A 57,671-nucleotide genomic window follows, 5' to 3' on the forward strand; every position below is an offset into this window, starting at 1 on the left:
GCAGGCAAAAATTAGCGGTACAATTCAACGTGATGGCGAAGAAATTGTATTCTTAAATGAATATGGTTTGCTTGAGCAGCACTATGCCAAATGGTGAGTCTAAGCCAATAAAAAAGCCGCAATCGATGCGGCTTTTTTTATTCAGTTGTTATTTTGCAGCTTGCCAAAACACTTCCGCAGCTTGAATTGGATCATTGGTTTCTTCATAAGTTTTTAACCAGAGATCATAATTTTGCACAATGGGATGCTGACTCGGATGGAAGTCTTTTTTAAACCAATCTCGATATGGCTTGCTCATTCGGGTGAGGGTGCCATTTTTACCAAAGAACCACGGTAAGCCTTTCATATTTAATTTTAAACGTTCAGTGAAGCTGAAGCCGTCATGTTTCAGCATCACATTGGCACGGTATAAGGTAAAGCCGAGCATCAATCCACTGGTCCAGACCAGAGTGAATTTCTTTAAATTTTCATCGACCTTAGCCACATCTTTCATCACATCAAAAGCCACATCGCGATGTTCCATTTCTTCTATCGCATGCCAAATAAATAATGCACGGACATAAGGATGCGCAGATTCTAGTACGGACTTTTGGCTACAAAAGGTTTCAGCCATCAGCGCAGTCAAATGTTCGGCGGAAGCCGTCATGGCAATGTTGTATTCTGGTGAGCGCTTGCTCAGTTCAAATTTAAAAATTTTATTCAGACGTTTAATGAACGCATCGACAGGCATGCCTTGTTGTTTCATCAACATATTCATTTTGTCATGCGCCATACCGTGCTGCGCTTCTTGACGAATAAAGTCAGCGACACGTTGCTGTAAATCAGGATCTTGAATTTGACTGCGGAACAGACGTACAGATTCAATAAAATAGCGCTCGCCATCAGGAAAGGTCAGGCTCAAGGCATCAAACATACGAGTTAAAAAGGGGTCTCCGCCAAACCAATAGCGCGGGATTTCTTCCAACTTAAAATTTAGTTTTGTGCGAACAATGGGTTCGACTTGATATTTGACGATAGCATTCATGATATTTTTTCTGTGCGAGTCGTATTGATTGCAGTATGTCGGAGAAATTGCACTTTGTTTTGACAGATATTGCCAATTTTTATACATTTTACGCCATGATGAAAATATAAAATGTCAGAATTGGCAGGTCAGAAAGAGGGGCGAGATGGCTGAAATTCAGATCCCAAATGGTTACTTCCAATTGTGGAATATGGTCTTAATTGAGCGTGAATTAAACTATACACAGCTCGAATGGATTGCGCCGTATGCTGCGCAAATTCAGCATGTGCTGTCTTTGCCGATCGACTCTCAATCGCCGAATTCTTTTTTTAACAGCATCATGCAACTGACTCAGCAGCATCTGGATTGCCCGCAATTGGTGTTTGAAATGGCCAAGTATATTCGTGCAGAGCATTTTGGGGTGTTAGGCTATATGGCGACACTGAGTAATAGTGTTGCAGATGCTTTGCAATATGTGATGCGTTTTAGTCGTTTGGTGATTGATGGCGCGCAAATTGTGCCGATGAATATGAGCCATCAAGATCATCAAATTATACTGTCTTGGCCACAGCATGATGATGAATATGCGTTGGTGAATGAATTGACGATGGCCTGTATGGCACATTTGGCCAAGCAAATTTTTCCAGATTCTTTAAAGTTACTCCGTATTCATTTTGCGCATGCACCGCGGATGGCTCGTTATCACTATGAAAAGTTTTATGGCTGCCAAATGGAATTTTCGACCCTTAAATATTCATTTGTGATTCATGCCGATAGTTTGGATTTAAAGTCAGAACTTGCTGATCCGTCACTGATGCAATTGTTATTACGTCAAGCAGAAGAGGCGATAGCCGCTCGTCCGCAACATGCAGATCCAATTATACAGATGCAACAATGCATAGCAGATTATCTCAAATTACAGCAGCAAGCCCCTAAAATAGAGTGGTTAGCAGAGGAGTTACATCTGTCAGTCAGAACCTTGCAACGACAGTTACAGGAGAAAGACACCTCGTTTAAACGGCTTTTGGAGCTTGAACGGATGAAACGCTGTGAATATCTACTTTCACAACAAACCCATTTGACAGATATCGCTTTACAGCTGGGTTATTCAGATCAGTCTGCTTTGGCACGTGCTTTTAAGGCATATAGCGGAGAGACATTATTAGCGCGGAAAAAAACCTTGAGATTAGAATAAAACATGCAGATTGCTCGTCAAAAAAAGCCATTCATACAGCATTAAAAAAAGCGGTCAAACGACCACTTTTCTTTTAAGCCAAGCTTATGCTGCGGCTTTTAATTTTGGATAACGCAGTAAAATGGCAAGGATGGCAAAGATTGCCAAGACCCAACAGTAATACACACTACCAATCAGTTCTACAGGCGAAAGTTTTGCGATCGAACAAGCCAGTAACAGCTGAGCGCCATAAGGAATGAGACCTTGGATTACGCAAGAGAAAATGTCCAAGAGCGCAGCAGCACGTTTAGGGTCTACACCATATTCTTTCGCGACTTCACGTGCCATGTCACCAGATAAAATAATTGCGACAGTGTTATTTGCTACAAATAGGTTGGAGAAAATTACCAAGAAACTGATACCAATCTCACCTGCGCGTTCAGCACCAACTTTAAAGCAGCGTGTCATGCTGTAAATGCGTTGAATTAGCCATTCTAAACCGCCTTCTTTTTGCATAATGGCAGAAATACCACCCAAGAAAATAGAAAGCAGGGCAACTTCAAACATGCCGGTAAAGCCGTCATAAATAGAATTATTTAAGCTTAAGAAATTAAATTCAGGTTGAATGACCAAACCAATCAAACCAGATAACAAGACACCAATGGTCAGTACAGCAAGCACGTGCAAACGTGAAAAGGCCAAAATAAATACGGCTAAATACGGCAAGATCAGCCAAGCATTATAAGCTTTGTGTTCAATCGCTTGTGAGCCTTGACTCATAATTAAATAGATACAGATGCTGACGATCGATGCAGGAACAGCAATCCAGACATTGACCTTAAATTTATCGCGAAGTTGAACTTTTTGACTGTTCGTTGCAGCAATGGTGGTATCTGAAATCATTGACAGATTATCACCAAACATAGCACCACCGACCACAGCACCAATGGCATACACCACTTCAATTTCGGTGACTTGTGTAAAACCAAAGGCAATTGGCGCGCAGGCTGCAATGGTGCCCATGGAGGTTCCCATCGCTGTGGCAATAAAGGCCGCAATAATAAACAGCATAGGCAGCACGAACTCAGGCGCAATCATCGATAGTCCGAATTGCACTGTTGCATCGACACTACCGATGGCACTGCTGACACTGGCAAAAGCACCAGCGAGCATAAAGACCATGAACATTAAGATCAAATTCGGGTGGCTGGCACCTTTCATAAATGTATCAATCGCGTCATTTATCTTGCCGCGATAGAGCAAAATTGCCAATACAATTGCAGGAAGAGCAGCGACTGGGGCTTTCACTTGATAGAACGCAAACTCAGTTCCAATGATGGAATGGTAAATACCACTGCCCAAAAAAATGGTCAGAAAAACAATAAGCGGGAGCAGTGCAAATGCCCGAGCAGGCACTTTCACTTGTGAATCGGAGGACATAGGAGATAAAAAAATAAAAGTATGCGGCTAGTATAAAGCAGGTTTTGCAATTTAAGGAAAATTAAAATGTAAATGCTAAGCCTGTTATTTTTAACATTTTTTTGATGATAAAATTAAGTTAATCTAAAACCTTATAATTTTGCCAGATCCTAAAATTAGGCATCTTTGATCATTGTGAAAAAAACTGAAATATCGGTAAATGATGCTTTCGGGTTGTTCTGGAAAATTATGTTTGCATGAGAAATGCCGACTGAGGATTGTATACCCTGTTCAATGGGTAAAAAATAGCGTTACAATGCGATGTCTTGTATTTCGACAAAACCCACATCATAGTTTTGATTCATTCAAGGAAAGTATAACCCTATGTCACGTTTAGCCACTCGATTTGGAACGCTTAAATCTCAACAGCGTAAGGCCTTGGTTTCTTATGTTATGGCTGGTGACCCTCATCCACAAGTAACGGTACCTTTGTTACATCAAATGGTTGAGGCAGGTGTAGATGTGATCGAATTAGGTCTTCCATTTTCAGACCCAATGGCGGATGGTCCTGTTATTGCACTTGCTGCTGAGCGTGCGCTTGCTGGGGGAACCAATACTCTAGATGCCTTGAACATGGTGAAAGAGTTCCGTAAAAACGATTCAGAAACACCGGTAGTACTGATGGGCTATTTAAACCCTGTTGAAGTAATCGGCTATGAAAAGTTTGTTGCCTATGCACATGAATGCGGTGTAGATGGCGTGCTCTTGGTGGACCTTCCACCAGAAGAAGCAAAAGATCTAGATGCAGTATTGAAAAAATACGACATGGATCAAATCTTCTTACTTGCGCCAACATCCACTGACGAACGTATTCAGCATGTGGTGAAACAAGCTAGTGGATTTATCTACTATGTTTCTTTGAAAGGTGTGACAGGTGCAGCGACTTTAGACGTTGCTGAAGCTGCGGCACGTATTCAAAAAATCAAATCGTATACTCAGGTACCTGTCGGCGTTGGCTTTGGTATCAGTGATGCAGCATCGGCGAAAGCCATGGGTGTTGCTGCGGATGCGGTGATTGTAGGTAGTGCTTTTGTTAAACAATTTGCAAACTTAGCGCCAGAACAAGCTGTAATCGAAACAGTGAATAAAGTGAAGGAGCTTCGAGCTGCGCTCGATGAGTTAGTATGAGTCAAGACGCAAAAACAGGCAAAATTCTGAGCGCATCTACGCCATGGACAGAGCGTGCGGTACCAGGTATTCATGTACCTGATGAACAGCAAGCATTAAAGGCGACATTTACTGAGCCGACGATTGAATGTCCTGAGTGTCATGCACTTGTGACTCGTACTGCAATGTCATTTAATGCCTACGTTTGTCCGCAGTGTGATGAACACTTGCGAATGAAAGCGCGTGATCGTTTGAACTGGTTCTTTGACCAAGTACAAAAAGAATTGGGTCAAGAATTTAAAGCCAAAGATCCACTTAAATTTGTAGATAGCAAAGCGTATCCAGACCGTATGTCTGAAGCGCAGAAGAAAACCGGTGAAACAGAAGCTTTAGTGGTAATGCAAGGAACGCTGAAAGGCATTCCAATGATTGCAACCGCATTTGAATTTGATTTCATGGGCGGTTCAATGGGCACTGTGGTTGGTGACCGCTTTGTTCAAGCGGCTGAACTTGCAATTAAATCCAAACAACCACTTATTTGCTTCGCTGCCTCTGGTGGTGCGCGTATGCAAGAAGGCATGTTGTCACTCATGCAAATGGCGCGTACTTCTGCTGCCATCCAAAAAATGAAAGATGCAGGCTTGCCTTATCTAGTGGTATTGACGCATCCAGTTTATGGTGGTGTGACTGCATCATTGGCAATGCTCGGTGATGTTCACTTGGCTGAACCGAAAGCCATGATTGGTTTTGCTGGTAAGCGTGTAATTGAGCAAACTGTACGTGAAAAATTGGAAGAACCGTTCCAACGTGCGGAATATTTGCTTGATCATGGTGTAGTCGATCAAATTGTCCACCGTCATGCATTACGTGATACAGTTTATCGTATTGTAGCGAAATTGATGAACTTGCCTTGAACACAGCACCACTTGCAACTGATTCTTTAAACACATGGCTCGATTATTGGAGCCATGTTCATGTTACGGGTATTGATTTAGGACTGGAGCGGGTAATTCCTGTTGCAGATCGATTGGGCGTAACTCAGCCTGATGCCAAAGTTCTGACGGTTGCTGGAACCAATGGGAAAGGCTCAACCACAACGACATTGGCTGCCATTTTAAATGCGCAAGGTTATAATGTGGGTTTATACCAATCACCGCATATCTATCGATTCAATGAACGTGTAAAGCTTCAAGGTGTTGAAGTAGCCGACCAAACCCTGATTGATGCTTTTGTAGCTGTTGATCAGGCGCGTCGTGAATGTGAATTAAGTTTATCTTTTTTTGAAGCGACCACTTTGGCCGCTTTTGTTATTTTTAAACAACAACATTGTGATGTATGGGTACTTGAAGTAGGCCTAGGTGGTCGACTTGATGTAGTCAATGTTGTCGATCCAGATGTTGCAGTGATTACCAATATTGGTTTAGACCATACCGATTGGTTAGGCGACACCATTGAAAAAATTGCTTTTGAGAAAGCTGGGATTATTCGTCCGAATATTCCCGTGATTTTTGGTGGACAGCAAGTTTTGCCTGAAGCCATTCGTCAAAAAGCAGAAGATTGCCAAGCTGCTTTACATGTACTCAATCGTGATTATTTTTATCAGTACAGTGATGACGGACAATCTTGGATGTTTGCCTCATCAGGTTCAACCTTAAAACTCCCCGTGGGTTCTTTGGCACTCGAAAATATCTCTACGGCTGTAGCAGCTATATTGGCCAGTGGTTTGGTGGTCTCTCAGCAGTCGATCGCTCAGGGGATTAATAATGCCAAGTTACAAGGCCGTTTTGAAGTTAGAGAAATTGCGGGTAAAACGGTGATTTTCGATGCGGGACATAACCCGCATGGTGTTGAATTTTTGTTAAAGCAATTGCGAAATTTCCTCCAGTACAATAAACAATACACAGAAGTGATCAGCGTTTTCTCCATGCTGACTGATAAAGACATAAATTCTGTCGTTAACTTATTGAAAGATACGGTAAGAATGTGGAAAATTGCACAATTAAATGTGCCACGTGCGGCATCTATCACACAATTGGATAGCGCACTGCAGCATCAAGTCGTAGAACATTATGACAATGTGCAATTAGCTTTTAAGTCCGCGCTGGAAGAAACAAAGAATAATCAGCTGATTCTGGTATGTGGTTCATTTCATACCTTAGAAGCGGTATGGGAGTATCTGGAAGAATGTCAATGAATAACAAACAACGCTGGATGGGTGGTGTTGTTTTATTAGGTGGTGGTGTACTGCTGGCCGCACTTTTACTTAAAGGCAAAGAAGAAATACATCAAAATCAAAGCCAAACCCCTGAAATGGCTCAAGTTGAGCAACAAGGTCAGGGTGCGGGTAAAATGTCATCATTGACAGTTGATGTTGAAACTGAAAAGCGCTTGCTCGAAGAACAACGACGTACCCGTGAAAAATCGGTTGCGGAGCAAGAAGCACGTGCAGCAGAGTTTTTAGCGATGCAACAACAAGCGGAAGCGGATGCAGCACGTAAAGCAGCAGAAGAATATGCGGCTTTAAACGCACATCGTTCAGCTCAACAAAGTTCGGATAATATTCCGCCCGAATTGGTTGAAGATGAAAAAGCCAAGCAAAAGCGTTTAGCTGAGGATAAGTTGGCGGCTCAAAAAAAGTTAGAGACTCAGTCGGCGCAGCAAAAGGCTGATCAGGCACGTATCGCAGCAGATAAACAAAAAGCCGAAGCAAAACGTAAAGCGGATGCTCAAAAAGAAGCTGAACGTAAAGCACATGCTGAAGCTGAGAAAAAAGCAGCAGATAAGAAAGCAGCCGAAGCGAAGCAACAAGCTGAAGAAAAGCGTAAAGCCGAAGAAAAACACAAGGCAGAAGAAAAACGTAAAGCCGAAGCCAAGAAAAAAGCTGAAGCTGAAAAAGCACGTGATCTGTTGGAAAATGGCGATAAGCAATGGATGGTACAAGTTGCTCTGGCAGCCAATGAAGCCAATGCAGATGCCGTCGCTGCAAAATTACGTGCAAAAGGCTATAAAGTGACGAAGAGTCCTACATCTAAAGGCATTCGTATTATGGTCGGTCCTTCGAAGGACCGTGATGCTGCGGACGCAACACGTAAAAAGATCAATTCAGATGCAAGTTTGAATATGAAATCGGCTTGGGTGATTGATTGGGTACCTCTCGATAAACGCTAAGTTTATTTGAGAAATGACCTTTAATAAGATGGATTCAGTAGTTGCTGCTGAATCCATTTTACATTTTCAGGGCTGAATAATCGGTCTATATTTTTCCAAATAGGGTGGAAGCCATAGCCACCTTGTTTCATTTCACGTTTTGCTTCCTCAATGGACCAATGCTGAAAAATAATACGGTACATGGCCACACTCGCGCCTGTACGGTCTGAGCCGTGGTAGCAATGGATTAACACTTTTTGCTGCTGTTGTTCAGCTTCTTTTATGGTTTTCATCACTGCCAGTAAATCTTCACGATCGATTTGCCATGTGTGTATCGGAATATGTACAAATTTAATCTTTTGCATATCAATAGCATTTTTTAAGCGTTCTGGATCATGATGCCGCGAACGTAAATTTATGATCACATCGATTTGCTGTTCTCGTAGAACAGGGGCGAGATCTGTATCAGGTTGTTCACTGCGAAATAGCGTTGGGCTGATTTGATAAAAATTATGCTGTTGATGAACGACTTTTCCCCAATGCTGAGGACGTTCATTTAACGGTAATGGATTTGATGTCATGCAACCCGTGAAGCTGAAGCTAACACTGAGTAGGATCATTGGTAGGATTTTAGCGGTCATAGCTTGTATTCTGATAGCGAGCGAATTCGAATGGGTCATGTGCACAGATGAGATCGATGTCCGGATGCTGCGCTAACTGCTGAATCTTATGAAGGGAGTGCAGTCGCTGTGTATTGTCGGTGGCAAATAAACGCTCAAGCTGATTTAAGGCCCGCGAATGAAAATTTGGATTTAATTGATGCTGTGAGTAATAAGCATCGCCACAATATAACAACCAGCGCTGGTTATTTTTAATCGCAATACCGGCATGACCCGCGGTATGTCCCAAAAGTGGAAGCATTAAAATGTCATCTTGAAAAATAGACAGACCGGCAGTGTGTTCTAAGTTAAACCATGCTTGCGTCCCGATGCTTTCGATAAAATTCCAATAACGATGAAGTTGGAATTGCTGTGGTCGATAGCGCAGTCGTGATTTTAAGCTATGAAAGTTTTGAGTGGCATTATATTCACTGGCTAAGACATGCACAGTCGCCTGCGGAAAATCAGAGATCCCGCCAGCATGATCAAAATCTAAGTGTGACAACAAAATGTGTTGAACATCTTGAGCCTTAAAGCCTAATTTTTGAATTTGATGAATCGCACTCAGTTGCGGATTAAATTTGATCTGCGCTGTGCGTGAAATAAACCGACCTAAACGATTTTGTGGATGCAAATAATCTTGTAAGCCCAGTCCTGTATCGACTAAGACGAGCCCTTTATCGGTTTCAATGAGCAGGCAATGACAGACCAAATGTGCGCGAAAGCCTTTCTGTCCAAATAAAGGGGCACACGTTGGACAAAAACTACCACAATGTAAATGATGAATTTGATGAATCACGGTTTGTTGTTTTCAAGTTTTTCTTAGTTATAACGGAATTGTGATGTTTAACCAATCTAATCCCAGAGAGGAATTTGTAATCAAAAAAAGCTCATCCGAAGATGAGCAGGTTGGAGAATGCCAGAACGGGCTCGTCATTCGTTCTGAGGGGAAAATTATAAGTAACTATAAGTAACTATGGTTATGATTCTGAGTTGGGTCAGGTGCTGCACTTAAAAATAGTTAAATTTGTACCTTCGCTTTGGTCACTCACAGCAGAGCTTCTTATCTTGCGCTCGGACAGCGTAATGCTCCGTTTTATCCTCACTTAGGTTGAGGCGTTAAACGAAGGTAAGGTGTAACTGCGTTATACCCTTGAGGAAAGCGTTGTTTGATTTCCTCTTCATCTTTTAATGACGGCACAATCACCACATCTTCACCTTGTTGCCAGTTAGCCGGTGTTGCAACTTTATGGTTGTCTGTCAGTTGCAAAGAGTCAATGACACGTAAAATTTCATGGAAGTTACGCCCTGTAGATGCAGGATAAGTAATGATTAAACGGACTTTTTTATGTGGATCGATGATCACCAAAGAGCGAACAGTTAATGTTTCGCTGGCATTGGGGTGAATGAAATCATAAAGGGTGGACACTTTACGGTCTTTGTCTGCAATGATCGGGAAGTTGACCGTGGTATTTTGAGTATTATTAATGTCGTTAATCCAACCATGATGCGACTCAACATCATCAACAGACAGGGCAATGGCCTTGACACCACGTTTGCTAAATTCATCTTTTAGTTTTGCGGTAAATCCAAGTTCTGTGGTGCAGACTGGGGTGTAATCGGCAGGATGCGAAAATAAAATGCCCCAACTGTCACCTAAAAAGTCATAAAAATGAATGCTGCCTTCGCTTGAGTCTTGAGTAAAGTCTGGTGCAGTATCACCTAAACGAATCGTCATGGAATATCCCCGTATTTATTGAATTTGTTTAACTTGAAAATAAATATGAAGGATTTTTTTTATGATTAAAAATAGTGTTTTTTCATTTCTTTATGAATATATTTCATATAAAACAGTTTTATTGGGGGATAAATGCGAAATATCTCACGACAGAGTCACTATGTTGTCTGCAGAAAATTTGTTACATTAGCTTGCCTTAAGTCTCCGGGGCTAGAACCCGAGCGCAGAATATTTAAGGGGATTTTTGTGCAAAACCCTTGTACTTCGAATTTCTAGCACCATAATAACGACTAAGAAAATATATTCATTTGACAAGCAAGATTTAGAGAGTCTATTCATGTTGGCAAGTCTGATCGGAGGAATCTTCGGTACCAAAAATGAGCGCGAACTCAAACGCATGCGTAAAATCGTAGAGAAGATTAATGCGCTCGAGCCGACGATATCTGTTCTAAGCGATGCAGACTTATCTGCAAAAACTGAAGAATTCAAAGAACGTTATAAAAAAGGCGACAGCCTTGATAAATTATTACCTGAAGCGTTTGCTGTTTGTCGTGAAGCTGCGAAGCGTGTCATGGGCATGCGTCATTATGACGTACAGCTGATTGGTGGTATTACTTTACATGAAGGTAAGATCGCAGAGATGCGTACCGGTGAAGGTAAAACCCTCATGGGAACGCTTGCTTGTTACCTCAATGCGATTAGTGGTGAAGGTGTTCACGTGATTACGGTGAACGACTATCTCGCACAGCGTGATGCTGAATTAAACCGTCCATTATTCGAATTTTTAGGTTTAAGCATTGGGATTATTTACTCAATGCAAGACTCAACTGAAAAAGCTCAAGCGTATCGTGCTGACATTACTTACGGTACCAACAACGAATTCGGTTTCGATTACTTGCGTGACAACATGGTGTTTTCTGCTGCTGAGAAAAAACAGCGCAGCTTAACCTATGCCATCATCGATGAGGTCGATTCGATCCTGATTGATGAAGCACGTACACCGTTGATCATTTCTGGTCAATCAGAAGACTCATCTCAGTTGTATGCTGCCATTAACAGCATTCCACCAAAACTTCATGCACAAAAAGAAGAGAAGGTACCAGATGGTGGTCACTTCTGGATTGACGAAAAACAGCGCTCTGTAGAAATGACCGAAGTCGGTTATGAAACTGTTGAAGCTGAATTGATTCAAATGGGCTTGCTTGCTGAAGGTGAAAGTCTATATTCATCTGCTAATTTAAACTTGGTGCACCATGTTTCTGCGGCCATTCGTGCGCATTACCTATACCAACGCAACGTGCATTACATCATTCACGAAGGTGAAGTGATCATTGTCGATGAAAACACTGGTCGTACCATGCCGGGTCGCCGTTGGTCAGAAGGTTTGCATCAAGCAGTAGAAGCCAAAGAAGGTTTGGAAATTCAACCTGAAAACCAAACTTTAGCAACTACAACATTCCAGAACTATTTCCGTCTATACAAAAAATTATCAGGTATGACGGGTACTGCAGATACTGAAGCTGCAGAGATGAAAGAAATTTATGGCTTGGATGTTGTACTTATTCCAACCCATCGCCCAATGATTCGTAATGACCAAAACGATTTAATCTATTTAAACCGTGAAGGTAAATACAACGCCATCATTCAAGAAATTCAACGTATTCATGAAGCGGGTGTTGCGCCGATTCTGATTGGTACAGCAACCATTGAAGCCTCTGAAATTTTATCAGATAAGCTGAAAGAAGCTGGTATTCAACATGAAGTACTTAATGCGAAACAACATGAGCGCGAAGCGGATATTATTGCGCAAGCGGGTTCACCTCGTGCAGTGACCATTGCGACTAACATGGCTGGTCGTGGTACTGATATTCTGTTAGGTGGTAACTGGAAAGCGTTGCTGGCGAAGATTGAAGAGCCGACTGAAGCAGATGAAGCACGTTTGAAAGCAGAGTGGGAACAAAATCATGAAATGGTGCTGAACTCTGGTGGTTTACACATCATTGGTTCAGAACGTCATGAATCTCGTCGTATCGATAACCAGTTACGTGGTCGTGCGGGCCGTCAAGGTGACCCAGGTGTATCACGTTTCTACTTGTCGCTTGAAGATGACTTGATGCGTATCTTCGCAGGTGATCGCGTGGTTGCAATGATGCGTGCCATGGGGCTGAAAGAAGATGAAGCCATTGAGCATAAAATGGTGTCACGCTCGATTGAAAATGCACAACGTAAAGTTGAAGCACGTAACTTCGATATTCGTAAAAATCTATTGAAATACGATGACGTAAACAACGAACAACGTAAGATTATTTACTCTCAGCGTGATGAAATTCTTGTTGAACCGTCTTTACAAGATTACATCGAAACGATGATTCAGGATGTGACTAAAGGCATGATCGAAATATATATTCCACCTGAGTCTATTCACGATCAGTGGGATATAGAAGGTCTTGAAAAGGCGCTACGTGAAGATCTATCGATTGAACTACCAATTTCGCAGTGGTTAGAGCAAGATCGTCGTTTGGATGAAGAAGCTTTGGTTGAACGTATTACTGATGAAGTTCTTCAGCACTACCGTTCACGTCGTACGCAAATGGGTGACGAAACGGCTGCAATGCTCGAACGTCACTTTATGTTGAATTCATTGGACCGCCATTGGAAAGAGCATTTGGCAGCAATGGATTACTTACGTCAAGGGATTCATTTACGTGGTTATGCGCAGAAAAATCCTGAGCAAGAATACAAAAAAGAAGCCTTTAATTTATTTGTAAACATGCTTGCTGTGATTAAGTCCGATGTCGTGACAGATTTATCTCGTATTCATGTGCCTACAGCCGAAGAGCTTGCAGAAATGGAAGCTCAAAAACAGGCTCAAGCTGAATCAATGAATCTTCAGCTGTCACACAACGACTTTGATAATTTGTTGGCTGAAGCCAATGGTAATGATGTTATCGATGCGCAATACACACCTGCAGAGCAAGTGATTGTTCCGCCAGAAAGTCGTAACTCGCCTTGCCCATGTGGTTCAGGTCTAAAATATAAACAATGTCACGGTAAAATCTAAACAGCATTTTTTAATTTCAAATAAATCAGAGTCTTAGCGCTCTGATTTTTTATTTACACTACTAATCTGACCTGAATAGTATTTGCAGTTCAGTAGATTAAATGTTATTTAGTTTCTATCAATAACCGTAAGACGGAAAAGACAATGAAAAAAGTACTAAAACCGTTCATGATTGCTGCTTTGGCTTTGCCAACTTTTGCCTTTGCAAACGCTCCTCAGACGACTTCTTTAGAGAAAGTTCAACAAGCAGTTGGTCCAACAACAACTCAAGTACAGGTTGGTACTGACGGTCAAGTGACTGTAGCAAGCCCGCGTACGGGTATTCGTTATACCTTTGCCAATCCAAATCGTCCAATCGTATTGCAAACTGCAAAAATTGCAGCAGCCAATGCGGCGAATGCTGACCGTATTGTGGCTGAAAACCCAGCCCTTTCTGCTGCGAGTCAACAAAAAGCGAAACAAGTGCTTCTTGATGAAGCAACTCAGCTTGCGCGTAACTAATTTACGACGAACATCGATAAAGACCAGTCGAAAGGCTGGTTTTTTTATGTGCAAAAGAAATCCACAATAAAATTACAGCAAAACCGTGCTTCTGCTCGATTTTTTATAGATTTTGCACTAAGCTGTATTTTTTATAACTCATATAGTTGGACGTTGAAAAATGGCAGTTGGTGACGTATCTATGCCACAGATGCATGTGGTGAAAGGTGTAAAAATCGGTTCGGCTGAAGCATATGTGCGCTATCAGAACCGACGTGACCTTGTCATTTTTGAATTTGCTGAAGGTTCTAATGTCGCAGGCGTTTTTACTCAAAATGCATTTTGTGCAGCACCGGTCCATATTTCGAAAGCGCACTTATTGGCAGGTAATCCACGTTATTTAGTGATTAACACCGGAAATGCCAATGCCGGTACTGGCAAAATCGGCATGGCAAATGCTGAGGCGACGTGTGCGAAACTGGCAGAACTGACAGGTGTTCAAAATACAGAAGTTCTTCCATTTTCAACGGGTGTAATTGGCGAGCAATTACCTATTGATCGTTTGGTTCAAGGCTTGCAACCAGCATTAGATAGTTTGCAGGAAGATGCATGGTTGGATGCGGCAACGGGCATTATGACCACTGATACCACACCTAAAGGTGCATCTGAACAGTTCGAACTAGATGGCGTTCTGTATACTATGACAGGCATTTCTAAAGGCGCAGGCATGATTCGTCCAAATATGGCGACCATGTTGAGTTATGTGGCAACTGATGCACCCATTAGCCGTGAGCTGGTGCAACAGCTTTTGAAAACCACAGTTAACCTGTCGTTTAACCGTATTACGGTGGATGGTGATACCTCAACGAATGACTCATGTATTTTGATTGCAACGGGCCAAGCTGGTGGCGTAGAAATTACTTCAGAATCAGATTCACGTTATGCTGCTGTTTTAGACGTGTTAACACGTGTAATGAAACGTCTTGCACAGCTCATTGTCCGTGATGGTGAAGGTGCGACGAAGTTTATTACTGTGGCGGTAGAAGGCGGCGCAGATACTCAAGAATGTTGTGATATTGCTTATAGCATTGCACATTCACCGTTGGTTAAAACTGCAATCTTCGCATCAGATCCAAACTGGGGCCGTATTTTGGCAGCTATTGGTTATGCAGGTGTGCCAAACTTAGATGTTGAAAAAATTCAGGTCTGGTTAGGTGATGTTCAAATCTGTAAAGACGGTGGTGCCGCAGCAGATTATACCGAAGCAGCAGGGGCTGCAGAGATGGAGAAATCTGAGATCACGATCCGTGTAGATTTAGGACGTGGCAGTGCGCGAGATACTGTGTATACCTGTGACCTGTCGTATGATTATGTCAAGATTAACGCAGATTACCGTTCATAAAATATTTGATGTTTTTGAAAAGCCTCCGTTGTGAGGCTTTTTTATAAGTGGAACTTTTTAATGACCGGTAAAAAATAGCCAAGTGCCATATTTATGGGTCAGTTGTGAAGCACCTGTGTAGTAGCAGGCATTAAGGGTAGAGAAGACGTTGTGATGAATAATGCAAACAACTTAATTGCAAATGAAGCAAAATCAATTGTACAAGCGCATTTGGATCGTTTGGGTGATGTTAAAGAGCATCACTTAACGGAAGCTGCAAAGCTTGAAAAGTTTGAATTAATTAAAGCGGAACTCAAAAAACGTAACGCTGTCCTTGTTGCACACTATTACTGTGATCCTGAAGTACAGGAACTAGCAGAACAGACCGGTGGATGCGTTTCGGATTCACTTGAAATGGCACGTTTTGGTCGTGACCATCAAGCAACGACGTTGGTGGTTGCAGGAGTGAAATTCATGGGGGAGACCTCGAAGATTTTATCTCCTGAAAAAACCGTACTGATGCCTACTCTGGAGGCAACATGCTCACTTGATTTGGGCTGTCCGGTCGATGAATTTACCAAATTTTGCGATGCACATCCGGATCATACGGTTGTGGTATATGCCAATACCTCGGCGGCAGTGAAAGCACGTGCAGACTGGGTGGTAACCTCGAGCTGTGCTGTTGAAATTGTTGAGCATTTAGATAGTTTAGGTGAAAAAATTATTTGGGCACCCGATCAGCATCTCGGTCGCTATATTCAAAAGAAAACTGGTGCAGACATGTTGCTATGGGATGGGGCATGTATTGTCCATGAAGAGTTCCGTGCACGTGGGATTGCCAATATGAAAGCGCTGTATCCTGATGCAGCAGTTTTGGTACATCCAGAGTCACCAGAATCTGTGGTGGATATTGCAGATGCCGTCGGTAGCACCTCGCAATTGATCAAGGCTGCACAAACCTTGCCACACGAACGTTTAATCGTGGCAACAGATCGCGGTATTTTTTATAAAATGCAGCAAGCTGTGCCGAATAAAATTCTCATCGAAGCACCGACGGCAGGTGAGGGAGCGACTTGTCGTTCATGTGCGCATTGCCCTTGGATGGCGATGAATGAATTGGATGGCATTCTGGAAGTTTTACAAAAAGGCGATCAGGAAATTTTTGTAGATGCGGCATTGGCTGAGCGTGCTAAATTGCCTTTAGATCGGATGTTGAATTTCAGCGCCAGTTTAAAACGTTAATTTTTGCTTGAAAAATGATTAAAGTGCTTGATAAATAATCGCTTGAAATGATTTTTTATGTTTTTTTGAAGATAGGTGTTGACGTTAATCAACGTCACGCCTAGAATGCACACCGTACCGCACGATATGCGATACAGCGAAAGCTGAGATGAAACGGAGCATAGCACAGCCTGGTAGTGCACCTGGTTTGGGACCAGGGGGTCGTAGGTTCGAATCCTACTGCTCCGACCAATTTCTCAAGGCAAAAATCGCGTGATAGTCTATGTCATCGGTAATGCGCCTGTAGCTCAGTTGGATAGAGCATCCGCCTTCTAAGCGGATGGTCACAGGTTCGAATCCTGTCAGGCGCGCCATTTTATTGGTGTTCTGATACTAGAATCTGAAACTTGTTGTGATGGTGGATGTAGCTCAGTTGGTAGAGCCCCGGATTGTGATTCCGGTTGTCGTGGGTTCGAATCCCATCATTCACCCCAATTCGGAGCATAGCACAGCCTGGTAGTGCACCTGGTTTGGGACCAGGGGGTCGTAGGTTCGAATCCTACTGCTCCGACCATTTTCTTAAAGAAAACGGTCGATAAAAGATACCGCATACAGCGGTTTTTTTATGCCTGTAATTTAAAATGCGTTATATTGGTTATTCACAAGCAAGAACATGATGGTGGATGTAGCTCAGTTGGTAGAGCCCCGGATTGTGATTCCGGTTGTCGTGGGTTCGAATCCCATCATTCACCCCAACTTTTAAAGTTGAAAGCGGAGCATAGCACAGCCTGGTAGTGCACCTGGTTTGGGACCAGGGGGTCGTAGGTTCGAATCCTACTGCTCCGACCATTTTCTTAAAGAAAACGGTCGATAAAAGATACCGCATATAGCGGTTTTTTTATGCCTGTAATTTAAAATGCGTTATATTGGTTATTCACAAGCAAGAACATGATGGTGGATGTAGCTCAGTTGGTAGAGCCCCGGATTGTGATTCCGGTTGTCGTGGGTTCGAATCCCATCATTCACCCCAACTTTTAAAGTTGAAAGCGGAGCATAGCACAGCCTGGTAGTGCACCTGGTTTGGGACCAGGGGGTCGTAGGTTCGAATCCTACTGCTCCGACCATTTATCTCAAAAGTAATACTATGAAAAAGATGCCGCATTTAGCGGTTTTTTTATGCCTGAAATTTATAAAAAATAAAAAAGCCACCATAAGGTGGCTTTTTTATATTCTGCTATTTAGGGAATGATGGTGACATTTACACGACGGTTGATGGCACGATTGGTTTCAGTGTCATTAGAGACTATCGGTTGTTCAGCACCACGGCCAATAATTTGAATATTTGAACTGTTATAACCTTGCTTTAAAAAGACGTTTGCGACGCTTTGCGCACGTTTTTCTGACAGTTGTTGGTTGTAATTGGCTTGTCCAACATTATCCGTATGACCAATAAACTTAATTTTGTTTAGGTCATATTTAATCAGTTGAGTAGCAAGTGTATTTAACTTGACTTGTTGGTGGGGTTGAATTTGATAATCATCAAAACCAAATAAAAGTCGTTCTGGTAGGGCAAGTGTCCAACCATCATTGGTCAAGACAAAACCTTCTTTTTTAAGCATACGTGCTTGTTTGTAGCTTAAGTTACCTAAACTCATGCAGGCTGTCATAGTGGTCGTGAATGCAAGTATAAATAAAACTTTAAATGCGTTCTTTAACATAGCAAATCCTATGAGTTGGGGCGTTGAAGTGCAATGCACCAATGATTATTAGAAAGTTTAGCATCATACATCGCGCGATCCGCATCTGCGATTAGATCTTCTGGCGATTTTGCATTTTGGATCAGTGCCACACCAATATTAGCTTGTAATGCAATATTATGTTGCTCATAAACAAATGTGGAACCATAGCAGTCATGTATTTTATGACAAAAGACTTCGAGTTCTATCAGGAAGTTTAAGCGATTGATAATAATTGCAAATTCATCACCACCGAGTCGCGCAACGAAAGCATCATCTGGAAGTGCTTGTTTTAAACAATGTGATGAGGCACGCAGTACTGCATCTCCAGCTAAGTGTCCATATTGGTCATTCACATGTTTAAAGTTTTCAATATCGACAAAGAACACAGCAGCGTTCGCTTTTAAGTCAAATAGCTCAAACAGCTTTTCATAAAAATAATTACGATTTGGCAATTGGGTTAATGCATCATGACGTGCTAGATGAATTAGCTTGTCATTTTCTGAAATCAAGTTTTTATTTGACTGTTCAATTTCACTGAGTAAACCATTAAAGGCGGTACTGAGTGCGTGTAATTCTTGAATATCAGAGTTTGAAACCCGCATTTTATAATCTTTCTTAATGCTAATGGTTTGTGCTGATTCAACAATAGAGCGAACAGATTGCATTAAGTATTGATAAACAGAATTCACCGACCAAAACACAGTAGCCAATAAAAGTATAAAACCTAAAAATAAACCCAATAAAATTTTATGGAAGAAACTAACTAAATCTGAAGAGTTTCCATATACGATCAGTTCACCATAACTTTTCTGATCATGATGGATATCTAAACGAATCGGTTGGCTAAAAAAGAAATAATCTAAAATCGCTTGGCTGGAAAATGTTGAAATTTCTTGTTGCTCAGCATGAGCCAGCGACGCATTTTGATGGTTTGTAATTTCTATCGATCGAATGGGATACAGTTGAGTGTATTCGTTTAAAATTTGATGCATCGTTGTTTGGTCATTAAACACCACAGCAGGTTGAACGCGTTCGTTTATTGCGTTCGATAAAATCGTTAAGCTGTTTTTTGCATAGGTATGCATGGTATAGGTGGAAATAACCAAAAATATCGCAGAACAAATTGTAAAAGTTAAAGCAAAGATGGTGAGCTGCGAACGCGTAAATAATTGGTGCAATGTAATTGGATTATAGAGTTGTTTCATTCAGCTGACTCCGATGACTTCGCCAGTAATAAAACGCGTGGATCAATATGTATTTGTGACTGCGTTAAACTTTCCATATTAATTTTAAACGAATAACTCTGATTTTTTTTATACAAACAAAATGCACTGCCCGACTCACACTCACTATTGTTACTACTTAGAGAGAGGGCGGGGAAATTAACATGGTTGTTTAAAATACTTTGTTCTTCTTTTGCTGATAGATTGGAAAAAAATAAAACTTGGCAATGACTGGATTTGATGTCATTCACATTGATGGCTGTAATTTTATAACTGCTGTGGGTTGGCGCAAGTTTTTTAAAATCATTGACTAAACTTGAATTATTAATCACGCAAAATTTGGGTGAAGTGGTTTCCCACTTGGCATAACTCAAAATAGAGAAAGTGGTTGTGAAAATATTTGCTGTGGGAGCTGCATATAATAAGGGTGAAATGGAGCACGCCATTATTAAATAGGCAGTTTTTTTTAAAACAACCATACGAAATCAAAAAATGTCTTAAATTAAATGGAATGAAAATTGGGTGTATATACGTTTTATTATATGAAATAGGGCGTATATAGCCCAATAATAATACAAAAGAATGTTTATGTGTTTAAAAAAGCGACATGCGTAAAATAAATCATAAAAAAGGTGTTGCGTTGGATCAGAAATGCTGTAGAATGCACATCCATCGGCGGTGATGAAGATTAAAACTTCTGATAAAACAATGACTTGGTTGAATTGATTAAGTTGGGTTTTAGAAAGAAAGTTTAAAAATAATTTGAATTACTGGTTGACTCTTTAGAAATAAAGAGTAATATAGCCGACCTAGCTTGCTGGTGACGAACCAACAAGAAGATCATTAAGAGATTATGAAGAACAACTTGTGTGGATTTTTACTGATTGATCGATCGAAATTATTTTCATTGATTGATGGTAGAAATTACTCGAAGTTTATTTGAGCAAATTTTTGTCAGTAATTGATGAGCCAAGATTGGTACACTATATGTACTATTGATTTTAAACTGAAGAGTTTGATCATGGCTCAGATTGAACGCTGGCGGCAGGCTTAACACATGCAAGTCGAGCGGGAATAGGTAGCTTGCTACCGATTTCTAGCGGCGGACGGGTGAGTAATGCTTAGGAATCTGCCTATTAGTGGGGGACAACATTTCGAAAGGGATGCTAATACCGCATACGTCCTACGGGAGAAAGCAGGGGATCTTCGGACCTTGCGCTAATAGATGAGCCTAAGTCGGATTAGCTAGTTGGTGGGGTAAAGGCCTACCAAGGCGACGATCTGTAGCGGGTCTGAGAGGATGATCCGCCACACTGGGACTGAGACACGGCCCAGACTCCTACGGGAGGCAGCAGTGGGGAATATTGGACAATGGGGGGAACCCTGATCCAGCCATGCCGCGTGTGTGAAGAAGGCCTTTTGGTTGTAAAGCACTTTAAGCGAGGAGGAGGCTACTTTGGTTAATACCCAGAGATAGTGGACGTTACTCGCAGAATAAGCACCGGCTAACTCTGTGCCAGCAGCCGCGGTAATACAGAGGGTGCGAGCGTTAATCGGATTTACTGGGCGTAAAGCGTGCGTAGGCGGCTTTTTAAGTCGGATGTGAAATCCCCGAGCTTAACTTGGGAATTGCATTCGATACTGGGAAGCTAGAGTATGGGAGAGGATGGTAGAATTCCAGGTGTAGCGGTGAAATGCGTAGAGATCTGGAGGAATACCGATGGCGAAGGCAGCCATCTGGCCTAATACTGACGCTGAGGCACGAAAGCATGGGGAGCAAACAGGATTAGATACCCTGGTAGTCCATGCCGTAAACGATGTCTACTAGCCGTTGGGGCCTTTGAGGCTTTAGTGGCGCAGCTAACGCGATAAGTAGACCGCCTGGGGAGTACGGTCGCAAGACTAAAACTCAAATGAATTGACGGGGGCCCGCACAAGCGGTGGAGCATGTGGTTTAATTCGATGCAACGCGAAGAACCTTACCTGGTCTTGACATAGTAAGAACTTTCCAGAGATGGATTGGTGCCTTCGGGAACTTACATACAGGTGCTGCATGGCTGTCGTCAGCTCGTGTCGTGAGATGTTGGGTTAAGTCCCGCAACGAGCGCAACCCTTTTCCTTATTTGCCAGCGGGTTAAGCCGGGAACTTTAAGGATACTGCCAGTGACAAACTGGAGGAAGGCGGGGACGACGTCAAGTCATCATGGCCCTTACGACCAGGGCTACACACGTGCTACAATGGTCGGTACAAAGGGTTGCTACTCCGCGAGGAGATGCTAATCTCAAAAAGCCGATCGTAGTCCGGATTGGAGTCTGCAACTCGACTCCATGAAGTCGGAATCGCTAGTAATCGCGGATCAGAATGCCGCGGTGAATACGTTCCCGGGCCTTGTACACACCGCCCGTCACACCATGGGAGTTTGTTGCACCAGAAGTAGGTAGTCTAACCGTAAGGAGGACGCTTACCACGGTGTGGCCGATGACTGGGGTGAAGTCGTAACAAGGTAGCCGTAGGGGAACCTGCGGCTGGATCACCTCCTTAACGAAAGATTGATGATTGGTAAGAATCCACAACAAGTTGTTCTTCATGACGATGTATCTGAGGGTCTGTAGCTCAGTTGGTTAGAGCACACGCTTGATAAGCGTGGGGTCACAAGTTCAAGTCTTGTCAGACCCACCATTCTGACTAACGAAGTATTTGAATAAAATACGGAAGCAAACAGAGAATCAGAAACATTGACTTATTGATAAGCTGGGGACTTAGCTTAGTTGGTAGAGCGCCTGCTTTGCACGCAGGAGGTCAGGAGTTCGACTCTCCTAGTCTCCACCATACATTCCTTCGGAATGTATAAAGAACGAAGCTAAAATAAACAATCAAATGATTGTTAGCTTAGTCCTTAAGCGATCAAGTGTTTAGGTTATAGAGCTTAGCAACAAAGTAGCGTATGATTCGCTTCATTGTTATTAAGCTCTGTGATTTATCACAGTTTCCTGACCTGACGAAGGCTGGAAAAATCATTAACAGAATATATTTGAGTTGAAATAATTTGTTCATACTCGTTTGATTTAACCTAACAAGCAATTGTGAAAGTTGAATGAAATGAGTTACTAGCGAAATTAACTGAATCAAGCGTTTTGGTATATGAATCTAATTGAAGCTGTACAGTGATTAAATTCACGAAGCTCTAAACTGTAATGTTGGTTGATCTACTTGTAGGATCAAACGACTGTTTGGGGTTGTATAGTCAAGTAATTAAGTGCATGTGGTGGATGCCTTGGCAGTCAGAGGCGATGAAAGACGTAATAGCCTGCGATAAGCTCCGGGGAGGCGGCAAATATCCTGTGATCCGGAGATTTCTGAATGGGGAAACCCACCCGCTATAAGGCGGGTATCATAAACTGAATACATAGGTTTATGAGGCGAACGAGGGGAAGTGAAACATCTCAGTACCCTTAGGAAAAGAAATCAATTGAGATTCCCTCAGTAGCGGCGAGCGAACGGGGAAAAGCCCATTAAGTTATCTAAGCTTTAGTGGAACGCTCTGGGAAGTGCGACCATAGTAGGTGATAGTCCTGTACACGAAAGGGCTTAGATAATGATGTCGAGTAGGGCGAGGCACGTGAAACCTTGTCTGAATATGGGGGGACCATCCTCCAAGGCTAAATACTCCTGACTGACCGATAGTGAACCAGTACCGTGAGGGAAAGGCGAAAAGAACCCCTGTGAGGGGAGTGAAATAGATCCTGAAACCGCATGCATACAAGCAGTGGGAGCCAACTTGTTTGGTGACTGCGTACCTTTTGTATAATGGGTCAGCGACTTACATTCAGTAGCAAGGTTAACCGATTAGGGGAGCCGTAGAGAAATCGAGTCTTAATAGGGCGTTTAGTTGCTGGGTGTAGACCCGAAACCGGGTGATCTATCCATGAGCAGGTTGAAGGTTGGGTAACACTAACTGGAGGACCGAACCCACTGTCGTTGAAAAGCCAGGGGATGACTTGTGGATAGGGGTGAAAGGCTAATCAAACTCGGTGATAGCTGGTTCTCCCCGAAAGCTATTTAGGTAGCGCCTCGGACGAATACCATTGGGGGTAGAGCACTGTTTCGGCTAGGGGGTCATCCCGACTTACCAAACCGATGCAAACTCCGAATACCAATGAGTACTATCCGGGAGACAGACTGCGGGTGCTAACGTCCGTAGTCAAGAGGAAAACAATCCAGACCGCCAGCTAAGGCCCCAAAATTATAGTTAAGTGGGAAACGATGTGGGAAGGCATAGACAGCTAGGAGGTTGGCTTAGAAGCAGCCACCCTTTAAAGAAAGCGTAATAGCTCACTAGTCGAGTCGGCCTGCGCGGAAGATGTAACGGGGCTAAAACTATATGCCGAAGCTGCGGATTTACACATAAGTGTAAGTGGTAGGGGAGCGTTCTGTAAGCCGATGAAGGTGGATTGAGAAGTCTGCTGGAGGTATCAGAAGTGCGAATGCTGACGTGAGTAACGACAAAACGGGTGAAAAACCCGTTCGCTGAAAGACCAAGGGTTCCAGTCCAACGTTAATCGGGGCTGGGTGAGTCGACCCCTAAGGCGAGGCCGAGAGGCGTAGTCGATGGGAAATTGGTTAATATTCCAATACTTCAGTGTAATGCGATGAGAGGACGGAGAAGGTTAAGTCAGCCTGGCGTTGGTTGTCCAGGTGAAAGGAAGTAGGCATGTATCTTAGGCAAATCCGGGGTACTCTATGCTGAGATCTGACAGCAAGCTGTACTTGTACAGTGAAGTGGCTGATACCATACTTCCAGGAAAAGTCTCTAAGCTTCAGTTACACTGGAATCGTACCCGAAACCGACACAGGTGGTCAGGTCGAGTAGACCAAAGCGCTTGAGAGAACTCTGCTGAAGGAACTAGGCAAAATGGTACCGTAACTTCGGGAGAAGGTACGCTGCTTTTGGTGATGGAACTTGCTTCCTGAGCTGAGAGCAGCCACAGAAACCAGGCCCCTGCAACTGTTTATTAAAAACATAGCACTCTGCAAACACGAAAGTGGACGTATAGGGTGTGATGCCTGCCCGGTGCTGGAAGGTTAATTGATGGGGTTAGCGTAAGCGAAGCTCTTGATCGAAGCCCCAGTAAACGGCGGCCGTAACTATAACGGTCCTAAGGTAGCGAAATTCCTTGTCGGGTAAGTTCCGACCTGCACGAATGGCATAATGATGGGGGCGCTGTCTCCAGCAGAGGCTCAGTGAAATCGAAATCGCCGTGAAGATGCGGTGTACCCGCGGCTAGACGGAAAGACCCCGTGAACCTTTACTGCAGCTTGACATTGAACTTTGATCTTACTTGTGTAGGATAGGTGGGAGGCTTTGAAACCGAGACGCTAGTTTCGGTGGAGCCAATCTTGAAATACCACCCTGGTAATATTGAGGTTCTAACTCTGCTCCATGATCTGGAGCGAGGACCATGTCTGGTGGGTAGTTTGACTGGGGCGGTCTCCTCCTAAAGAGTAACGGAGGAGTACGAAGGTGCGCTCAGCGTGGTCGGAAATCACGCGTAGAGTATAAAGGCAAAAGCGCGCTTAACTGCGAGACCCACAAGTCGAGCAGGTACGAAAGTAGGTCTTAGTGATCCGGTGGTTCTGTATGGAAGGGCCATCGCTCAACGGATAAAAGGTACTCTGGGGATAACAGGCTGATACCGCCCAAGAGTTCATATCGACGGCGGTGTTTGGCACCTCGATGTCGGCTCATCTCATCCTGGGGCTGAAGCAGGTCCCAAGGGTATGGCTGTTCGCCATTTAAAGAGGTACGCGAGCTGGGTTTAGAACGTCGTGAGACAGTTCGGTCCCTATCTACCGTGGGCGCTGGAAATTTGAGAGGATCTGCTCCTAGTACGAGAGGACCAGAGTGGACGAACCTCTGGTGTACCGGTTGTGACGCCAGTCGCATCGCCGGGTAGCTATGTTCGGAAGGGATAACCGCTGAAAGCATCTAAGCGGGAAGCCTACCTCAAGATAAGATTTCCCTTGGACTTTATGTCCACTAAAGAGCCGTTGAAGACTACGACGTTGATAGGTTGGATGTGGAAGTGCGGTGACGCATGAAGCTGACCAATACTAATTGCTCGTGAGGCTTGACTATACAACACCCAAACAGTTGTATGTAAAGCATCAATTGATTCGATATTAAGCAAAATAACTTGATTTAGTTAACGCTTAAGAACAAAATACTGCAACTCAGATATGATCTGTTAATAACTCATTTGGTAGAAAACTTAGCAATACGTAAGACTAAGCAAGTATCCATAACAGTTGTGCTGGCGACAATAGCAAGAGTGAACCACCTGATCCCTTCCCGAACTCAGAAGTGAAACCTCTTAGCGCTGATGGTAGTGTGGGGTTACCCATGTGAGAGTAAGTCATCGCCAGCTCATTATTCGAAACACCCCCTGACTAGTGCAGGGGGTGTTTTTTTATGCGGGGAGAAATAATAAGAACAATGAAAAACAAAAAATACAGTGACAGCCGGAATAAAATGAATAAGAAATCTAATTATATAGTTAATTTATAAGGCGAATTGTTCCTAATAGAAGAATGAATTAGCTGAATAATGAGTCTAAAAAAGACAAAAAATCGGGCGTTCTCTTCGAAATTATGCTATAAAAAATAAAACGGCATAAAAATTGCTTATAAAGTGCGGTTAATTATAGGGGGAGTTATTAATGAAATTAGCGATGGGGTTAAAGGTTGCCAATTCCTTATCATTAACACCTCAATTACAACAAGCCATTCGTTTATTACAGCTTTCAAGTTTGGAATTGGAACAAGAAATTCAAATCCAACTCGACAGTAATCCTCTATTAGAGAAAGTTGAAGAACAAAATACCGTTGAAAGTTTAAATAGCTTACAAGAAGAAGAAAGGGAAAATAAAGACTTAACCAATGAATTAAATGCCGATCATTTGCCTGATGAGTTACCGGTAGATACGGAGTGGGATGATGTTTATACGCATCAACCTACAAGTTTAGGTGCTGCTGAATTTGAAGAGCGCGAAGATAATCGGCAGGGGCATCAAAGTTTACAAGCACATATGCTTGAGCAAGTTAATCTTTTACACTTTTCTGTGATCGATAAACTAATTGCACACTGTATTATCGATGCTTTAGATAACAAAGGTTTTTTAGATTGTGACTTAAATGAAATTACCCAATCTGTTCAGCATCTTTTAGATTCTATGGATTATGAAGAAGAAGTCGAAGATGACGAAGTTTTGGTGGTTTTAAAGCATATTCAGCGTCTAGATCCTTTAGGTGTAGGTTCACGTAATCTCGCTGAATGTTTAATGGTACAAGTTGAAAATCTTCCTGAACATGTCGAATATCGATATGAAGCTATTTTATTATTGAAAAATTATGAGTTGCTGATTACCAATGAATTACCTAAGTTAATTAAGCAAACGGGTTTAAATACGGAACAACTTAAACTAGCCATTTGTTTGTTAAAAACATTAAAAGCACATCCAGGGCAAGAGTTTGAAGATAAAGATTCAGACTATCAAATTCCAGATGTAGTGGTGCTAAAAAAGAATGAACATTGGTTGGTACAGTTAAATCCTGATGTAATGCCAAAGCTACGAGTGAATTCTTTCTATGCCAATATGATCAAGCGTGCAGATCAAAGTGACGATAATCAATATTTACGTAATCAAATGCTTGAAGCTAAGAATTTCATTAAAAGCATTGATGAACGACATAAAACTTTATTAAAAGTGGCAACCTGTATTGTGGAGCATCAACGAGCGTTCTTTGAACAAGGGCCTGAGGCAATGAAGCCTTTGGTCCTGCGAGATATTGCGGAAGAAGTTGAACTCCATGAATCCACAGTTTCCCGTGTAACCACAAATAAATATATGCTCACACCACGTGGATTATTTGAGTTGAAATATTTCTTCTCAAGTCATGTTGGAACATCGTCTGGTGGGGAAGCATCTTCGACGGCAATTCGTGCAAAAATTAAAAAGTTGATTGCAGAAGAAAATACACGTAAGCCTTTGTCTGATAATGCAATTGCAGTTTTGCTTAATGCAGAAGGTATTGATGTTGCTCGTCGTACAGTTGCGAAGTATCGTGAATCGTTACATATTCCATCATCTTCAGAGCGAAAAGTGTTGATCTAAATTTGAAAATCTGACTATTCTAGAGGTTCATTATGACGAAATAATGAATCTCTTTTTTTATAAGGAATGGCCGAAATGATCTGATTGTGTAAATGTATGCTTCGCATATTGAGTTGGATGATTCGGCTTGAACTTTTCCAGTCCTGAAAGAAGGTGAGGGATAGAATTATGCAGATTACAATTCGTGGCCATCATTTAACAATTACGCCAGCAATAGAAGAAAATATTCGTCTTAAATTTGCGGAAATGACCAAACATTTAGATCAGGTCAATAGTATGCAAGTCAAACTGACTAAAGATCATCAGGTTGATAAACGTTCAAAAAAAGGTAGTGATAATCATATTGCGGAAGCGATTATACGATTACCTGGGACAGAACTTTTTGCACAAGCGTGCGCTGATGATATGTATACCTCGATCAAAAAATTGTCTGAAAAATTAAAAAAACAATTACATAAACATCGAAAAATGCAGCTCATTTATATGCCTTTAACGGTTTAGATTGTAAATTGTACAAAAAGAGGTTTTTTATAACCTCTTTTTTTATATATATAATGTATGTGACTAATGAATTATTTTTTAGATTTATAGTAAAATGACGGGTTTTACACCGTTAGTCCTATATGGGGTCTTGTGATGAATAGTGAACAGCTCACTGAAATTTTAAAAGCTGCTTTTCCAGAAGCTGAGGTTGCAGTTAGTGGGCAAGGCGGCAAATTTGATCTACGCATTGTCGATGATCAATTTGAAGGCAAACGTCCTGTTGCTCGTCAACAATCTGTTTATGCACCTTTGAACTCCTACATTGCCAGCGGTGAAGTACATGCAGTAACAATTCGTGCAATGACCAAAGAAGAATGGCGCAAAGCAAGCTTATTCGGAGCTTAATAATTAATGGATAAATTTCTGATTCAGGGCGGTACTAAGCTCGAAGGTGAAGTTCGTATTTCTGGTGCGAAAAATGCTGCATTGCCATTACTCGCTGCAACTATCCTTGCGGATACACCTATTACATTAACCAATGTTCCAAATCTAAAAGATGTGAACACCTTAGTGAAATTGATCGCAGGTTTAGGTGTTCAAATCAGTTATGAAGGTGATACGGTTAAGGCTGATACTGCTAGCTTAGATAATCAATTTGCACCATATGAACTCGTGAAAACCATGCGTGCATCTATTTTGGTGCTTGGCCCGTTATTGGCGCGCTATGGTAGTGCAAAAGTGTCTTTGCCGGGTGGATGTGCAATTGGTTCACGCCCTGTAGATCAACATTTAAAAGCTTTAGAAGCACTTGGTGCTGAGATCGAAGTTGAAGCAGGTTATGTGCATGCCAAAGTGGATGGTCGTCTAAAAGGTGGCGAAGTTGTCTTTGATATGGTCACAGTTGGTGGTACTGAAAATATTCTAACTGCTGCGGTTCTTGCAGACGGTGTAACGACCATTCGTAACGCGGCTCGTGAACCTGAAATTACCGATCTTGCAAATATGCTGATCAAGATGGGTGCAAAAATCGAAGGTTTGGACACAGATACTTTGGTTGTTACAGGTGTTGAAAGCCTACATGGCTGTGAATATGCCGTTGTTGCTGATCGTATTGAGACAGGTTCTTATCTCGCTGCAGCAGCGATCACTGGCGGTAAAATCAAAACCACACATACTGATCCAAACTTGTTGGAGTCTGTGCTAGATAAATTTGAAGAAATGGGCGCGGAAGTTACGCGCGGTGAAGATTGGATTGAACTGGATATGATGGGTAAACGCCCGAAAGCAGTTAGTTTCCAGACTTTACCACACCCAGAATTTCCAACCGATATGCAAGCACAGCTTATGGCTGTGAATGCAATTGGTCGTGGTTTTGCCACAATTTCTGAAACGATTTTCGAAAACCGTTTCATGCATGTACCTGAATTAGCACGTATGGGTGCCAATATTCAGGTTGAAGGTAATGATGCTGTTGTTACAGGTGTAGAGAAATTATCTGCTGCACCCGTGATGGCAACTGATTTACGAGCTTCTTTCTCATTGGTTTTAGCAGCACTTGCCGCTGATGGGGAAACGTTGATTGACCGTATCTATCATATTGACCGTGGTTATGAAGATGTTGAAGCGAAGTTACAAGGTTTAGGTGCCCAAATTAAGCGAGTAAGTTAATGAGCGATATGAGAAACGATGATCCCAATTTTGACGTAATGGGCAATTTTGATCATGGTTTAACTTTAGCATTAAGTAAGGGACGTATCTTAAAAGAAACTTTGCCATTGTTGGAAACAGCTGGCATTAACTTATTGGAAGATCCGGATAAATCTCGTAAGTTAATTTTCCCAACGACCCATAAGCACGTACGTATTTTAATTTTACGTGCTTCTGATGTACCAACTTATGTTGAAAATGGTGCTGCAGATATTGGGGTGGCAGGTAAAGATGTGCTGATGGAGCATGGTGCACAAAATGTGTATGAACCATTGGACTTAAAAATTGCCAACTGTAAGTTAATGACGGCTGGTAAAGTCGGCATGGTTCGTCCGAAAGGTCGTTTAAAGATTGCAACCAAGTACGTCAATTTGACCCGTCAATATTATGCAAGCTTAGGCGAGCAAGTTGATGTGATCAAACTGTATGGTTCTATGGAACTTGCGCCATTGGTTGGTTTAGGTGATTACATCGTCGATGTTGTGGATACCGGGAATACTTTACGTGCCAATGGTTTAGAGCCTTTGGAAGAAATCTGTAAAGTGTCTTCACGTTTAATCGTGAACAAGGCAAGCTTTAAACGTAAACAAACTTTGTTGAATCCAATTCTTGCACAGCTAGAAAAAGCCGTGGAAGAACGCGAGCAAGCAAAAAAAGCATAAGTCGTTAAATTCTTAGCGCTATGCTGACCAAACCGCTCAAATCTGGGCGGTTTTTTTATGAAAACTAAAAAATAATGATAAAACTGTATTTTCACTAATTTTAACGAAAGTTATTTTCAATAAAACTCCACATGAACACATGCGATAGATGTCCACAAGCTGCTGTAAAACAGGTAAACTAATCTTTTCCAATAGATTACCTTGTGGGTAAATTGATGCGACGTTTATCGACTCAAGATCAAAACTTCAAGCAAGCTTTTGCTGACTTGTTGGCTTTTGAAACTGTGAATGATCCAGAACTTTTAAAAACCGTTGACCAAATCATTGCTGATGTTCGTCAGTATGGTGATGCTCATGTTCTTAAATTGACACAGCAGTTCGATCGACATCCAGCGCATCAATTCTCAGAATTAGAGCTGACGCAAGCACAACTGAAAGCAGCATTTGAGGGTTTAAGTTCAGAAGTGCGTGAAGCCTTAGAACTGGCTGCGAACCGTGTTCGTGAATTTCACCAAGCGCAAAAGCAAGATGGCTGGACTTATGTAGATGCTTTAGGAAATACCCTTGGTCAAAAGGTCACACCGTTGGACCGTGTAGGTATTTATGTACCAGGCGGTTTAGCTTCTTATCCGTCTTCTGTATTGATGAATGCTGTACCTGCGCATGTTGCTGGCGTGCCTGAAATTATTATGATGGTGCCTGCACCGAATGGTGATTTAAATCCATTGGTTTTGGCAGCAGCCTACTTAGCAGGCGTACACCGTGTATTTACCATTGGCGGCGCGCAAGCGGTTGCAGCATTGGCTTACGGCACAGAAAGCATTCCATCTGTGGATAAAATCACTGGCCCAGGCAACCGTTTCGTTGCTGCAGCAAAACGTGCGGTATTTGGTCAAGTTGGCATTGATATGATTGCAGGGCCATCCGAAATTTTGGTCTATGCAGAAGGTCAAAACAACGCTGAATGGCTGGCTATGGATTTGTTGTCGCAAGCGGAACATGACACTGTGGCTCAAGCGGTGTTCATTACGCCAGATGCGGATCTTTTAGATCAAGTGGAACAATGGATTGAAAAGCATTTAGAAGCGTTACCAAAAGCGGATATTGCGCGTACTTCAATCGAAAACCGCGGCGCATTGGTTTTAGTCAAAGACCGTGCTGAAGGCGCCGAATTGATTAACCAAGTTGCGCCTGAACATTTGATGCTGTGCTTGGATCAAGCACAGGAAATGGCTGAAGATATCCGCCATGCCGGCGCGATTTTCATGGGTCGATATACACCGGAAGCGATTGGTGATTATTGTGCAGGTCCAAACCACGTGTTGCCAACCTCCGGCACAGCGCGTTTCTCATCACCGCTCGGTGTTTATGATTTCCAAAAGCGCTCAAGTTTAATCATGTGTTCTGAAGATGGCGTGAAAACTTTAGCGAAAACGGCTGATACATTAGCGCAGCAGGAAAACTTAGATGCGCATGCGAGATCTGCGAGATATCGTTACCAGTAATAAAATATAGACTAGGTGAAAAACTTAGTTTTCCAAAACTATAAACCTCTCCCTAACCCTCTCCTGAAAGGAAAGGGGAAATCTCATAAAATGAATATTCCTCTCCCTGAACGAGCTTTAAGGATTCCTTTAAAGCGAAGTGCAAGAGGGGTTAGGAGAGGGTGAAAAAGAGCAAAATAAAATGCCAAATATTACCTCTGAACAAATGCGTTTTTGGAGCCCTGATGTACGTGAATTAGAACCGTACACACCGGGTGAGCAGCCTAAAATCCAAAATATTTTAAAACTCAATACCAATGAAAATCCGTATCCGCCATCGCCAAAAGTGGTGGAAGCAGTTCAAAAAGTATTGGCAAATTCTGCTGATGTTTTACGTTTATATCCAGATCCAGATGCGTCTGAGTTAAAGCAAGCGATTGCAAAACAGCAGCATGTACCTGTTGAGCAGGTCTTTGTCGGCAATGGCTCGGACGAAGTGCTGGCGCATATTTTTAAAGCCTTTTTTGTGCAAGAACTGCCGGTTCTGTATCCAGATATTACCTACAGTTTTTATCCGGTATATAGCCAATTTTTTGGTATAGCTGCCAATACTAAAATTTTGCCGCTGAACGATGACTTTGAAATTGTGGTGGATGACTATAAACAGCCAAATGGCGGCATCATCATTACCAATCCGAATGCGCCTACTAGCATTGCTTTAGGTTTGTCTGCAATTGAGGAAGTCCTGCAAGCTAATCCAAATTCAGTGGTTGTGATTGATGAAGCGTATGTCGATTTCGGTGCTGAATCTGCTGTGGCCTTGGTTGCAAAATATGAAAATCTTGTGGTTTGTCAAACGACGTCTAAGTCGCGTTCATTGGCCGGTTTGCGTGTCGGTTTCGCGATTGCGCAGCCGCATTTAATCGCAGCGCTTGAGGCGGTAAAAAACAGCTTTAACTCTTATCCGATGGACCGTTTTGCGATTGCAGCAGCCGTGGCGTCATTTGAGGATCAAGCGTATTTTGAAGCGCAAAATGCCAAGGTGATTGCGAGCCGTGAAAAACTAGTAGAGCAGCTGTCTGAGCTGGGCTTTAAGGTATTGCCGTCTGCGGCAAACTTTATTTTTGCCTCATTGCCAAATAAAGATGCAGGTGAGTTGGCTGCTGAATTACGCGAACGCGGGATTATTGTGCGTTACTTTAATAAGCCGCGGATTAATCAATTCCTACGTATCACCATTGGTACAGATGAACAAAATCAGCGCCTTGTGGATACGCTTAAAAACGATATTTTGGCTTGATTGCTGCAAGCTACTATAGATTTAAATCTACCCTAATCTTCCTTTCGAAAAGGTGAGAAGCACTGCTTCGCAAGGGGGGGTATAAAAAAGCGATTCAATTGAATCGCTTTTTTTGTTTAATCTTCCGTATACCACGTGTTTAACAAATCCAGCATCGCTTCGACTTTATCAAAGCATTCTTGATATTCAGCATCGCAATCTGATGCGATGGTGATTCCGCCACCTGCCCACAGCGAAACCTGATCTTGGTATTTTTGAATAGAGCGGATTAAAATATTCCAAGAGCCCGTGCCATCGTGATTAAAATAACCCATCGAGCCGCAATAGGCGCCGCGAGGAGCACCTTCAAGTTCATCAATGATTTGCATCGCGCGAATTTTAGGTGCGCCGGTAATCGAACCGCCCGGCAGTGCTGACATCAGAACTTCAAAAGGGTTTACATCTGTTTTCAGCACGGCCTCAACTTCACTGACCATGTGATGCACTTGGTTAAAACTTTCAATATCAAAAAGTTTAGGTGTTTTTACAGAACCTGTTTCAGCATAAACACTCAAATCATTACGCAGTAAATCGACAATCATGACATTCTCAGCCATGTCTTTTTCAGATGATTTTAATCGTTGTTTTGACTGCGCATCTAAAACTGGATCTTCATAGCGAGGCATCGTGCCTTTGATTGGTTTAGTAATAATCTTGCGTTTAGGCTTAAAATCTATAAAAAGTTCAGGCGAACAACTTAAAATTTCAAAATCATTAATACGTAAGTAGCCTGAATATGGTGCATCAGTCAGTGACCAAAATTCTTGAGCAGTATCTAAGAGTGAACCGTTTGCTTGAGCTGTGAACTCTTGTGTTAAATTAATTTGATAGCAATCGCCCGCTTTAATATATTCCTGAACTTGATCAAAGGCTTTTGTGTAGTCTGACTTGGACCATCTTGCAGTACATTTTTGTCTTAATTTAAATTGATTCTGAGTGATCTCTGTTTGAATGAACTGATCAATGTAGTCGTAAATTTGAGCTGCAGAATGATCAGAACTATAAAAATACCAACCATCATTTTCTAGTCTTAAGAAACTAGAAAATTGTCCTAAAAACAAGCGAGGTTGCGCTTTGGCGTGCAAGGAAATCTGTTGCTGCGCTGCATAATCATAGCTAATAAAACCAGCCCAGCCCCCAGAAAACCCGCTGCCTAAGTTTGAACATAAATCTTGGAAGGCAATATTTTGCAAGGGCTGAGTATCAGATTCCTCATATTGATCTAAATTGGTACGGACATAAGCTTTAAGTTCATCATTCTTCAATTGTTGATATTGATTTGCCAAAAAGCAAATAACAGGTTGGTTTTGATCTTCTAAAAAAATCACATGTGACAAGGGCGCAAGCGCTTGCAAAATCTTTTGAGCACTAACAGTTTGTTTGAGAATAAATTTTTTAAAAGAAATTGGTTTTTGCATCAACAGAAAAATTAACTTTAAAGACTAAAATGGATTTTATACCATTCCTAATTCATTTGGTTTGCAAATACCGTTTATCGGTAAGAATTAGATTGCGACCAACAACAGTTGAACAAATTTCAGCTTGGATATAATTTAATCGAGCGAGCAAACAACTCAAGGAAAGATTTAGCAGTTGTCACAAAATAATATTACAGCTGAATAAATCGAGTGGTTGAAAATCAAAAAAAATAAATACTCTTGGGAGAGTACCGTATGAAAAATTTCACTAAATTAGCTCTAGTTTCTTCAATCGCATTTAGTGCGAATGCTATGGCTATGCAAGCAATGGACGATGCTGCACTTAGTTCAACCACTGGTCAAGATGGTATTAACATCGGGATTGGTATCTCTAAAATTGAAATTGAAAAACTTTTCATTCACGATAACGACGGTTTAACGGACACAGCTAAGGGCGGTACAAGTACTGCTGGTGCGATCGTTATTCAAGGTAACAAGAAAGCTGGTGATCCTTTAGAAAATAAAGGTATCGTTATTGGTGCAAACTATGATAACGGTGGAGCTTATCTTCTCGCTTCTCGCAATTTAGCTGATTTACGTATTGATACTGATGCTGGTACTGGTGCAAATGGTGCATTCATTAACATCGCAGCTGATGTTTCTGGTTTAGATATCAAAATCGGTGAAATTGGCGTAACAGCATCTGGTACAGCGGGTACTACAGGCATTCGCCGTGGTGGTGACGATAACAACTACAATGCAATTTTATCTGGCCTTTCTCTAAAAACTGGTCCAATGACTGCAAATGTTCAGTTGGGTGCTGCTCCACAAGGTGCAATGATTAAACTGAGTACGAAAATGGTTGGTGGTTTAGAAATTAAAGATCTTGGTATCCTTGATGCATCAACTAAAACGGCTACACGCGAAGCAGGTGAAATCTTTATCGAAAGCATCAAAGTTGCTGATGCTAATAAAACTGACCTAACGATTAACCAAGATGTTCGTGTTTATGGTAAAGAAGGCACAAACAATGGTTATATTCAAATGGTAAGCAACTCTGGTCCAATTGATAACTATGTGAAAGGTATTCATTTAGGAAGTAAAGACGCTGGTTCAATTGGTGATATCGAAGTTCAAGGCTTACAAACGTTCTACAGCCCAGCAATGGGTGTATATAACCAAGGTTCTGTAATTACAATTTCTAGTAAGTAATTTAGAATAAAAATAAGGCGCGTGTTGATCACGCGCTTTTTTTTACAAAAAAGTGCGGAATGACCCAATAAAGCATAAAAAAATGCTGTTTTTTTATAAAAAAAAAGGTATCTTGCATAATACATGGATGTAGAGCAATAGCTCTAAATAATAATGAAAAAAGGCACATCATTGCCGATAACTAAAAGTTAGAAGATATGTTAGAGATAGCAGTAGGCTCGGCATTGATGTATTACTTTGCCAAAGAGTCCTTTGATTTAAAAGAAAAGCCAGTCGGAACAGTTCACTATACCGAAACATTGGATTCACGAAATGATTCCTTTACTCGGATGCACCGTGAATCTGTAAAAATTAAACCTGCCATAGAAGATCAATTTCGAGGCATCGTTCGGCAAGCTTATGACTACAGTTGTGGTTCAGCAGCCTTAACCACTTTATTAAATGGTTATGTCGGGACACAGCTAACTGAGCAACAGACCATGAATGGTTTGCTGAAATTTGGTGAAACTGAAAAAATCATCGAACGTCGAAGTTTCTCCTTATTAGACATGAAACGTTTTGTCGCTGCTGTGGGGCTAGACAGTGGGGGCTACAAAGGTGAGTTTTCAGATCTAGTTAAGCAAGGTCAGCCTGCGATTGTTCCCATTTCATATGCTGGTTTTAAACATTTTGTGGTTTTTAAAGCCTATAAAGATGGGCGTGTTTATGTTGCAGATCCAGCACTGGGCAATATCAGTTTCGATGAAGTTAGATTCCAAGAAATATGGGAAAACAACACATTATTCTTAATCAACGTTGCGCCTGAGCAACGTAAAAATTTATTAGCTTTGCAAGATTCAGACTTGCGACATGTTGAAGATGCAACCGTGAACCGTTATGCATTGGTTGATATTCAATATCCGCAGTTTTACATGGAAAAAATTGCAGACAAGGCATCTACGATACGACTTGATAAAAACATGAATGAAGAGTCGGAGTCATATGGTAAATCGAATTACAACTTTCTAAGGCTTTACTACAAGAGTAAATGATTAGATGAAAGCGTATAACAAAGTGTCAGGATTAAAAAAATAACAACGGTGGGAAGGAACATGAATCGTAAATGGATGAACAAAACACTACTAGCCATGAGTATTCAGGTGGTGATGGGGGTTGCCTATGCAGCTGAAGAGCCAAGCCTTGGAGAATATGATCCAGTTGAACAAGAGACAGTCGTAGAAGAGTCTGTATCTCCTGCTACTGTGAACCAAGCTGATACTGCACAAGAAGCTGCTGCCGAGCCTGAAATTGGACAGTATGAATCTGTTGAAGAGCCAGTACAATCTGAGGCACCACAAGTCGAAAGTGCTACTGCCACTGAAAAGGCATCGACAGCACTTCAACAGCAAGAGGGTGATGCGAGTCAAGAAGCTAACTTACAGGAAGTATTTAGCTCGAATGAACGTCAGTATTCATTGATTAAAAAAGGTGAAATATCATCTTTTTACGATATCGATTATACTTATTACCGTGATACTCAACTTGATATGGAGATGGCACAAGGCCAACTTTATCAACTCCGTGTACAAGAGAATGCCACACATTCAATGACCAATACATTTACCGTGCAATACGGTGTAATGGACAATTTGACATTCTCTGCATCTGTGCCTTTAGTGGCGAAAACTGATTTATTAAAAGATACTTCAACTGCTGGTTTAGGGGATATTTCTTTAGGCGCACGTTGGGAACCATTCCCATTGAAGCAAGGTCGTTTGCCACTGATTTTATTTGGTAATTTGTCTACGAAAACAGGTGATAGTCCATACGAAGTCAATGCAGTAAATGATCTAGCAACAGGTAAAGGTTACTATTCGGCAGGTATCGGTGCGAGTACGCGTAAATATATTGACCCCGTTGTGTTGTTTGCATCTGTTTCAGCTAACTATGGTTTCAAAGAAACGGGTTTAAACCAACGTCGTGGTACGCGTGTCATTGAAGAGTTTGAACCGGGAATTAGTGGTGGTTTTGCATTCGGTTTTGCATACTCGTTTAACTACGATGTTTCCCTCACCATGTCATATCAACAAAGTTTCAACACCGGCGCAGAATTTACATATAGCAGTGGCGAATCCTATTCACCTGCAGACCAAACCAGCTCAACTCTCGCGATTTCTTTAGGTGTACGTGTATCTCCAGATACGATTGTGAACGGTACGGTGGGGCTAGGTTTAACTGAAGATGCACCAGACGTGTCTTTAGGACTTTCTTTCCCGTTAGATATTCTAGGTTTTGGAAAAAAACTTCGTTAAGAGGGCTGTCGTATGCGTAAAATTCGACTCAGCCCACTTTTTAGTGCGATCGTTTTAACGGGCTGTTCTAGTGCTGCTTTTGCACAATTGGGTACCAACCTTTCAGTTGATGTACGGTCACTTGCATTAGGGAATGCAGTAACTGCTGATCCTCCGGGGATTAGTGCCGTGCATTTTAACCCTGCAGCATTAACTAAAATTGAAGGTTTGCAAACCGATATGCAGGGGATCATTGCAAACTTTGATATTCAACGTGAATTTACCGTCCCTGCGGGTTATAACGTCTTTGGTTATTCAGATGACCCAATGGTCTGTAATGATGGCCCTGAAGTAACGGCAGATATTTGTACGGACTTTAAAGATAAGGTTTCTGGTGATGTTGAATATGCATCCCTATATGTACCTGTCTTAAAAAAGATGGTGGATTTTGGTGCTGGCCAACCCATTGCCGCACCAACGATGGGGATTGCCTATAATCCACCAGGTTCTAAAGCAACATTTGCATCCGCCGTTTATGCGCCTTTGATTGCGGGTTTTGGTGCTGAAAATGGCAACCCCGGTAATTTTATGGGGCAACAAGTTGCTCTAGAGCGTATTACTTATCTATCGCCAACTGTGGGTTATCAAGTTAGTGATGAGCTATCGATTGGTGGTGGTGTAGGGATGTCCTATCAAGCCATTGGATTGAAATCAGATCTACGATTTCCCAATGAGTTGATCGGCATGTTAAGGATGATTGATGAAGTCGTCTGTACGCCATTCAAGGAAAATTCGGACATTATTACCGACATCTTGCTATTGGGGATGTGTAATACCGAAGAAGGGATGAACCCATTTGGCAAATTTGGTCAGATGGAATTGGCTTTAGAGCAGTCACTAAGCCCAAGTTATAACTTAGGGGTTTTGTGGGAGCCACGCGAAGATTTTAGTTTTGGTATGGTGTACCAAAGCGCTGCGAAAATGCGCATGAAAGGCCGTTATCGCATTCATAATGCAAAAGCGCCTCAGGAGATGATTAAGGGTTTAATGTCATCACCAACAGGTCAAATTTTAGCTGCAATTTTAGGTTTCCCAAATGCCGTGCCAAATTCGGAGTCGGGTTTGGTTTCGATGGATTTTGAATATCCACAGCACGTACAGGCCGGGATCAAGTATAAGGTCATGCCTGATTTACAAATCAATTTTGATGTGGGCTGGACCGATTATCGTGCTTGGGACAAATTCCGTTTTGAATTCGACCGTCAAATTTCAGCGCTGAAAATTGCAAAATTATTATCTGAAAATGTGACCGATAATTCTTTGGCCTTACCTTTGAAATTTACATCGCCTTGGAACTGGGGTATTGGTATTGAATATTCTGCAACAGATCGTTTGAAATTACGTGCAGGCTATGAACCAAGGAGTACCTCTATTCCTGATGGTAAGCGAAATACCATGGTCCCAATTAATGGTGCGCAGCTCTTTGGTATGGGGATTGGATATCGTTTTGATGCAGATACGGATTTAGATTTATCAATCGGCTTTTTACGCAGTAAAGATAACATTCCAGCGAATACTAGTAGTCTTGCAAACTTAACCGGTGTGAATAACTTACTTTTAAATCCATATGCTGGACTGAATGTAAAAACCGATACGAAAATCACCATCCTAGGATTAAATTACAGAACTCGTTGGTAGGATAAGCAGACAGAATGAAAAGGATTTTATTCATAAAAACGTTACTTGCACTGTCTGTGGTGCAAGTGTCGTATACCAACGCTGGGGCGTTTCATACCATTATTGGGCCAGATGGGCGCCCAATGGTGGTACAAGTGCAAGAAAAACCAGCAAAGAAACCTAAAGAAAGTCCAACTGCTAAAACGATAGACTCTCAACCTGTACAACAAATTATTCAACCATCCGTAAGCATTAGTCCGTCTCAAACCAAGACACCGATGACACGTCAAACGAGTCCAACAGCACAGGCTGTTGGACCGGTGAATTCTCAACATTTAAGTATACGCGAGCCGGAAAAACGGGATGAAATTAAAGCTGTCACAGTAGATAAAATTAAAGACGTCTCAGGGGATAAACTTCGCAAATCTGAAAAGTCAGCACAAGCGGCAGATACGACAGCAAAAGTCTTGCCTTCAACCGCATGGACAGAAAATTTACAGCAATCAGAGCTAGCCCAACCTCGTGAAGCGTATCAGTCCAAAGTTCTAGCTGGAAAAGATAAACCTGTCGTTGAGAAAAAGATCCTTGCTGAGAAAGTAGTCAGTACTGATCAATCCGTACGATCTTCAGGTGAAAACTTAGAAAATAATCCTTCAAAACAATCGGCTAAGGCAAAACAAGAGCAAGGCTTTTCGACCATGGCTGGTGAAAAGTATGTCAATAATGAATATCTTGAAGATAAAGAGTTTAACTTAGAAGGCAAAAAGCGCTTTTACACCATGCCCGAAGGCGTTATTGATAGCAAGATGGGGCAAACGCGGATGCAAACCATTGAACGTGAAAAAGGTGTCAGTCGCTCCGTCATTGATAATTTATTTAAACGTAATCAACCCGAAGATACAGGCCCAATCACTTTAGCCACATCATATTATCGGGTGTCACAAGCTGACACCATTCAAGGTTTAGGTCAGCAATGTTTTTCGAATAAAAAAATGAAGAAAGCCAAAGAGCTCGACTTAGCTCAAGATATTAACTTATGGCCTCGAGCACCATTATCTGACGAATTTGACTATGAAGTCGTAAAACTAAAATCACCATTACAAAATATTCGTATACATTCATTTGCATCCAAAGTACAAAATCCTACATTTTATTGGCCATTTGCGGTATTTTTAGACAAAAATGGATGTGTCATGGAAGGCGCAGGTGGATTCAAAAATAACCAAGGTGAAGCGGATCATCTTTACCATGAAAAAATTGAAGGCGTGATTCAAGTGCCTAAAGGTAGCCAGTATTTATTTTTAACGCCTTTAGCAACAGCAATTGACGTCGATGGTCGCGTATTAACCAATCAAGGCCAACTTAAATTAACAGCAATCCGTTAAGGACATAAAAAAGAGAATTAGGATGAAAAATAAAATTTTATTACCGTTTGCTTTAACGGCATTGGTTGCAGCGCTCAGTGGCTGTGGCGGTGAAAGTGCAAATGTGAATCCTGAAATTTATGATACCAGTACAACCAATGGTACCTGTAAAAGTAATACCGAAGGCTGTGTTGAGTTCGTTTTAGATTATCCAATTGAAGGTCTGAATTTTAATTGTTCGAGCGACGTTAAAAATACCTACATTACTTTATTTGATCTAAAAGAAGGTGTTTCGACAGGTGCCTGTAAAATTGGCGATACGGTGACTTTCTTTGTTCAAGGTGAAAAATCACGTCGAATTGATTTGGGTAAAGTAGATTTGAAACAAATTTCAAATGTAGCTAGTGGCACGACACCCCCACGTTTGACCTTATTGGATTTGGCTGCCGGCATCGCGGGTAAACCTGCTGCAACGATTTCAAATACCGACGCAACAGTTAAAGTGGCCATGCGTTTGGCTAAAATTATTCAAGCCTTGGCTTTGAAAAATAACAGCGCAGTTACAGCTACAGATATCCAAGCGGTTTATATCAACAATGCAGATAAAGTATTGATTGATCAAATCACTCGGAATGTCGCGACAGCGGATTTCAGTATCAGTTCAGATACGGAATTTAATGACCTGTTTACACCTTGGCTAGACTTGTCCGAAGTCAGCAATGAAAACGCATTTACCTTAGTTTCAAAACTCATGAATATCTCAACCGCTGCGGTATATCAGCCTGAGTTTGCGTTATTTTCAACGGATGGCGTGATTACCAATGCCAGCGGTTCAAATGGACTGGTGGGCTGCGACAAAAATGAATGTTTGCCGACCGATAGTTCAAAAGTCAATTTGTTTGGTCATTTCATGTTAATGACGGACCGCCAAGGCATGACTTTTGGTAGTGGTTTACAGTGGAAGGGTAAAGTTGATCAACAGTTGAGTACCATTGGTGGTGTGAATGTCTTGCTCTTGACGCAGGTACGACCAACACGTTTAACTGCAACGCCACAGGATAATTGGATTGATCCGCTTACAAAGCAAATTGATAAACCTGGCATACTGGGTTTCCGTTTTGATGCAGAAGAAGCCAACTCTGGCCCTTTGATTATTAAACAAGGGACGCTACTTGCCGACAAAATGGTGGTCGGTACAGGTGGAAGTTTATATAAAACGTTAATGGCTAAAAAAGATGATTACGTTCTGACGGCCGATGATAAGAAAAAATTAGGTCTTTGGGAGCAAAACATTAACCAAGTGCAATTTAAAGGCACGATGGATTTATACAAGCTTTATCCGTTATCGTATTTAGACAAAAAAGTCTTTAAGTCTGTTGAAAATGTTGCTACTGGACAAAATTATATCTTCCCCTTGTATGCAGATTTAACCTTTAAATTTACCGATACTTCGATTAAAACAGTGAAATTGGGTGTGGTGATTGACCGTAATGGTGATATTCGCACAAATATAAAATCTGGCGTGCCAGACGATGTATTTACTCGTCAAGATAGCCAAATTGTCGACTTGTCTACACACGCGACGGAAGGCTGTAGCGGAAAAGATGTGCTTGACCCACTGTTAATGAAAGATGACAAAGGTGTACAGCAATATCGTATCGGAACGACAACCCGTACCTTTACGCCTGAAGGAAATATCAATCCAAATACCATTTCGATTCGTATGATTTTAGCTGACCCATATTTCCATACCCTTGATGGCGCGCTGATTGGAATGAACTCAAGTGTGAAAACTTCAGCGGATACATCAATGGTTGTAGGCGGTGCTTTAGTGCAGTTACACAATATGATTAATGCCAATGCAGGCACACGTCCCTCTGGCGTTGCTTTGACAGATTCGGATAATAAAGTGGTGAAGTGGGGGAATAGTTTGGCCAGCTTTAGTTATATTTATAGCTTAAAAAATCCAAACGATACTGCTGCGGCTCAAACGGCGAAGTTAAGCGGTGGTGATATTTCTTTAGAGTTGGCCCCTTGTTACACCATCAAGACAAAATAATCGTCAAATATGAGTAAAATAAAAAAGCCCATCAGTGATGGGCTTTTTTAATATTGAGAGCAGCAAATTAACCAGTGTGATCGAGTCGCGTACCAAGGGTTTCGAGATGCATTTCAAACTGACCTGTTTTGCGGTCAGCAAAATAATGCCGCAGCGTTCTTTCCACACTTGGAAAGGCTAAATCATCCCAAGGAATATCTTCTTCACTAAACAATCGTGATTCAATGGTTTCATCACCCGCACCAAATTCACCATTGATTAGTTCAGATTTGAACAAGGCATAAATTTGCCCAATACGGGGAATGTTATACATGCAATATAGTTGCTCAATGTTGACTTCTGCTTCGGCTTCTTCGCGAGTTTCACGCGCTGCACCTTGCTCCATCGTCTCATAGAGTTCCATATAGCCAGCGGGCAATGTCCACAGCCCATAGCGTGGCTCAATCGCACGACGGCAAAGTAAAACTTGATTGTCCCAAACGGCTAAAGCACCACAAATGACTTTAGGATTCACATAATGAATAAACCCACATGCGGTACAAATACGGCGTATCTGATGATCTCCAAGCGGGATCGCTTCTTTTGTTTTTTGTCCGCAGTTTGAGCAAAAGTTCATATTCATCGTCATGGATTGTGTGAACCGTCAGAATAACTTAAAAATAAAACTTTGGCATCATTTCTAACCAGCTTGGCCGAAATTCAGCTATGATGAAAATAAGATAATTATAAGGATGTAATGTGGATGGATGAGGGTTTATTGACTCAGCGATTGCAGCAACGTTTACGTTTTTCTAAGCGTATTCAACCTGCGCATGCTGCTGTATTGATTGCGATTACCCAAGAAGATAATCCACGCATTTTATTGACCCGCCGCTCACTCTATATGAATAATCATGCCGGTGAGGTGTCCTTTCCCGGTGGCAAACGTGATGCCCAAGACACCAGTAATATCGTGGTGGCGTTAAGAGAAGCTCAAGAAGAAACCGCTCTAAATCCATTTGATGTGCAACTTTTGGGTGATTTACCAATGCAAAAAGCACGGAATGGAATGTTAGTTAAACCGATCGTGGGATTGATCCCGCCTGACGTAAATTTAATACCTCAACCCACTGAAATTGACCGTATTTTTTTTGCATCATTAAGACAGCTTTTAGAAACACCGCCAACGCCATATGAAGTTCGTTTTGCCCAGCAATCGCTTTATTTTCCCAGTTTAAGAATCGAAAACGAAATCGTATGGGGCTTGACTGCACGGATGCTGATTTCCTTATTTCAATATGGTCTGAATTATCAAAAAGAATGGCCTTTTTTATTAAATTCTCCTTCATTTCATTTGGGCCGTGAGCCATAAATCATTTTTAGAAAGTCAAAATAGGATGTTTGATCATGTTGTACAAATTTCAAGGATATAGCCCGAAAGCCACGCATCAACCTTGGGATGGTTGGGTTGCAGAAAATGCAACGGTCATTGGGAAAGTTGAATTAGGCCGAGAAGTGAGTGTCTGGTTCGGAGCCGTCATTCGAGGGGACAACAGTCGTATCAAACTGGGTGATTTTACCAATGTACAAGAAAATGCGGTGCTGCATACCGATGCCGGCATTGAAATGATCATTGGTGATTATGTCACGATTGGGCATCAAGCCATGCTACACGGATGTACCGTAGGTGATAATAGTCTGATCGGAATCAATGCCGTGGTTCTAAATCATGCTGTGATTGGTAAAAATTGCATCATTGGTGCGAATGCTTTAATTCCAGAAGGGAAGGTGATTCCGGATAATTCTGTTGTGATGGGTTCACCGGGTAAAGTCGTCAAGACTTTAGATGAGCAAGCCGAAGCACGTCTAAAAATGAGTGCCTTGCACTACGCCGCTCATTTTAAACATTTTACTCAACTCGAAGTCGCTGAACTTTAGAGCGCTATACATGGTAAGCAAAAAAGCCTCGACGTTTGTCGAGGCTTTTTTATAGATTAAATACAGAAAGCGCTGAGTCTGTGGTGGAAAATCTCGCGAACTGCGATGGAGTGGAGTATCATATTCAACGTTTTTTAAGATTAACTTTAATTAAGGTTGCGCATGAAATTACTGGCATTGGAAACTGCCAATGAGCAGTGTTCCGTCTCGATTGTAGATGAAACTCAAGAGCTTTATTTTCAACTCGATTTACGGGCAAAAGCGCAGACACAAACCATTCTCCCAATGATTGAGCAAGGGCTTAATCAAACTGCTATTGAGTTAGCGGGTTTAACTGCGATTGCATTTAGTCGTGGGCCTGGCTCATTTAGTGGTGTCCGTATTAATGCAGCGGTAACACAAGCCTTGGCATGGGCCAATGACGTACCTGTTGTTCCAGTATCGACTTTGCAAGCTTTGGCTCAAGCGGCGCATCGTCTACATGGTTTGACTGAAATAACTGCAGTCCTTGATGCACGCATGCAAGAAGTGTATATCGCAAGCTATCAACTCGATGCCAATGGCATTATGCAGGCTGTAGATGAAGAACAATTATTAAGCTACGCAGATGCCACACCACAGATCAAATTTACTGTCGTGGGTTCTGGTAGTGAGCTCATTCAATCAGAACAAACACAATACAAAGACTTAAGTGCAACAGCACAAGATATTGCTACTATTGCCCGCGAAGCGGCGCAAAGAAAAGCATGGGTGAGTGCTGAACTTGCATTGCCCGTATATTTACGAGATAACGCCTGGAAGAAAATTTCAGAACAAGGCAAGCCATAATTAGGGTTATATATGGATCTTCTACTGCTGCTCAAAGCGGCAATCATGGGTATTGTTGAAGGTATTACCGAATTTTTACCGATTTCAAGTACAGGGCATTTAATTCTGGCTTCAGAATTAATGAACTTTTGGACCAAAGAAAAAAGTGATGTTTTCGTGATCGCAATTCAAATGGGTGCGATTGCGGCGGTGATTTATGAATACTGGGGCCGCCTGTGGGGCGCAGCAACCGGTATGGTGACTGGTGAAGAAAAAGGTCGCCGTTTAGGTTTTGGCTTAATTCTCGCTTCGATTCCAATCGTGTTGATTGGTTTGACGTTTGGTCAGACGGTGAAAGAACTGCTGTTCAATAACATTGCGATTGCTATGGGGTTGATTATCGGTGGTTTGATCATTATTTGGATCGAAAAAAATCCACCGCAGGTGCGTGCCAAAGAAGTAGAAGATTTAACCATTAAAGATGCGATTTGGATTGGTTTAATTCAAGTTTTGTCTTTAATTCCAGGGACTTCACGTTCAGGCGCAACTATTATTGGTGCTATGTTCTTGGGTGTTTCTCGTAAAGCAGCCACTGAGTTTTCATTCTTTTTGGGTATTCCTGTTATTGTCGGTGCAGGTTTGCTGGATTTATATCAAAGCTATGATGTATTTCAAGGCACTCAAGATTGGACTGTGATCGCCGTTGGTTTAATCGTTTCATTTGTCTCTGCATTGATTTTAATTCGTGCGCTTGTCGCTTATGTGGCAAAACGTGATTTCATGATTTTTGCGTGGTATCGAATTGTTTCAGGTTTATTGATTTTATTGTTCGCATTTACAGGCTGGAAATTATGGTAAGCGAAATCCGCTTATACACAGAACAAGAGTTTCATGAGAAAGCACAGCAGTATTCTGCTGTGCTTTCTTCACGTGGTGTATCTGTAAATATTGAATTGATTGAAAAATTAAACGCGCGTTTTTTACGTTTAAACTCTGAACTCAGTTTGTGTGTCGACGCAGATGGTTTGTGGTTAGCGGCCAATGGCATGAAGATGCAACCCGATTGGAAAGCAGAAGTGGGGCGTTTAAAGCGAGCATCCTTAAAGTCTGAGATGATTGCACGTGCGTGTAATTTGGCTGAAAAGCCACAGCTTGTGGATGCAACCGCAGGGCTAGGGCACGATAGTTTATTGATGGCACATCTGGGTGCGCATGTGACCCTTGTGGAACGTCATCCAATTTTATTTACCCTATTGGAAGACTCACATCAACGCGCGCAGAAAGATGCATTTTTAAGTTCGGTTGTGGCACGAATTGAATTGGTCTTTTCAGATTCGGCAGACTTTTTGAAACATTTGTCGACGACCAATCAAATCTTTGATGTGGTTTATCTCGATCCGATGTTTCCACAGCGAGATCAAAACCAGCAAGCCGTCAAAAAGCAAGCTCAGGTCAAAAAACAAATGCAATTATTGCATTTGCTGTTACCTGAAGATGGTGAGATGGATTTAGGTGATAATTTACTGGATTTAGCACAAAAAATTGCTAAACGTGTCGTGGTTAAACGTCCACGATTGGCGGTTTTTTTAGCGAATCAAGAGCCACAACATCAGTGGCAAGGTGATGCTTGTCGCTTTGATGCATATTTCCAACATGATCTTGTGACTTAAAATGATATTTGCTTCAATATTGTTCAAAGATTTGTTATATAGTTAAAAAATAGCATTGCTAAAAACGACATCAGGCATAAAATTATTTGTGCAATTAAGCGAGCCAAGGCCACCATTAGAACTCTATGATTGATTTCAAACCCTCCATCAATTTTTGGCATGATTTTAAAAGCAACCAAACTGCGGGGATGTGGTTATTTTTTGGGTCTCGTCGTTCTTTACAAATCGTTCGTCCATCGATTTTACAATTGGTGTTTTGGGGGATTTTAGGTGGTTGTGCCAATAGTTTATTTAGTTGGCTCAGCACGGGGCGTATTGGTGAATTTAACGCTCAAGGTCTTATAAGTTATGCATTGTGGCCATTTATTGCTTTAATTGTGGGGATTTTCCTATCACAACGTGTAAATAATCCACGGTTAATGTTGGTCCCTGCATTGCTTTGGTTGGTGCTTGATACGCACATCATGTTGTTTCAATGTTTGATTCAATATTTGGGAGATCTCGATTTTCTCCCATATTTTCTGTATGACTACATTCCAACGTTATTCATTATTCTATTTGTTTGGCAAAGTTTGGCTGTCGTTTGGGTGTTTTCACGTGAGCTGAAATGGCCATGGTGGGAGCGTGCACTGATTATGGGTGCGACGCTATTTACTTTGGTCGTGTGGCAAGTCTCAGTCAAAGATCAGCCGATTTGGAAAGTAGAAGAAGTTCCTCCAAGCTTTGCTGAAGATGCATTTTATGCACAAAGCCGTTTACTCAATAAATCCTTAGATGCAGTGGAATATGGTGAATTTGCCCAATCCCATTGGTACTTCTTAGGGGTGGCGGGTGCGAGTTATCAAGATGTTTTTAAACTGGAAATTGAACGGATTAAAGAACAGTTTGATACACGTTTTGGCACCTATGGGCGTTCGGTTGAGCTGATCAATAACCCTGCAACGCGCACTGAAATTCCGCTGGCATCTAAAACCAGTATGGAGTTGGCGCTGCGTCGTATTGGTCAACAGATGAACCGAGAAAGTGACGTCTTATTTTTATATATGACCTCACATGGTTTACCAAATGTCTTTGAAATGGAAAATGCACCTTTGGATTTGGCGCAAGTCGATCCTAAATGGTTAAAAGAAGCCTTGGATGCATCCGGAATTCGTTGGCGTGTGATTGTCATTTCTTCATGTTATTCAGGCAGTTTTATTCCAGCACTGCAAAATGATAATACTTTAATCATTACTGCATCGGCAGCTGATCGACAGTCTTTTGGCTGTTCGAATGAAGCTGAATACACCTATTTTGGTCGTGCGTTCTTTGATCAGGCGATGCGTGAGCAGACCAGTATTCAAGCGGCATTTAATGAAACCAAAGCGACTGTAGCGAAATGGGAAGCAGCGCAAGGTTTCGAACCTTCTGAACCACAGTGGTCGATGGGGAAAAACATGGCATTAATGTTGCCTCAATTAGAACAACGATTGTTCCCGCCGACGACTACTGCACCGGCTACGACGGTTACGCCTTAAAAGATCAAAAAAGTTTAGGATAAAGATCATGGAATTAGTACAACGAAATACCTGTTTTGCGGGTGAGCAGCGCATTTATCAATTGGATTCTTCAAGTCTAAAAACCCCAACAAAGTTTGGTATTTTTCTGCCAGAAGCAGCCTTGCAAGGCCAAGCGTGTCCTGCATTGTTTTATTTGGCGGGATTAACCTGTACTGAAGAAACCTTTGCCATTAAAGCGCATGCTCAGCGTTTAGCTGCGCAGCTCGGCCTGATTTTAATCAGCCCTGATACTTCTCCACGTGGGGAACAGGTAGCGCAAGGCGATCATTGGGATATTGGGCAGGGTGCGGGCTTTTATATTAATGCAACGGAACAACCGTGGGCCGAGCATTATCAAATGGAACGTTTTCTTACTGAAGAATTGTATTCGCTGGTACAGGCTGAATTTCCGGTACAAAAAGCTGCGATTGGCATATTCGGACATAGTATGGGCGGTCATGGTGCATTAACTTTAGCGTTGAAGCATCCTGACCTGTTTAAATCGGTTTCTGCTTTTGCACCGATTTGTGCGCCGAGTCAGTGTCCATGGGGCGAAAAAGCTTTTAGTCAATATCTAGGTTCAGACCGTCAGCAGTGGCTTCAGCACGATGCTACAGCTTTAGTGCAATCCAAAGGGGCTTTGTTTAAAGCCATTTTGATTGACCAAGGCATTGATGATCAATTTTATAGCCAGTTAAATCCGGCTTTGTTTAAGAAAGCGTGTGAGCAAGTTGGGCAGCCACTCGAACTGCGTGAACATGCAGGCTATGATCATGGTTATTATTTTATTCAAAGTTTTATGGACGATCATTTGCAATTTCACGCTGTCCAATTGCAAACAGCGGTTCATTAATTCTAAAGTCAGTGGTTAAAAATATTGAGGCATAGCTTGCTTTGATATACGTATAAATAAAGCATGGTGATGAGCATTGCCATGCAAATGAATAAATTCGACATACCAAAAAAAATAATTTAGGGTACTTATGCAAAATTCACAAATTGAAACGCCGCTTCCGCCAGAGCTGCCCGTGATGAATCCACCGAGTCTATTTGGTGAGACAGAACAGGCTAATGTTTTGGGACGAAATTATCATTTTAGGTTTAAAGGTAATGCGTCTGAATATTTCGGTATTTGGATCGTGAATATCTTACTGACAATTGTCACGCTTGGACTTTATGCGCCTTGGGCAAAGGTCCGCCGTTTACGTTATTTTTACGGTAATACTTGGGTATTTCAGCGTCGTTTTGACTTTACTGGTTTGCCTACAAAAATTTTAGTTGGGCGCATCATTGCGCTAGTGGTCTATGGTGGTTTCTCTTTTGCTGCAAAATATTCTTGGGAAGCTTTCTTAGCGGGCTTTGTCCTGATCTTTTTCGCAGTTCCTTGGCTCATTCGATCTACGATTCGTTTCCGTGCTCGCAACAGTAAGTTTAGTAATAGCCGATTCTTTTTTTCAGGGACGAATAAAAGCGCGTATTGGTGCTTTGTTAAATGTCTTGCGGTGGTTGTCTTTACCCTTGGGTTGTTTACACCAGTTGCGGTCTGGCTATATAAACGTGAATGTCTGAATCATTTGTATCTGGGGCAGTTGAAATTTAATCTGAATAATACGTGGGGCGATTATATGCGCGCCATGTATGTGCCTTTATTTCTGTTTATGGGTTTTGGTGCATTGCTGGCAGTGATCTTTGCGATATTGTTTGGTAGCTCAGATGGTTTAAATGACGCATCTTATGTCTTCATTATTTTTGGTATGTATTTGATTGGCTATATGTTTATTTGGCCACTCACAGCTGCACGTATTTTTATTACCACTTGGAATAACACCACGTTGAGCCGCAGTCAGTTTCATACGGACTGTAATCAATGGCGCTATGCATGGATTGTCTTGAGCAATTGGTTGGCTAAAGTGATTAGCCTCGGTTTACTGACACCATGGGCAGTTGTACGACTATATAAATATCAGACGGAATCTTTGCATTTAATGTTGGTCGATGATCCTGATCAATTACAAAATCAAATGCAGCAAGATCACAATGCAATTGCTGAAGAATTATCCGATATTTTTGACCTAGATATTTCCTTATAACGCAGGTGAATTACATGAAAACATCAGTAGTGAATGCAACCTATTATGATGGGAAAGTGTCAAAACCCTTTGTTGCTCAAATCAGCGCAGATGGGGAACATGCTGTGATTGTGCGTTATGGTCAAGACCTAGAACAAACGCAGCATTACACCTATCAAGATATGACGCTGATTGGTGCTTTAGGGGATATTCAGCCGGTGATCGAGTTAAAGGACGATGCTCGTTTAGAGTTTCATCAGCCTTTGCCAGAGTGGTTCAATCTCGATGTAAAGTCGCGTTGGCATTCGATTTGGAAGTTAGAGCGTTCTCCCTCCTTAATCATTTTTAGTGTGATTTTCGTGGTGGCTTTTGCTTTTGTATTGATTAAATGGGGCATACCTGCGGCGTCGCATGTGGTGGCCAATCAACTGCCTGAGACAGCGTTAAAGAGTTGGGGCGATCAGGCGGAAAAATATATTATCGATATGACTGAACCCACAAAATTGCCGCAAGCACGTCAAGACAAGTTGAAGCAAGAATATCAACAATTGGTGGCTGAAAATCGTCCTGCGAAGTTGTTATTCCGCGGTGGTGCCAGCATCGGTGCAAATGCATTGGCGATACCCAATAACACCATTATCGTGACAGATGAGTTGGTTAAATTAGCGAAAAATGATTATGAGCTCATAGGTGTGCTTGCCCACGAACAGGGGCATTTAGTTCAACGCCATAGTTTGCAGCAAAGTTTGTCAGGTTTAGGCATCAGTATTATTTTGTTGATGATTACAGGGGATGGCTCAGATATTCTCACCAGTTTACCGGTTGCTGCGGTGGGTGCGAGTTACTCACGAGACTTTGAATCTGAAGCAGATTTATATGCCTTAAAACAACTTTCAAAACATCAAATTCCAACGGCACATTTTGCAAACTTCTTACAACGTATGGAAAATGAAGCTGATGGTGAAACAGCAAAAGAGAAAGGTGCAGAGGATGAAACTGCAAAAGATCAGAGATCTTGGACAGACTTCTTTGAGTCACACCCAGCGACGAAAGCCCGTATTGATGCAGTTAGAAATTATCAATCCCATCAGCATTGAGTGAAAGGCTTTGACAATATGGCGACGTAGACTACGGTTCGCGTTGCCATGTTGCACTGAGTTCTTCTTGTCCCATGCGGATCAAATGATCTAATACCACATGTTCCAATTGATCTAGATTTGTACTTGGATCTTGGGCTGAAATCACCACATCTAAAAATGCAGCTTGTGGTAAAAGACTGACCTCTGCAGAGGGCAGTTGAATCTTGAATGCAGTATTTTCTCCAATGATCTGTTCATTGACTTCAAATTTATGTTTCCAATGATTGACTAAGCGCTTAGCAACACGTGCTGCTTGGGCGGTGGTGATGTGTGTTGAGCTTTTCATAGATGCAATTTTATTGTGGAGTCGTCAGTCCTTTAACTTAGCAAAGTACATAGATACCCGTTAAGTCTAAAAATGCAACGCTGTGTTTCTATCCCAGAGATCTTTATCCATATTAATCACGGATGTTACGCAAGCAAAAAATAATTTTGCATTTTTAAAATGATATTTAAGTCAATTCGCCGGAGTCTTACATCTAGGGCTTAAATAAAGGGATTAGCCTTCGGCTGGAGGTACTCTTACGAAACGATGTTTCGCATTAGGCAAAATGAGCAGCGAAGCTTCGCAAGGAAACCATCCTGCAGAGCAATGCTCCTCACCGCAAAACTCGCTCTCTAGCGTCTATTTATTTAAAGTATTGCAAAAACATTTTTGATGAGAAGTCGTGCTGTCTCAAACAATTGCGGATGACGTTACCGCGTATCGTTTTTTTATTTGAATCAAATTTCGCGTCTGATATTACTAAGTAACATCAGTTCATCCTAGGTTTTTTTATTATAGAGATCTCAATCATCGGCATCGAAAAAACGACTAAGGGCATAGGCAGCGAATAGGGGGACAATTTGCTATAATGCGTCAATCACTCCCTTTTCAAAGCTAGGTTTTTCATGTCCAAGCCATTCTTAATCGCACCTTCAATTTTGTCAGCAGACTTTGCGCGCTTAGGTGAAGAAGTTGAAAACGTTCTAGAAGCCGGTGCAGATGTTGTTCATTTCGATGTCATGGATAATCATTATGTACCGAACTTAACTTTTGGTGCGGGCGTTTGTAAGGCATTGAAAAAATACGGCATTAAGGCGCCAATTGATGTGCATCTAATGGTTTCACCGGTAGACCGTATGATTGGTGATTTCTTGGAAGCTGGCGCAGATATCATCACTTTCCACCCAGAAGCGACTGACCACATTGACCGCTCTTTACAGTTAATCAAATCTGGCGGTGCGCAAGCGGGCTTGGTGTTTAACCCTGCGACACCTCTGCATTATTTAGACTACGTTTTAGATAAAGTTGACCAAGTCTTGTTGATGAGTGTGAACCCAGGTTTTGGTGGTCAAAAGTTCATTCCAATGACCTTGGAAAAGCTGCGTCAAGCACGAAAAATTATTGATGCTTCAGGTCGTGATATTCGCTTAGAAGTGGATGGTGGTGTTACTCCAGCCAATATTCGTGACATTGCTGAAGCCGGTGCAGACATGTTTGTTGCAGGTTCAGCGATTTTTGGTAAGCCTGATTATAAAGCTGTGATTGATGACATGCGTTCAGAGTTGGCAAAAGTGCATGCTCAAGAGGCTTAAGCCTTTGGGTATAAGTTATTCCTTGCTTGTGGATAACTATATGGATAACCGTATGGATATCTGTGTAGATAACTATATGGATAACTTGGATAAATTATAAACGATTGTACATCAATGGTTTAATAATTAGACGTATTAAGTATAAAAAGGACTCAATTGAGTCCTTTTTTTATGGGGTAAAGTGTTTGAAATGCTGTATGTTTATTAATCTATGGTAAATAATTAATCAGTTTAAAAAATAACTTTTATGTTTTAACTGGAAGATATGCGCTGATTTTTATGACAGCGCAATAAATTTAAAACTGTTGTGAATAACTGCACAATTAATTATGCTGTTAGCAACTATTGAGATACGCTGTGACTGGCAAAACACATCATCGATCGCACTAGATAGTGCTTTTAGATATTTCTGAATGTATCGTTCATGATGGATAAATCGGTCGAGCTGCATGTCATGTTGATACAAATGTCATGTGATTGCATTTGAATCGTAAATAATATCATCATGGTGTTTCATGCGGATTTCGGCTGAGCTGATCGCGTGATGTTTCTAAAGATGTGTTAATAGGGATGTGTTGTCACAGTGCATCATTGGGTTGAATTAGGATACTAAATTGTTCAATTTTTTGCGTAAGCATCTTGGCTTTGCTTGGCTCATGGCGTTTGTCATGGGGTGGAGCAGTGTGGTCAGTGCACAGCAAAATTTTCAACATCAACAAATGATGACTGCGAATGCCCATCAGGCATCAGTTCATGCAGCACATGCTGATCCTTCGCATTTAAATATGACAAATTGCCATCAAAATCAGCGGCAAGCTGCTCCTGAGCATGCAGTACATCATGGCAAGCAAGCAACACCTGAAGTCATTTTTACGATGGATTGTCATCAATCTTTAGATGCGACATCTGCACTGCAAGATGGTCAGGCGCATCATTCAACGACACAAAGTACAGACTGTCGTCAGGACTGTACACTCGCACATTGCCAAATCAGTACCTCTTATGTCGATAGCGCCTTGGTCGCATTGCAGACCTTCCATGTGCATCACTATGCAGAACCCCCTCGTTTCATTTTTGCTGGACAGCATTTAAAAGGCTTTTGGCAAGAAATTCTAAGACCTCCGCAAGCTTAACCTGAGTATTAAATACGTTTTTTCGTTATTTTATAAAGGTTAAGTCATGTCTAATTTATTTAAATCAGGCCTCGTGCTCGGGGTATGTCTGCTGTCACCAACGTGGGCGTTTGCAGCCATTAAAGAATATCATCTGAATATTGATGAAAAGACCATCAATTTGACTGGTAAAGCGGTCAAGAAAATCAGCGTCAATGGTCAGTTTCCAGCACCATTACTGGAGTTTGAAGAAGGCGATGATGCGGTCATCCATGTGCATAATCAGCTCAAAAAACAAAATACCTCGGTGCATTGGCATGGTCTATTGCTGCCCGGTTTAATGGATGGTGTACCCGGCTTTAATGGTTTCAATGAAATTCAGCCTGATGGTAGCTTTACTTACAAATTTAAAGTCCGTCAAAGCGGAACCTATTGGTATCACGCGCATTCCAAAGGCCAAGAACAAGACGGATTGTATGGCGCTTTGGTAATTTATCCGAAAGGTAAACAAGCACTTGCCGCACATGAACAGACTCAACGTGATTATGTGGTCATGTTGTCTGATTTTCATGAATCATCTAGCGCTCAGATTATGGCAAATCTGAAAAAGTCTGCTGAATACTATCAAAATCAGCGTGAAACAGTTTCAGATGTATGGACGCAAATTCAACGAACAGGTTTAAAAAACACTTGGCAAGATCGTTCGATGTGGAATCAGATGCGTATGCTGAAAACGGATTTGTCTGATGTCACGGGTTATACGTTTTTAGTAAACGGCAAAACACCACAGCAGAACTGGACGGGGATGTTTAAGCCCAATGAAAAAGTCAGACTTCGTTTTGTAAATGCTGCGGCCATGTCGTTTTTTGATGTGCGTATTCCTCAGCTCAAAATGACGGTGGTCAGTGCAGACGGTCAAGCGGTCAAGCCGGTCGCTGTAGATGAATTTCGCATTGGTGCTGCAGAAACCTATGATGTGATCGTAGAGCCTAAATCTGCGCATTATCAGATTGAAGCTGAGTCGCTTGATCGGACTGGATTTGCGATTGGCACTTTACATGATGAAACGCAGCCTCAGCACTCAGGCATTCACATGCCAAAAGCTCGGCCACGCGCTTTGCTGACCATGGAAGATATGGGCCATGGTTCAATGTCGGGTATGGACCATAGCAACATGGGACATACGGCTACAGGTTCAACCCAAACTTCAGCAAGCCAGCAAGCGAATGCTCATAAGCACAATGTGCATACTAAAAATCAATCAAAGATTCAGACGAATCAAGCACATGATCATGCTGCAATGGGGCATGACATGGACCATTCCCTAGTGACTGCACAGACTGCTTTGCAGCATCCAGACATGCATAAACAGAACATGTCTGATTCAGCACATGCCAATATGGATCATAGCGTGATGGATCATTCCTCTATGAACCACTCCTCAATGGATTCATCCATGAAACATGATATGCATACAGCGATGGATCATGCACAGTCTAAAGGAGAGATGCATGCAGTTGAAAATTCAGCAACGGTTATGGGTTGGGCCAATGCTTCAACACCTGTCGGTGATAAGGCCTTGCAATATAGTGATTTAAAAGCGTTAACCCCGCAGCCTGATACACGTGAAGCGACGCAAGATTTGGTTATTCATTTGGGTGGAACGATGGAACGCTACATGTGGACCATGAATGGCAAAAAATTCAGTGAAGCCGAACCACTGCAGGTGAAATATGGTGAGCGAATTCGATTGAAATTTGTCAATGACAGCATGATGGCGCATCCGATGCATTTACATGGCATGTTTATGCAATTGGAAAATGGGCAAATGTCTTCTGAAATGCCAAATAAACATACGGTGATTGTGCCGCCGGGGAAAACTGTCACGGCTCTGTTAACGGCCAATGAATTAGGGGAATGGGCGATTCATTGTCACTTGCTGTATCACATGTCCGCAGGGATGATGAATAAACTTGTGGTCGCAAATGTCGCGGAGAATACTAAAACAGCATCTGTGCCGAAAAAGGAGGTGTCTCATGCGCATCATTAAACCATGCACATATACAGTACTGGGTTTAGCTTTGGCATCTGTCACTCAAATGACCATGGCGCAAGATGCACATCACAGCATGCTGATGTCAGCTCAACATGAGTCACATTCCTCACATGATTCGTCGCATCAAGAGATACAAACAGCGATTGAATCGAGCCAGATGGAGCATACTGCAGAACATGCAGAACATGCAGAACATGCAGAACATGCAGAACATGCAGAACATGCAGAACATGCAGAACATGCAGAACATGCAGAACATGCAGAACATGCAGAACATGCAGAACATGCAAATGCATCATCTATTGCGTCACGTGCTGCTTCTGCGCAGCATCCTGTTGATCATAAGCGTGAACATGGTGGACAGATTTATCAAGCGACTGAGATCGACAGTCGATGGCTCAATAATGCCGATGGTCGTGGAAGTTTAAAGACTGAAATTGAGAGTCGAATCGGGACCGATGAAAATAAGCTCTTCATCAAACTACATGCCGATAAAGCAGAATCTCAAGACGCTGATTATGCGGCT

Annotated in this window: 47 protein-coding genes, 10 tRNA genes and 3 rRNA genes (2 of these 60 only partly in view); 49 read left to right on the plus strand and 11 right to left on the minus strand. The window is 41.9% G+C overall.

The window, feature by feature from the left end:
* Positions 1-97 carry the 3' portion of a DUF2804 domain-containing protein gene (locus tag LXF01_RS03110; protein ID WP_180035840.1) on the plus strand. 896 nt of this gene lie to the left of the window's left edge, so 97 of the gene's 993 nt are visible here — the last part of the coding sequence; its start codon lies beyond the left edge, outside the window; its stop codon occupies positions 95-97.
* A gap of 51 nt (positions 98-148) precedes the next feature.
* On the opposite strand, the gene LXF01_RS03115 is transcribed toward LXF01_RS03110, so the two are convergent.
* A complete protein-coding gene (locus tag LXF01_RS03115; RefSeq protein ID WP_078191325.1) occupies positions 149-1,024 on the minus strand; it encodes a metal-dependent hydrolase in 876 nt (291 codons plus the stop codon).
* Between the two features lie 145 nt (positions 1,025-1,169).
* Between LXF01_RS03115 and LXF01_RS03120 the strand changes: the two genes are divergently transcribed.
* A complete protein-coding gene (locus LXF01_RS03120; RefSeq protein WP_180103188.1) occupies positions 1,170-2,198 on the plus strand; it encodes a helix-turn-helix transcriptional regulator in 1,029 nt (342 codons plus the stop codon).
* Positions 2,199-2,282: 84 nt separating this feature from the next.
* Here the strand turns inward: LXF01_RS03120 and LXF01_RS03125 are convergent, their stop codons facing one another.
* The gene (locus LXF01_RS03125; protein ID WP_180103189.1) at positions 2,283-3,617 is read right to left on the minus strand and encodes a Na+/H+ antiporter NhaC family protein; all 1,335 of its coding nucleotides are present in this window, start codon (positions 3,615-3,617) and stop codon (positions 2,283-2,285) included.
* A 363-nt stretch (positions 3,618-3,980) separates the two neighbouring features.
* On the opposite strand from LXF01_RS03125, the gene trpA reads away from it, so the two are divergent.
* The 4 genes from trpA to LXF01_RS03145 are packed head-to-tail and all read left to right on the plus strand — an operon-like array spanning position 3,981 to position 7,931.
* Entirely contained in the window at positions 3,981-4,784 is an 804-nt protein-coding gene (trpA, locus tag LXF01_RS03130; protein ID WP_180103190.1) for a tryptophan synthase subunit alpha, read from the plus strand.
* The gene (gene accD, locus LXF01_RS03135; RefSeq protein WP_111885388.1) at positions 4,781-5,677 is read left to right on the plus strand and encodes an acetyl-CoA carboxylase, carboxyltransferase subunit beta; all 897 of its coding nucleotides are present in this window, start codon (positions 4,781-4,783) and stop codon (positions 5,675-5,677) included. The genes trpA and accD overlap by 4 nt, the downstream gene beginning before the upstream one ends.
* Positions 5,674-6,957 carry a bifunctional tetrahydrofolate synthase/dihydrofolate synthase gene (folC, locus tag LXF01_RS03140; RefSeq protein WP_180108125.1) on the plus strand — a complete coding sequence of 428 codons (1,284 nt, stop codon included), beginning with the start codon at positions 5,674-5,676 and terminating at the stop codon, positions 6,955-6,957. Before accD ends, folC begins: the two co-directional genes overlap by 4 nt.
* Positions 6,954-7,931: an SPOR domain-containing protein gene (locus LXF01_RS03145; RefSeq protein WP_078191218.1), complete on the plus strand. Its 978-nt coding sequence runs from the start codon at positions 6,954-6,956 to the stop codon at positions 7,929-7,931. Before folC ends, LXF01_RS03145 begins: the two co-directional genes overlap by 4 nt.
* Positions 7,932-7,951: 20 nt before the next feature.
* Here the strand turns inward: LXF01_RS03145 and LXF01_RS03150 are convergent, their stop codons facing one another.
* From LXF01_RS03150 to LXF01_RS03160, 3 genes are all read right to left on the minus strand, one after another.
* Complete coding sequence (locus LXF01_RS03150) at positions 7,952-8,551, minus strand: dual specificity protein phosphatase family protein (protein WP_180173466.1); 600 nt, start codon at positions 8,549-8,551, stop codon at positions 7,952-7,954.
* On the minus strand, positions 8,541-9,368 hold the full coding sequence (locus tag LXF01_RS03155; RefSeq protein ID WP_233945003.1) for an MBL fold metallo-hydrolase: 828 nt from the start codon (positions 9,366-9,368) through the stop codon (positions 8,541-8,543). The genes LXF01_RS03150 and LXF01_RS03155 overlap by 11 nt, the downstream gene beginning before the upstream one ends.
* 303 nt (positions 9,369-9,671) lie before the next feature.
* Positions 9,672-10,307, minus strand: coding sequence for a peroxiredoxin (locus LXF01_RS03160; RefSeq protein WP_180024520.1), 636 nt, complete (start codon positions 10,305-10,307; stop codon positions 9,672-9,674).
* A 337-nt stretch (positions 10,308-10,644) separates the two neighbouring features.
* Here LXF01_RS03160 and secA point away from each other — a divergent pair, with 337 nt between their 5' ends.
* The 12 genes from secA to LXF01_RS03220 all read left to right on the plus strand — a co-directional run bounded on the left by secA (position 10,645) and on the right by LXF01_RS03220 (position 17,574).
* The gene (gene secA, locus LXF01_RS03165; protein ID WP_233945004.1) at positions 10,645-13,368 is read left to right on the plus strand and encodes a preprotein translocase subunit SecA; all 2,724 of its coding nucleotides are present in this window, start codon (positions 10,645-10,647) and stop codon (positions 13,366-13,368) included.
* 144 nt (positions 13,369-13,512) lie between these two features.
* Entirely contained in the window at positions 13,513-13,869 is a 357-nt protein-coding gene (locus LXF01_RS03170) for a hypothetical protein (protein ID WP_078194125.1), read from the plus strand.
* Positions 13,870-14,029: 160 nt separating this feature from the next.
* Entirely contained in the window at positions 14,030-15,250 is a 1,221-nt protein-coding gene (gene argJ / locus LXF01_RS03175) for a bifunctional glutamate N-acetyltransferase/amino-acid acetyltransferase ArgJ (protein WP_180085460.1), read from the plus strand.
* A gap of 153 nt (positions 15,251-15,403) precedes the next feature.
* Positions 15,404-16,471 carry a quinolinate synthase NadA gene (gene nadA / locus LXF01_RS03180; protein WP_180173469.1) on the plus strand — a complete coding sequence of 356 codons (1,068 nt, stop codon included), beginning with the start codon at positions 15,404-15,406 and terminating at the stop codon, positions 16,469-16,471.
* 154 nt (positions 16,472-16,625) lie between these two features.
* A tRNA-Pro gene (locus tag LXF01_RS03185) sits at positions 16,626-16,702 on the plus strand.
* Positions 16,703-16,747: 45 nt separating this feature from the next.
* A tRNA-Arg gene (locus LXF01_RS03190) sits at positions 16,748-16,824 on the plus strand.
* Positions 16,825-16,868: 44 nt separating this feature from the next.
* Positions 16,869-16,944 (plus strand) — tRNA-His (locus tag LXF01_RS03195).
* 3 nt (positions 16,945-16,947) lie between these two features.
* Positions 16,948-17,024, plus strand: a tRNA-Pro gene (locus LXF01_RS03200).
* Positions 17,025-17,129: 105 nt separating this feature from the next.
* Positions 17,130-17,205: transfer RNA gene (locus LXF01_RS03205), tRNA-His, on the plus strand.
* Between the two features lie 17 nt (positions 17,206-17,222).
* A tRNA-Pro gene (locus tag LXF01_RS03210) sits at positions 17,223-17,299 on the plus strand.
* Between the two features lie 105 nt (positions 17,300-17,404).
* Positions 17,405-17,480, plus strand: a tRNA-His gene (locus tag LXF01_RS03215).
* 17 nt (positions 17,481-17,497) lie between these two features.
* A tRNA-Pro gene (locus LXF01_RS03220) sits at positions 17,498-17,574 on the plus strand.
* Between the two features lie 114 nt (positions 17,575-17,688).
* On the opposite strand, the gene LXF01_RS03225 is transcribed toward LXF01_RS03220, so the two are convergent.
* The 3 genes from LXF01_RS03225 to LXF01_RS03235 are packed head-to-tail and all read right to left on the minus strand — an operon-like array spanning position 17,689 to position 19,891.
* Positions 17,689-18,168, minus strand: coding sequence for an OmpA family protein (locus LXF01_RS03225; RefSeq protein ID WP_180103193.1), 480 nt, complete (start codon positions 18,166-18,168; stop codon positions 17,689-17,691).
* An 8-nt stretch (positions 18,169-18,176) separates the two neighbouring features.
* Positions 18,177-19,394, minus strand: coding sequence for a diguanylate cyclase domain-containing protein (locus tag LXF01_RS03230; RefSeq protein ID WP_180103194.1), 1,218 nt, complete (start codon positions 19,392-19,394; stop codon positions 18,177-18,179).
* Positions 19,391-19,891 carry a YfiR family protein gene (locus tag LXF01_RS03235; RefSeq protein WP_180103195.1) on the minus strand — a complete coding sequence of 167 codons (501 nt, stop codon included), beginning with the start codon at positions 19,889-19,891 and terminating at the stop codon, positions 19,391-19,393. The genes LXF01_RS03230 and LXF01_RS03235 overlap by 4 nt, the downstream gene beginning before the upstream one ends.
* Positions 19,892-20,415: 524 nt before the next feature.
* Between LXF01_RS03235 and LXF01_RS03240 the strand changes: the two genes are divergently transcribed.
* The 12 genes from LXF01_RS03240 to hisC all read left to right on the plus strand — a co-directional run bounded on the left by LXF01_RS03240 (position 20,416) and on the right by hisC (position 33,220).
* Positions 20,416-21,954, plus strand: a 16S ribosomal RNA gene (locus LXF01_RS03240).
* 61 nt (positions 21,955-22,015) lie between these two features.
* Positions 22,016-22,092, plus strand: a tRNA-Ile gene (locus LXF01_RS03245).
* 74 nt (positions 22,093-22,166) lie between these two features.
* A tRNA-Ala gene (locus LXF01_RS03250) sits at positions 22,167-22,242 on the plus strand.
* A 413-nt stretch (positions 22,243-22,655) separates the two neighbouring features.
* A 23S ribosomal RNA gene (locus LXF01_RS03255) occupies positions 22,656-25,549 on the plus strand.
* 174 nt (positions 25,550-25,723) lie between these two features.
* A 5S ribosomal RNA gene (gene rrf, locus LXF01_RS03260) occupies positions 25,724-25,838 on the plus strand.
* The 16S, 23S and 5S rRNA genes sit together here with 2 tRNA genes alongside, the layout of an rRNA operon.
* Before the next feature lie 291 nt (positions 25,839-26,129).
* Entirely contained in the window at positions 26,130-27,584 is a 1,455-nt protein-coding gene (locus LXF01_RS03265; RefSeq protein ID WP_180021459.1) for an RNA polymerase factor sigma-54, read from the plus strand.
* 168 nt (positions 27,585-27,752) lie between these two features.
* On the plus strand, positions 27,753-28,085 hold the full coding sequence (gene hpf / locus LXF01_RS03270; protein ID WP_078191195.1) for a ribosome hibernation-promoting factor, HPF/YfiA family: 333 nt from the start codon (positions 27,753-27,755) through the stop codon (positions 28,083-28,085).
* A gap of 135 nt (positions 28,086-28,220) precedes the next feature.
* Positions 28,221-28,472 carry a BolA family iron metabolism protein IbaG gene (gene ibaG / locus LXF01_RS03275; RefSeq protein WP_078191194.1) on the plus strand — a complete coding sequence of 84 codons (252 nt, stop codon included), beginning with the start codon at positions 28,221-28,223 and terminating at the stop codon, positions 28,470-28,472.
* Positions 28,473-28,478: 6 nt separating this feature from the next.
* On the plus strand, positions 28,479-29,735 hold the full coding sequence (murA, locus tag LXF01_RS03280; protein ID WP_180103105.1) for a UDP-N-acetylglucosamine 1-carboxyvinyltransferase: 1,257 nt from the start codon (positions 28,479-28,481) through the stop codon (positions 29,733-29,735).
* Entirely contained in the window at positions 29,735-30,436 is a 702-nt protein-coding gene (hisG, locus tag LXF01_RS03285; protein ID WP_180021457.1) for an ATP phosphoribosyltransferase, read from the plus strand. Before murA ends, hisG begins: the two co-directional genes overlap by 1 nt.
* Before the next feature lie 203 nt (positions 30,437-30,639).
* Entirely contained in the window at positions 30,640-31,941 is a 1,302-nt protein-coding gene (gene hisD / locus LXF01_RS03290; protein WP_180103103.1) for a histidinol dehydrogenase, read from the plus strand.
* Between the two features lie 181 nt (positions 31,942-32,122).
* Entirely contained in the window at positions 32,123-33,220 is a 1,098-nt protein-coding gene (gene hisC, locus LXF01_RS03295; protein WP_180103102.1) for a histidinol-phosphate transaminase, read from the plus strand.
* Between the two features lie 116 nt (positions 33,221-33,336).
* On the opposite strand, the gene pabB is transcribed toward hisC, so the two are convergent.
* Positions 33,337-34,677: an aminodeoxychorismate synthase component I gene (gene pabB, locus LXF01_RS03300; protein WP_180103101.1), complete on the minus strand. Its 1,341-nt coding sequence runs from the start codon at positions 34,675-34,677 to the stop codon at positions 33,337-33,339.
* Positions 34,678-34,932: 255 nt separating this feature from the next.
* Between pabB and filA the strand changes: the two genes are divergently transcribed.
* The 6 genes from filA (at position 34,933) to filF (ending at position 43,259) form a co-directional block, all read left to right on the plus strand.
* Positions 34,933-35,889, plus strand: a complete 957-nt coding sequence (gene filA, locus LXF01_RS03305; protein ID WP_180103100.1) for a putative pilus system protein FilA — start codon at positions 34,933-34,935, stop codon at positions 35,887-35,889.
* A gap of 197 nt (positions 35,890-36,086) precedes the next feature.
* Positions 36,087-36,920: a putative pilus system C39 family peptidase FilB gene (filB, locus tag LXF01_RS03310; RefSeq protein ID WP_111884773.1), complete on the plus strand. Its 834-nt coding sequence runs from the start codon at positions 36,087-36,089 to the stop codon at positions 36,918-36,920.
* Between the two features lie 60 nt (positions 36,921-36,980).
* The gene (gene filC, locus LXF01_RS03315) at positions 36,981-38,180 is read left to right on the plus strand and encodes a putative pilus system protein FilC (protein WP_180103099.1); all 1,200 of its coding nucleotides are present in this window, start codon (positions 36,981-36,983) and stop codon (positions 38,178-38,180) included.
* 12 nt (positions 38,181-38,192) lie between these two features.
* Positions 38,193-39,857 (plus strand): putative pilus system OmpP1/FadL family transporter FilD, encoded by a 1,665-nt coding sequence (gene filD / locus LXF01_RS03320; RefSeq protein WP_111884775.1) that lies wholly within the window; start codon positions 38,193-38,195, stop codon positions 39,855-39,857.
* A 14-nt stretch (positions 39,858-39,871) separates the two neighbouring features.
* On the plus strand, positions 39,872-41,221 hold the full coding sequence (gene filE, locus LXF01_RS03325; RefSeq protein ID WP_180103098.1) for a putative pilus assembly protein FilE: 1,350 nt from the start codon (positions 39,872-39,874) through the stop codon (positions 41,219-41,221).
* Between the two features lie 22 nt (positions 41,222-41,243).
* The gene (gene filF / locus LXF01_RS03330; protein WP_180103097.1) at positions 41,244-43,259 is read left to right on the plus strand and encodes a putative pilus system protein FilF; all 2,016 of its coding nucleotides are present in this window, start codon (positions 41,244-41,246) and stop codon (positions 43,257-43,259) included.
* A gap of 67 nt (positions 43,260-43,326) precedes the next feature.
* Here filF and LXF01_RS03335 read toward each other — a convergent pair whose 3' ends face one another.
* Positions 43,327-43,875, minus strand: a complete 549-nt coding sequence (locus LXF01_RS03335; RefSeq protein ID WP_078192366.1) for an NUDIX hydrolase — start codon at positions 43,873-43,875, stop codon at positions 43,327-43,329.
* Between the two features lie 126 nt (positions 43,876-44,001).
* Here LXF01_RS03335 and LXF01_RS03340 point away from each other — a divergent pair, with 126 nt between their 5' ends.
* The 9 genes from LXF01_RS03340 to LXF01_RS03380 all read left to right on the plus strand — a co-directional run bounded on the left by LXF01_RS03340 (position 44,002) and on the right by LXF01_RS03380 (position 52,357).
* Positions 44,002-44,610 carry an NUDIX hydrolase gene (locus tag LXF01_RS03340; RefSeq protein WP_180063946.1) on the plus strand — a complete coding sequence of 203 codons (609 nt, stop codon included), beginning with the start codon at positions 44,002-44,004 and terminating at the stop codon, positions 44,608-44,610.
* Positions 44,611-44,645: 35 nt separating this feature from the next.
* The gene (locus LXF01_RS03345) at positions 44,646-45,176 is read left to right on the plus strand and encodes a gamma carbonic anhydrase family protein (protein ID WP_180063945.1); all 531 of its coding nucleotides are present in this window, start codon (positions 44,646-44,648) and stop codon (positions 45,174-45,176) included.
* 162 nt (positions 45,177-45,338) lie between these two features.
* Complete coding sequence (gene tsaB, locus LXF01_RS03350) at positions 45,339-46,004, plus strand: tRNA (adenosine(37)-N6)-threonylcarbamoyltransferase complex dimerization subunit type 1 TsaB (RefSeq protein ID WP_180103096.1); 666 nt, start codon at positions 45,339-45,341, stop codon at positions 46,002-46,004.
* Between the two features lie 12 nt (positions 46,005-46,016).
* Complete coding sequence (locus LXF01_RS03355; RefSeq protein ID WP_078191179.1) at positions 46,017-46,841, plus strand: undecaprenyl-diphosphate phosphatase; 825 nt, start codon at positions 46,017-46,019, stop codon at positions 46,839-46,841.
* Positions 46,835-47,653 (plus strand): class I SAM-dependent methyltransferase, encoded by an 819-nt coding sequence (locus tag LXF01_RS03360; RefSeq protein ID WP_218948634.1) that lies wholly within the window; start codon positions 46,835-46,837, stop codon positions 47,651-47,653. The genes LXF01_RS03355 and LXF01_RS03360 overlap by 7 nt, the downstream gene beginning before the upstream one ends.
* A gap of 125 nt (positions 47,654-47,778) precedes the next feature.
* Positions 47,779-49,170 (plus strand): C13 family peptidase, encoded by a 1,392-nt coding sequence (locus LXF01_RS03365; RefSeq protein ID WP_180021433.1) that lies wholly within the window; start codon positions 47,779-47,781, stop codon positions 49,168-49,170.
* Positions 49,171-49,198: 28 nt separating this feature from the next.
* Entirely contained in the window at positions 49,199-50,044 is an 846-nt protein-coding gene (fghA, locus tag LXF01_RS03370; protein WP_180103095.1) for an S-formylglutathione hydrolase, read from the plus strand.
* Between the two features lie 130 nt (positions 50,045-50,174).
* A complete protein-coding gene (locus LXF01_RS03375; RefSeq protein WP_180103094.1) occupies positions 50,175-51,281 on the plus strand; it encodes a YjgN family protein in 1,107 nt (368 codons plus the stop codon).
* Between the two features lie 14 nt (positions 51,282-51,295).
* On the plus strand, positions 51,296-52,357 hold the full coding sequence (locus LXF01_RS03380) for a M48 family metallopeptidase (protein WP_180103093.1): 1,062 nt from the start codon (positions 51,296-51,298) through the stop codon (positions 52,355-52,357).
* 31 nt (positions 52,358-52,388) lie between these two features.
* On the opposite strand, the gene LXF01_RS03385 is transcribed toward LXF01_RS03380, so the two are convergent.
* On the minus strand, positions 52,389-52,685 hold the full coding sequence (locus tag LXF01_RS03385; protein WP_111884782.1) for a DUF2218 domain-containing protein: 297 nt from the start codon (positions 52,683-52,685) through the stop codon (positions 52,389-52,391).
* Positions 52,686-53,290: 605 nt separating this feature from the next.
* On the opposite strand from LXF01_RS03385, the gene rpe reads away from it, so the two are divergent.
* The 4 genes from rpe to LXF01_RS03405 all read left to right on the plus strand — a co-directional run.
* A complete protein-coding gene (gene rpe, locus LXF01_RS03390) occupies positions 53,291-53,977 on the plus strand; it encodes a ribulose-phosphate 3-epimerase (RefSeq protein WP_078192356.1) in 687 nt (228 codons plus the stop codon).
* 614 nt (positions 53,978-54,591) lie between these two features.
* Positions 54,592-55,110, plus strand: coding sequence for a hypothetical protein (locus tag LXF01_RS03395; protein ID WP_180103092.1), 519 nt, complete (start codon positions 54,592-54,594; stop codon positions 55,108-55,110).
* A gap of 46 nt (positions 55,111-55,156) precedes the next feature.
* Positions 55,157-57,139 carry a multicopper oxidase domain-containing protein gene (locus tag LXF01_RS03400; RefSeq protein WP_180103091.1) on the plus strand — a complete coding sequence of 661 codons (1,983 nt, stop codon included), beginning with the start codon at positions 55,157-55,159 and terminating at the stop codon, positions 57,137-57,139.
* A protein-coding gene (locus LXF01_RS03405; protein ID WP_233945005.1) for a copper resistance protein B crosses the window boundary here: on the plus strand, positions 57,126-57,671 show its 5' portion. 474 nt of this gene lie beyond the right edge of the window; only the first 546 of its 1,020 coding nucleotides appear in the window; the start codon lies at positions 57,126-57,128; its stop codon lies off the right edge, out of view. Before LXF01_RS03400 ends, LXF01_RS03405 begins: the two co-directional genes overlap by 14 nt.

This window comes from Acinetobacter sp. SH20PTE14 (assembly GCF_021391555.1).
GTDB lineage: Bacteria > Pseudomonadota > Gammaproteobacteria > Pseudomonadales > Moraxellaceae > Acinetobacter > Acinetobacter amyesii.

Bases quoted from the DNA above. Each gene is read 5' to 3' on its own strand.
- argJ (WP_180085460.1), top strand. From the start codon at position 14,030: ATGGCAGTTGGTGACGTATCTATGCCACAGATGCATGTGGTGAAAGGT.
- LXF01_RS03120 (WP_180103188.1), top strand. From the start codon at position 1,170: ATGGCTGAAATTCAGATCCCAAATGGTTACTTCCAATTGTGGAATATG.
- filE (WP_180103098.1), top strand. From the start codon at position 39,872: ATGAAAAGGATTTTATTCATAAAAACGTTACTTGCACTGTCTGTGGTG.
- LXF01_RS03400 (WP_180103091.1), top strand. From the start codon at position 55,157: ATGTCTAATTTATTTAAATCAGGCCTCGTGCTCGGGGTATGTCTGCTG.
- LXF01_RS03335 (WP_078192366.1), bottom strand. From the start codon at position 43,875: ATGAACTTTTGCTCAAACTGCGGACAAAAAACAAAAGAAGCGATCCCG.
- tsaB (WP_180103096.1), top strand. From the start codon at position 45,339: ATGAAATTACTGGCATTGGAAACTGCCAATGAGCAGTGTTCCGTCTCG.
- accD (WP_111885388.1), top strand. From the start codon at position 4,781: ATGAGTCAAGACGCAAAAACAGGCAAAATTCTGAGCGCATCTACGCCA.
- rpe (WP_078192356.1), top strand. From the start codon at position 53,291: ATGTCCAAGCCATTCTTAATCGCACCTTCAATTTTGTCAGCAGACTTT.
- LXF01_RS03150 (WP_180173466.1), bottom strand. From the start codon at position 8,551: ATGACCGCTAAAATCCTACCAATGATCCTACTCAGTGTTAGCTTCAGC.
- filA (WP_180103100.1), top strand. From the start codon at position 34,933: ATGAAAAATTTCACTAAATTAGCTCTAGTTTCTTCAATCGCATTTAGT.
- LXF01_RS03230 (WP_180103194.1), bottom strand. From the start codon at position 19,394: ATGAAACAACTCTATAATCCAATTACATTGCACCAATTATTTACGCGT.
- LXF01_RS03115 (WP_078191325.1), bottom strand. From the start codon at position 1,024: ATGAATGCTATCGTCAAATATCAAGTCGAACCCATTGTTCGCACAAAA.
- LXF01_RS03125 (WP_180103189.1), bottom strand. From the start codon at position 3,617: ATGTCCTCCGATTCACAAGTGAAAGTGCCTGCTCGGGCATTTGCACTG.
- LXF01_RS03380 (WP_180103093.1), top strand. From the start codon at position 51,296: ATGAAAACATCAGTAGTGAATGCAACCTATTATGATGGGAAAGTGTCA.
- nadA (WP_180173469.1), top strand. From the start codon at position 15,404: ATGAATAATGCAAACAACTTAATTGCAAATGAAGCAAAATCAATTGTA.
- murA (WP_180103105.1), top strand. From the start codon at position 28,479: ATGGATAAATTTCTGATTCAGGGCGGTACTAAGCTCGAAGGTGAAGTT.
- LXF01_RS03375 (WP_180103094.1), top strand. From the start codon at position 50,175: ATGCAAAATTCACAAATTGAAACGCCGCTTCCGCCAGAGCTGCCCGTG.
- LXF01_RS03365 (WP_180021433.1), top strand. From the start codon at position 47,779: ATGATTGATTTCAAACCCTCCATCAATTTTTGGCATGATTTTAAAAGC.
- LXF01_RS03385 (WP_111884782.1), bottom strand. From the start codon at position 52,685: ATGAAAAGCTCAACACACATCACCACCGCCCAAGCAGCACGTGTTGCT.
- filF (WP_180103097.1), top strand. From the start codon at position 41,244: ATGAAAAATAAAATTTTATTACCGTTTGCTTTAACGGCATTGGTTGCA.
- trpA (WP_180103190.1), top strand. From the start codon at position 3,981: ATGTCACGTTTAGCCACTCGATTTGGAACGCTTAAATCTCAACAGCGT.
- hpf (WP_078191195.1), top strand. From the start codon at position 27,753: ATGCAGATTACAATTCGTGGCCATCATTTAACAATTACGCCAGCAATA.
- LXF01_RS03145 (WP_078191218.1), top strand. From the start codon at position 6,954: ATGAATAACAAACAACGCTGGATGGGTGGTGTTGTTTTATTAGGTGGT.
- fghA (WP_180103095.1), top strand. From the start codon at position 49,199: ATGGAATTAGTACAACGAAATACCTGTTTTGCGGGTGAGCAGCGCATT.
- secA (WP_233945004.1), top strand. From the start codon at position 10,645: ATGTTGGCAAGTCTGATCGGAGGAATCTTCGGTACCAAAAATGAGCGC.
- LXF01_RS03345 (WP_180063945.1), top strand. From the start codon at position 44,646: ATGTTGTACAAATTTCAAGGATATAGCCCGAAAGCCACGCATCAACCT.
- LXF01_RS03160 (WP_180024520.1), bottom strand. From the start codon at position 10,307: ATGACGATTCGTTTAGGTGATACTGCACCAGACTTTACTCAAGACTCA.
- ibaG (WP_078191194.1), top strand. From the start codon at position 28,221: ATGAATAGTGAACAGCTCACTGAAATTTTAAAAGCTGCTTTTCCAGAA.
- LXF01_RS03265 (WP_180021459.1), top strand. From the start codon at position 26,130: ATGAAATTAGCGATGGGGTTAAAGGTTGCCAATTCCTTATCATTAACA.
- LXF01_RS03235 (WP_180103195.1), bottom strand. From the start codon at position 19,891: ATGGTTGTTTTAAAAAAAACTGCCTATTTAATAATGGCGTGCTCCATT.
- LXF01_RS03170 (WP_078194125.1), top strand. From the start codon at position 13,513: ATGAAAAAAGTACTAAAACCGTTCATGATTGCTGCTTTGGCTTTGCCA.
- filB (WP_111884773.1), top strand. From the start codon at position 36,087: ATGTTAGAGATAGCAGTAGGCTCGGCATTGATGTATTACTTTGCCAAA.
- pabB (WP_180103101.1), bottom strand. From the start codon at position 34,677: ATGCAAAAACCAATTTCTTTTAAAAAATTTATTCTCAAACAAACTGTT.
- hisG (WP_180021457.1), top strand. From the start codon at position 29,735: ATGAGCGATATGAGAAACGATGATCCCAATTTTGACGTAATGGGCAAT.
- LXF01_RS03340 (WP_180063946.1), top strand. From the start codon at position 44,002: ATGGATGAGGGTTTATTGACTCAGCGATTGCAGCAACGTTTACGTTTT.
- LXF01_RS03360 (WP_218948634.1), top strand. From the start codon at position 46,835: ATGGTAAGCGAAATCCGCTTATACACAGAACAAGAGTTTCATGAGAAA.
- filD (WP_111884775.1), top strand. From the start codon at position 38,193: ATGCGTAAAATTCGACTCAGCCCACTTTTTAGTGCGATCGTTTTAACG.
- LXF01_RS03225 (WP_180103193.1), bottom strand. From the start codon at position 18,168: ATGTTAAAGAACGCATTTAAAGTTTTATTTATACTTGCATTCACGACC.
- LXF01_RS03355 (WP_078191179.1), top strand. From the start codon at position 46,017: ATGGATCTTCTACTGCTGCTCAAAGCGGCAATCATGGGTATTGTTGAA.
- hisC (WP_180103102.1), top strand. From the start codon at position 32,123: ATGCCAAATATTACCTCTGAACAAATGCGTTTTTGGAGCCCTGATGTA.
- filC (WP_180103099.1), top strand. From the start codon at position 36,981: ATGAATCGTAAATGGATGAACAAAACACTACTAGCCATGAGTATTCAG.